Raw genomic sequence first — 54163 nt, 5'->3', positions numbered from 1 at the left:
GCGGGAAGGGGTGCGCGGGAAGGGGTGCGCGGGAAGGGGTGCGCGGGAAGGGGTGCGCGGGAAGGGGTGCGCGGGAAGGGGTGCGCGGGAAGGGGTGCGCGGGAAGGGGTGGGGGCGGTTCCTGGGGGAACCGCCCCCCTTACGTCAGGCCTTGGTTACGGAGACGCGGACTTCTACGCCTTCGCCGACGGTGCCCGTGGAGCCGGTGGGGGCGGGGGCGAGGGTTACGGATTCTGCGAGGGTTTCTCCGGCGATGAAGGACTTGTGGGTTTCGATGGCCTCCGCGTGTTCTGCGGGGGCGTCGATGGTGAGGGTGATTCGGTCGGAGATGGAGAGGTTGGCGTCGCGGCGGGCTTGTTGGATTACGCGGATCAGGTCTCGGGCGATGCCTTCGGATTGGAGGGCTGGGGTGACGGTGGTGTCCAGGACGACCAGGCCGCCGGGGAGTTCGGCGGTGGCGGCTGGGTCTACGGCTACCAGGCGGCGTTCGTATTCGCCTTCCTGCAAGGGGATTCCGGCTGCGACGACCGTGCCCGAATCGTCGACGGACCACTCGCCTGCCTTGACGGCCTTGATGACCTTTTGGACGTCCTTGCCGAGGCGGGGGCCGCAGGCTCGGGCGTTGACGACCAGTTCGAAGCGGCCGTGGGCGGCTACGTCGGTGGTCAGTTCCACCGCCTTGACGTTGACCTCGTCGCGGATCAGCTCGGTGAAGGGTTCCAGGACGGCGACGTCCTCGGCGGCTACCAGCAAAGTCGCCAGCGGCAGGCGGACGCGCAGCTTGTTGGCCTTGCGCAGCGCCAGGGCCGACGAGCACACCTGACGGACACGGTCCATCGCCGCCACCAGCGCGTCATCGCCGGGGAGGTCGTCAACCGCGGGCCAGTCGGTCAGGTGGACCGAGCGTTCGCCGGTCAGGCCGCGCCAGACCGCTTCCGTGGTCAGGGGCAGCAGCGGGGCCGCGACCCGGCACACCGTCTCCAGGACCGTGTGCAGGGTGTCGATGGCGTCGGTGTCGCCGGACCAGAAGCGGTCGCGGGAGCGGCGGACGTACCAGTTGGTCAGGACCTCCAGGAACTCGCGGACGGACTGGCACGCGCCCGAGATGTCGTAGGTGTCCATCGCGTCGGTGACCGCGGCCACGAGCTGGCGGGTCTTGGCCAGGGCGTAGCGGTCGAGGACGTGCTGGGAGTCCGTGCGCCACGTGCCTTCCTTGCCCTCGGCGTTGGCGTAGAGGGCAAGGAAGTAGTACGAGTTCCACAGCGGCAGCACGGCCTGCCGGACCGCGTCGCGGATGCCGCGTTCGGTGACGACCAGGTCGCCGCCGCGCAGGATCGGGGAGGCCATGAGGAACCAGCGCATGGCGTCGGAGCCGTCGCGGTCGAAGACCTCGTTGACGTCCGGGTAGTTCTTCAGCGACTTGGACATCTTCTGCCCGTCGTCGCCCAGGACGATGCCGTGCGCCATGCAGTTGGTGAACGCGGGGCGGTCGAACAGGGCCGTCGCCAGCACGTGCATGGTGTAGAACCAGCCGCGGGTCTGGCCGTTGTACTCGACGATGAAGTCGCCCGGGTAGTGGTCCTCGAACCACTCGCGGTTCTCGAACGGGTAGTGCACCTGGGCGAAGGACATCGAGCCCGACTCGAACCAGCAGTCGAGCACCTCCGGCACCCGCCGCATCATCGACTTGCCGGTCGGGTCGTCGGGGTTGGGCCGGACCAGCTCATCGATCGCGGGCCGGTGCAGGTCGGTCGGGCGCACGCCGAAGTCGCGCTCCAGCTCGTCCAGCGAGCCGTACACGTCCACCCGCGGGTGCTCGGGGTCATCCGACACCCAGACCGGGATCGGCGAGCCCCAGAAGCGGTTGCGGCTGATGTTCCAGTCGCGCGCGTTCTCCAGCCACTTGCCGAACTGGCCGTCGCGCACGTGCCCGGGCACCCAGTTGATCTGCTGGTTCAGCTCGACCATCCGGTCCTTGAACCGGCTGACCGCGACGAACCACGACGACACCGCGCGCTGGATGAGCGCGTTGCCGCAGCGCCAGCAGTGCGGGTACGGGTGGTCGTAGGTCTCGTGGCGCAGCAGCAGGCCCGCGTCCTTGAGGTCGCGGATGATCGGCTTGTTCGCCTCGAAGACCTGGAGGCCCTGGTAGGGGGCGACCTCGGCGGTGAAGCGGCCGTGGGCGTCGACGGGGTTGGCCACCTCGATGCCCGCGGCGTCGGTGACGACCTTGTCCTCCTCACCGAAGGCGGGGGCGATGTGGACCATGCCGGTGCCGTCGTCGGTGGTGACGTAGTCGGCGGCGAGGACCTGGTGGGCGTTCTCGCGGCCGAGGAAGAAGTCGAACGGCGGCCGGTAGCGGGTGCCGAGCAGGTCGGCGCCCTTGTAGCGGGCCACGACCTGGGGCTCGTCGCCCAGCTCGCGGGCGTAGGCGGACACCCGGGCCTCGGCGAGCAGGTAGCGGCGGTCGGGGTGGTCGAACGCCTCGACCACGACGTAGTCGACCTCGGGGTGCACGGCGGCGGCGAGGTTGGACGGCAGCGTCCACGGGGTCGTCGTCCAGACCAGGGCGTGCACGCCGTCGAGGTCGGTGCCGGGGGCGTCGAGGCGCAGCGACACCGTGACCGCCGGGTCCTGGCGGCTGCGGTAGGTGTCGTCCATCTTCGTCTCGGTGTTGGACAGCGGCGTCTCGCAGCGCCAGCAGTACCAGAGCACCCGGAAGCCCTCGTAGACCAAGCCCTTGTCCCAGAGGGACTTGAAGGCCCACATGACGCTTTCCATGTAGTCCAGGTCGAGGGTCTTGTAGTCGTTGTCGAAGTCGACCCAGCGGGCCTGGCGGGTCACGTAGTCGCGCCACTGGTCGGTGTACTGGAGCACCGAGCTGCGGCAGACCTCGTTGAACTTCTCGACGCCGAAGTCCTCGATCTCGCTCTTGGCGCTGAACCCGAGCTGCTTCTCGGCCTCGACCTCGGCGGGCAGGCCGTGGGTGTCCCAGCCGAAGCGGCGCTCGACGTGGCGCCCGCGCATGGTCTGGTAGCGCGGGACGACGTCCTTGACGTAGCCGGTGAGCAGGTGGCCGTAGTGGGGCAGGCCGTTGGCGAAGGGCGGGCCGTCGTAGAAGACGAACTCGTTGGCGCCGTTCTCCCCGGCCGGGCGCGCGTCCACAGTGGCCGCGAAGGTGCGGTCGGCGGCCCAGTAGTCGAGGACGGCGGCTTCCAGGGCGGGGAAGGACGGCTGGGCGGGGACGGCGGCGCTGTCGCCGACGTGTGCGCGCGGGTACATCGCGGTAGCTCCCTCGTACGGATCGGTCGGACCCACACGGGGACGACGCTCGCGCGCCGCGGTACCACCCCGCTTGCCGCGGGCGAACCCGCGACCCCTCGCTGGTCGGCTGTGACGGGCCGTCCCGTCCGGTTCTACTGGGGCTCGCGCCCGTTCTTCCGGAGGCTCCCCGGTGATGGCCGGATCAACGCCGTATGCCTCCAGAGTAGCCAATGCGCGCAAGCTGGTTGGCGACCCGGTCGGCGGCGACGCGGATGACCAGGTAGAGGACGGCGGCGTTGAGCACGTGCCAGAGGAAGTGGGTGCCCAGCGGCAGCCAGCCGCAGACCGACTCGTCGACCGTGCGCAGGGTCAGCGAGACGGCGAACAGCCCGGCGATGCCCAGGTAGGCGCGGGCCGGGCCGTACATCCGCAGGAAGGCGGTGATGCCGGACATGATCAGCAGGCCGAGCAGGGCCGGGGCGTAGCCGCCGAAGTCGACCAGCGCGTTCACCCCGATGGAGAAGACCACGAAGACGGGCGCGGCGACCCACGCCCACCGCCAGGGCGCGCCCATGAAGTGCCTGGTGAAGGCGACGACGTAGGCGAGCATGAACAGCAGGATGGGGGTGGTGTCGAGGGTGGCGGCCCAGGTGGTGGCGACGGTGTGGAAGGTGAAGCTGCCCAGGCCGATGGCGGTGAGGATGGCCACCAGCACCACCAGGCTCGGCGGCCGGGTCGGCTGCCGGAGCAGGTACCGGTAGGCGAGGTAGGCGGCGACGAGGAACGCCGCGTTGGTCAGCGCGTTGACCGGCTCGGACCAGAAGTCCGGGCCGGTGCGTTCGCAGTAGGCGTCAACCGGCATGGGCACATGCCTATCAGATGGCGAACGCGGCCCGGCTGAACCTCGGCCACACGACGGCGGTGAGCACGGCCATCGCCGCGCCCGCCACCCAGAACGGGCCGGTGACGCCCAGCCAGGCGGCCAGCACGCCGCTGAGCGGGGCGCCGAGCGCGGCCCCGCCGATCACCAGCAGCCGGTACACGCTGTCGACCCGCCCGCGCAGCTCGTCGGGCACGACGCGCTGGCGCACGGAGATGGCGACCACACCCCAGATGGCGCCGTGGACGCCGAAGACGACGGTGATCGCGGCGGCGACCCAGGCGTCGGTGGCCAGCGCGAGGCCGACGTGGGTCAGGGTCTCCACGACCAGGCCCGCGCGCAGGAGGGTGTGCTCGCCGAAGCGGGCGCGCAGCGGCTCGACCAGGGCGGTGCCCGCCAGGCCGCCGACCGCGCCCGCGGTGATGAGCACGCCGAAGCCGATGTCGCCCAGGCCCAGGCGCTCCTTGGCGTAGAGGACGTAGATCGCGAAGGAGGCCATGAGCAGGACGTTCATCACACCGAGGCAGAAGGCGAGGGTGCGCAGCAGGCGGTGCCGCCACAGCCAGCGCACGCCCTCGGCGATCTCGGCGGTGAGCCGGGTGGCCTGGCGCGGGCGCGGCTCGGGGCGGTGGCGGATGGTGAGCATGACGACGGCGGCCAGCAGGAAGGCGACCGCGTTGACCCCGAAGGGCAGCGCCGCGCCGACGACGAACAGCGCGGCGCCGAGGGGCGGGGCGGCGAACTGGTTGCCGACGTAGAGCACGGCGGTGAGGCGGGCGTTGGCCTTGGGGAGGGCTTCGGGCTCGACGAGCGCGGGGAGGAGCGCGTTGGCCGCGGTATCAGCGAACGTCTCGGCGACGCCGATCAGGAAGAAGGCCAGGTAGACGATCCAGACGGTGACGACTTCGGTCCAGATGGCGACCGCCAGCCCGGCCGCGACGGCGGCGCGGAGGACATCGACTACGGCGATGACCTTGCGGCGGTCTAGGCGGTCTACCCAGGCGCCGCTGAAGAGGGCGAAGAGCAGCCAGGGCAGCTGCTGGGCGAAGACGGCACCGGCGACCAGGCGGGGGTCGCCGGTGAGGGAGGCGATGAGGAGGGGGCCTGCGGCCAGGGCGATGCCGTCACCGATGTTGGTCGCGGCGGTCGCCGTCCACAGCTTCCCGAAGTCCCGTCCGAGCTTGGTGGCCACCGGCATGCCGCACAACTTATTGGAACGGCTGGAATCGGCCACTGATTTTTGATCGGGGTGGTTGGGTGCGGGCGGGGCGTGGTGGGGATGTCGCGTGGGGCGGCTGGGGGTCGGGCTGGTGGCGGATGCGGGGCGGTCGTCTGGGGGTGGTTGGCGCGGGAGGGTGCGGCCCGGGGCCGCTGTGGGTGGGGGCTGACGAGACCGCGGTGCGGGAGGGCTCGGCGGGTGCCGGGGTGGGGTTGGTGGGCTGTGGTGTGGGAGGGGTGGAGGTGGGTGCCGTATTCGATCACTCTGGAGGGCGTGACCATCTACGACGCCATCGGGCGGAGCTACACCAGTACTCGGCGGCCGGATCCGCGGATTGGGGCGTTGATTGCCGAGGCCGTGGGGGGTGCTCGGAGGGTGATCAATGTGGGGGCGGGGGCTGGGGCGTATGAGCCTGTGGGGACGGTGTTGGCGGTTGAGCCGAGTTTGACGATGGTTCGGCAGCGGCCGGTGGGGGCTGCGCCGGTTGTGCGGGGGGTGGCGGAGGGGTTGCCGGTGCGGGATCAGGCGGCGGATGTGGTGTTGGCGGTGTTGACGGTGCATCACTGGGGGGATCTTGAGGCTGGGGTGGCGGAGTTGCGGAGGGTTGCGCGGCGGGTGGTGGTGTTGACGTGGGATCAGGAGGTCACGCGGGAGTTCTGGTTGCTGCGGGACTACCTGCCGGAGGTCGCGGCGTTCGATGATCGGCGGGCGGTGCCCCTCCCCCGCTTGGTCGACGCGCTCGGGGCTCGGGTCGTCCCGGTGCCGGTGCCGCATGACTGCACGGACGGGTTCCTCGCCGCGTACTGGCGACGGCCTGCGGCGTACCTCGATCCGGCGGTTCGGGCGGGGGCGTCGGGGTTGGCGCAGACGGGGGAAGAGCGGTTGCGTCCGGGGTTAGCCCGGTTGGCGGCGGATATGGGCAGCGGGGCGTGGTTGGAGCGGTACGGGGAGTTGATGGACATGGCCGAGCTGGACGCGGGCTACCGGCTGCTGGTCGCAGACACCTGAACACGGGCGAAATCGGCTGCCGGCTGCTGGACGCGGACAGGTGGGGGGTTGAAGTGGGTGGTGAAGTCGGGGACGGTCGGGGTCGGCGGCGTCAGCGCTGGCAGGGCGGTTATCGCCGGGGGTGGTGACGTCCCAGATTCCCGGTTCGGGTGGGTCGTTGGGTGGGGAGGAGGGCCGTCTCAGGGGGGTGGTGGGGAGAAGGCGACTCGTACGCCGTGTTCGCACAATGCGGTGATGCCTTGGTGGGCTGCTTCGGTTGCGGCGGTGAGGCGGTTGGCTAGTAGGGGTTTGGTCTTGGTACGTGCTTGCTCGAGGGTGTGGAAGCTGGCGGAGAGGATTTCGTTGTTGGGGAGGGGCAGGGTGGTCAGGTCGGCCTCGTCTAGGTGGCCGCCGTCGAAGATGAAGGTCACTCCTTCGGGTTTGCCGTCGTGGGGAAGTACGTAGTCGACTACCAGCAGCCGGCCCAATGGGCGAGTCAGGCCCAACTCCTCGATCAGCTCGCGGGACGCCGCCGCCCATGGGGATTCGTCGGCCTCTACGGCGCCGCCGGGGAGTTCCCAGTTCGGCTTGTAGGACGGCTCCACCAGCAGTACCCGGTCGTCGCGGTCGCGGAGGAGGACGCCTGCGGCCATTCGTTTGCGGGCCAGGCTGGCGACGTGCTCCGGGGTCGGTAGGGCCTCCGCGGGGCGTGGTGGCGTGTTCACCTGGGGCACCGCCGACAGCGCCTCAGCACCCGGTGCTCGGCTCGGACAGGTCGATGTGGTCGAAGTGGGTGGTGAAGCCGGGGCCGGTGGGGGCTGCGGTCATTACGCCGGCCAAGACGGGGACTGCGGGTGGGAAGTAGGCCAGGCGCAGCATGGTGGGGGTGGGGCCGTGGGCGTAGGTGATGGTTACCGTGTCGCCCTTGCGGTGGGCGGTGATGGTGATTCGGTCTGCGCGGCCTGTGGGGACGACGGACCAGTCGGAGAAGTCGCGGGTTACGACGGCGCTTACCTGGTGTTGGCCGTCGACTAGCTCTACGCCGGCCTTGATCCAGTTCCGCGAGTCGATGCGGAGGGCGATGCCTGACTGGTCGTATTGGGCGGCGTAGGCGGCGGTGAAGGAGGCGGTCAGGGTGAAATCACCCGTGCGGGTGTCGCCCAGGATGTGGGCGGTGTCGCGGTTGAAGCCGTAGTGGGTTGTGCGCCAGAGGTCGGTTCCGGGGTCGGCGACGATAGTGAGGCCGTTGTCGGTCGACCAGGTTCGGGGCTCGTTGAACCAGTGCCAGTCACCAACGGCCATAGTGGACCGTCTCCGCCGCGGGTCGGCGCGGGATGTGGCGGGGGGATGCCTCGGGGGGCAGTTCCGGCTCGTCGGGGTGGCCCAGGGCGATGACGCCGATGGGCTCGTGGGTGGTGGGGACGCCGAAGTCGGTGTGGAGGCGTTCGGCGCCTTCGGGGCCGATGCCGAAGAACACCGCGCCCAAGCCCTCGTCAACGGCCGTCTGCAGGATGAGCAGGGCGGCCATGCCGGTGTCGATGTGCCAGTACGGCACCGGCCAGTGGGACTCGGAGCGGTCGGTCCAGCCCTTGTCGGCGCGCGCGTAGCGGTCGAGGTACTGGTCCTTCACCGAGAACGGGACGACCACCACCGGGGCCGTGCGCACCGTCTCCACCGTCCACGCCCCGCCGAACTCCCAGAACTCGGCCAGGTCGTCGCCCTGGAGGACGAGGAAGCCCTGGCCCTGGGAGAAGCCAGCGGACGGGCCGCGGCGGGCGTTGCGCATGATCCGGTCCAGGCTCGCGGCCGAGACCGGCTCGTCGGTGAACTTGCGCACCATCCGGCGTCGGCGCACGACGTCCTGGAACTCCACGCGAACCCCCGCTCAGGTCGTCTGGCGGTGCTGGGCGGCCAACACCGAATCAGGTGAGCACACCGCGCACGGGGTGAAGCCGAGCTGGCGCGCCTCCGACACGGGCAGGCCCAGCGTCGGACGCCCGACCAGCCACGTGCAGCGGGACAGGTGGTAGCGCGGGCGCTCGTCGACCACCCGCACCTCGGCCGACAGCTCCGACACGACCAGCAGGTCGGCGGCGTCGGTCGGCTCCTCGGCGGGCTCGTCGTCGGACGGCTCCGCGGGCTCGGCCTCGACCACGGGATCAGCGCGGGCCACCGCCGCGTCGGCGGATTCGGCCCGACGCCTGCGGTTGCCCAGCCAGTCCACGACGAGGATCGCCGCGCCCGCGAGGCTGATCCCGATGGACAGCCACGCCCACAGGGTGCTGGCCGTGGTCAGCGCCGCGACCAGCAGGCCGAGCGCGGCCAGGACCAGCACCAGAACGATGTACAGCACTGCTGCCGCCTAGCCGACCGGGTCGGCTGGGACCCGGTCGGCTGAACCGATCAGCCCGCTTCGGCGCGCGGGCCGAAGGAGTAGCCGCTCTTCTGCCCGGCCGCGCGGCCGCCGTCGGCGGGGGCCGCGGGCCCCCGGTCGCTCAGCTCGCGCAGGCTGGACTCCAGCAGCGACTTCAACCGGGTGCGGTACTCGCGCTCGAAGGTGCGCAGCTCGTCGATCTTCTTCTCCAGCGTGGTGCGCTCGGCCTGCACCGCGCCGATGATCTCCGCGTGCTGGCGCTGGGCGTCGCGCTCCAGCGTGGTGGCCTTCTCGCGGGCCTGCCGCTCCAGCGTCTCGGCCCGGGTCCGGGCGTCGTTGAGCATGGTCTCGGCGCGCGTGCGGGCCTCGTTGACCATGGTGTCGGCCTTGGTCCGCGCCTCGGAGAGCAGCTGCTCGGACTTGGTGCGGGCTTCGGCCAGCATGCCGTCGGCCTCGGCCTTGGCCTCGCCGGTGAGCCGGTCGGCCATCTCCTGGGCCAGGCCCAGCACCTTGGCGGCCTGCACGTGGTGGTCGCCGCCGCCCGGGCTGGTCTGCTCCATCGGGCTCGGCGGGGGCACCGGCTGCAGCCGTCGGGCCTCGGCCACCCCGGCGGCGCCGGAGCGGGCCTCGTCGAGGTCGGCGCGGGCGGATTCGAGCTGGGCGTCGAGCTGCTCGACCTGCGCGCGCAGGTCGTTGTTCTCCTCGATCAGGCGGGACAGCTCGACCTCGACCAAGTCGAGGAAGGCGTCCACCTCGTCCTCGTTGTAGCCCCGCTTGCCAATCGGAGGCTTGCTGAACGCCACATTGTGCACGTCAGCGGGGGTCAACGACATCTGATCACCTCACGCACTCCAGGGCTGCGATGACCCAGGTTCCCCGTCACCCGGGATACGCCAGCCGCATCAGGATGAACACGACCAGCAGCAGCACCATAATCGATAGGTCCAGGCCCACGCCTCCGATGCGGACCGTCGGGATGATCCGACGAACCAGCCGCACCGGAGGATCTGTCACTGTGTAGATGGTCTCCAGCGTCACCGCAACCCCACCCGCTGGCCGCCACTCGCGCGCGAACGTGCGGACGAGTTCGACGACCACACGGGCGGTCAGCAGCAGCCAGAAGGCGAAGAGCACCCAGTAGGCGATGAGCAGTACCGGTTCCACCCCACAACTGTGCCATCACTCAGCCGCGCCGGTCGAACCCGCCCTCGACGAGGCGGCGCTTGTCCTCGGCGGTCGGGTCGATGTTCGGCGGTGAGATCAAGAACACCTTGGCGGTCACCTTGTCGATCGACCCGCGCAGCGCGAAGGCCAGACCGGCGGCGAAGTCCACCAGGCGCTTGGCGTCCGCGTCGTCCATCTCGGTCAGGTTCATGATGACCGGGCGGCCGTCGCGGTAGTGCTCGCCGATGGTGCGCGCCTCGTTGTAGCTGGTCGGGTGAAGGGTGATCACCCGACCGAGCGGGTAGCCGCCGGGCGCGGGGGCCTCCACCGGGCGCAGCCGGGGCGCGGGGTCGCGGCGCGGCTCGACGGCGAGCGCGCCGTGCGTGGCCGGCTCGGCGGCCGCCCAGGACGGGCGGGGCCGCTCGGGCTCGAACTCGTCGCCGTACTCGCGCTGGGCGCCGACCCAGCGGCGGCGCCCGGGCGGGTAGTCGTCGAACTCGTCGTCGAGGTATTCCGGTCGCCGGTAGCCACGCCGGTCGTAGTCCTCCGACTCGTAGTCGTCGAACTCGTCGGCGGGGACCATGCCGAAGTAGGCCTTCAGCTTCTGCAGTGTGCTCATGGCGTTCCTCCGCGACTCCCCGAGCGTGGTCCGACAACTCCCGACCTGCGTCGACCTACCACGTCCCAGTCCGACTCAACCACTCCCCGGGGTTATGGCAACCGGAACTCTTCTACGGGGAGGCTAGCCCTCGGCCTCCCAGCAGGGCGGTTCCGACACGCACGCATGTCGACCCGTAGTCGATCGCTTCTTCCAGATCGTTACTCATGCCGCAGGACAGCTCGCTCGCCGTGGGAAATTCGGCGCGCAGCCCCCCTGCCACACTTGCAAGACGGTCGAAGGCGGCCCGGGGTTCCATCCCGAGCGGCGCCACGGCCATGATCCCCCGGAGGTGTAGATCACTCGAACGAATTACCTCCTCGGCCAACTGCGGGAGGTCGTCGAGCGGACACCCTCCGCGCGCGGGATCGCCGTCGATGCTGGCCTGGATCAGGACGTCGAGCGGCCCCTCCCGCTCCCCCGCGTCGCGGGCGGCGGCGACGGCCTTGGCCAGCGCGCCGACGAGCCGGGCCGAGTCGACGGACTGCACCTCGTCGGCCCAGCGCACGACCGAGCGGGCCTTGTTGCGCTGGAGCCTGCCGACCATGTGCCAGCGCACGTCGGCCTCGACCTCGGCGGCCTTCGCGGCGGCCTCCTGGTCGCGGTTCTCGGCCAGGTCGCGCACGCCCAGCCCGGCGAGGATGGCGGCGTCGGAGGCGGGGAAGGTCTTGGTGACGGCCAGCAGCCGCACCTCGTCTGGGCTGCGTCCCGCCGCCTTGCAGGCCGCCGCGATGCGGGCCCGCACATCGGCGAGGTTCGCCGCGATCTCCGCGGCCCGCGCGCTCACGGCTCCACCCACGTGACGGCGGCCAATCGCCCAGTGGTCCCATCCCTGCGGTGGCTGAACAGGGTCCGCTCCTCCCGGGTGCACCGCGGGTCGACGCCGATGCGCGCGACGCCCGCGTCGGCGAGCTGGCGCCAGAGGCCGGCGCGCAGGTCGACGCCGGGGGTGCCGGAGCGGGTCTTGCAGGCGCTGCCGGGCAGGCGCGCCTCCATGTCGTCACGCATGGCGGCGGGGACCTCGTAGCAGTCACCGCAGATCGCGGGGCCAAGCAGCGCTTCGACGCGCTGGATGTCGGCGCCTGCTTCGGTCATGGCCTTGAGGGCGGCGGGGACGACGCCGACCCGCGCGCCGACCCGTCCGGCGTGGACGGCGGCGACTACGCCTGCCTCGGGGTCGGCGAGGAGGACGGGGACGCAGTCGGCGGCGAGGGCGACCAGGGCGAGGTTGGGCTCGGCGGTGACGAGGGCGTCGGTGGCCTCGGCTGGCTCGGTCTGGGGGCCGGTGACGATGGTGGCGGTGCGTCCGTGGACCTGCTCCATCCAGGCGAGGCGATCTTCGGGGAGGCCGATCTCCCGGGCTAGGCGGGCGCGGTTGGCTTGGACGTGCTCGGGGAGATCGCCTACGTGGTCGCCGAGGTTGAACGAGTCGTATGGGGGGTTGGAGGCGCCGCCCTCTCGGGTGGTGACCACACGCCGGATTCGCACGGTGGTGGAGCTTAGTCGGTGCGGGAGTGGGGGGAGGTTCTTCGAGGTTGCGGCGGGAAGGGTGACGATGGGGCGACATCATCTGCGCCGCTGCGCTGGTGGGCCACGATGGGCTGGTGTCCATTGAAGCGGTCGCCGCCGCGATCCGTGGCGCCCTCGACAAGGTGAGCACGGGTTCGGCGTCGCTGACCGCTGCGACGAGGCACTTCGAGGAGGCGCGCGCCCTCATCGCGCGGGCGACCAGCGGCACGGGCCGGCCGGAGGCCGCCGCGGCCCTCGACGCGCTGACGAGGGCGCTGCGCCAGCTCGGCGAAGTCCACGGCAACGCGACCGCATGCGCGAACGGCTTCATCGAGTATCTGAGCAACGTCGCCGGTGCTGCGGGTCGGCGGGCGCCTTCCGCCGCGTCAATGAGGTCGGCGCACGGCAGCAAGGTTGAGCAGGCGCGACGCGAGTTGCCGCCGCCGATCGAAGGCACTATGACCGGGCGCAAGACCCACGGTCGATGGTTCGTCGGGAACGGCCCCGTGCAGACGCTCATCAGCGGCCGCGACCACACGGCGATCCTGGCCGAAACCTACCTCGACCAACTCGGCGCGGAACGGGCAGCGATCAACACCCATGTTGAGATCAAACTCTCGGCGATGATCCGCCAACGATGGGAGGACACCGGAGCCACCGCCAACGTCACCCTGGTGATCAACAACAACGTGTGCGACGGCGACCTGTCGTGCGCGAGTTTCCTGCCCCGGCTGCTGCCGCCGGGCTGCTCGATTACGGTGATCACACCAACCGGCCGACAGGTGTTCACCGGAGCGCGCGCGTGATGATGTTGGAGTTTTGGCATGTGAATGGTCAGGGCAGGGGGCGGGTGGCGGCTACTGCTGCTGAGGTTGATGCGGAGTTGGATCGGGTTGTGGGGCTGGGGGACGGGGTGCTCAGCACGGTCACCCTCGTTGGTGGGGCTGGGGTCATGTACGTGGGGTTCCGCGGGGAGATGGGGGTCGCCTACTACGGGCGGGTTGGGGCGGGGTTCTACAGCCAGGGGGAGCCTCGGGGTGGTGGTCCGCTCGGCTACGACCTGCAGCAGCACGTGACCGAGTTTCCGCCGGATGCGGAGGTGGCGGCGGCGGATGTCCGGGCGGCGGTGCACGAGTTCGCGGAGACCGGTGAGCGGCCTGCTGCGATTCGGTGGCAGGAGTGGGAGGCGCCGGTTGAGGACGGGCAGGCGATTCCTGCGCACGATGACCCGGCGTGGGGTTAGGGGGTCTTGGTGATGATCTGCTCGGGGGCGGTGAAGTCGTCGCCGCCGGGGGGTGAGGTTCGGGTGATGTTGAGGCGGATCACGCGGCCGTTGGTGCAGGTGATCTCGATGTCCTCTAGGCCGTTGTTGATCCGGTAGGTGCCGACCTCTGCGATGGCGGGGTGGCCGCTGGCGGCCAGCTGGTCGCGGAGGTGGGTGACGAGGCGGTCGCGGCGCACTCAGATCACCGACTCGGGGATCGAGTACGGCGCGTGCGCGGGCACGCCTGGGCCGGAGACCTCGCGGACGGTGATCGTGGCGATGGCGCCGCTGGCGAACTCGACCCGGACCCGGCTGTGCCCCTTGTCGAGGATCTTGGTCTGCACGATCTCGGGGTGGTCGGGGCTGAGGAGGTCGACCAGCAGCGTGTCCAGCTCGCGGATTCGCACGGTCCCATGGTCCCGCCGGGCTGCTGGGCCGGGGCGGGGCTTTCGGGATGTGGAAGGGCGCCCGCGGGCGCCCGGCTACCGGCGCATGAAGGGGGGGACGTCGACCTCGTCGTCTGGGTCTTCGGTTACCGGGGTGGCTTGGGGGGTGCCGGGGCGGGTGGGGTGGTAGGTGGGGCGTGGGGGGTAGGTGGTGCTTTGGTAGGTGCCGGGGTAGGGCTGGGTTGGTGGGGTGGGGTCGGTGGGTGAGGTGGGGGTGGAGTGGGGGGACTGCGCGGTGGAGTGCGCAGTGGGGTGGGAGGTGGGGTAGGCGGAGTCGGAGGTGCCGTGGGTGGCGGTGCCGTGGGTGCCGTGGGTGGCGGTGCCCTGGGTGGCGGTGCCGTGGGTGGCGGTGCCCTGGGTGCCCTGGGTGCCGTGGGTGGAGGTGCCGTGGGTGGCGTGGGGGGAGGTGGAGTGGGTGGGGTCGGGGTGGAGGGTGCCTGAGGTTGCCGAGGCGGTGGCGGTGGTGGGCTTGGAGGAGAGGGCGGTGGGGTCGAGCTTCTTGTGGGTGGGGGTGCCGCCGTCGAAGCCTGCGGCGATGACGGTTACGCGGACTTCGTCGCCCAAGGAGTCGTCGATCACCGTGCCGAAGATGATGTTGGCTTCGGGGTGGGCGGCTTCCTGGACCAGCGATGCAGACTCGTTGATTTCGAAGAGGCCCAGGTCGGAGCCGCCTGCGATGGCTAGGAGGACGCCGTGGGCGCCGTCCATGCTGGCTTCCAGGAGGGGGGAGTTGATGGCCTTCTGGGCGGCCTGCACCGCTCGGCCCTCGCCGCGGGCGGAGCCGATGCCCATCAACGCCGAGCCCGCGCCGGACATGACCGACTTGACGTCGGCGAAGTCGAGGTTGATCAAGCCGGGGGTGGTGATCAGGTCGGTGATGCCCTGGACGCCGGAGAGGAGGACCTCGTCGGCCGAGCGGAAGGCGTCCATCAGGGAGACGCCGACGTCGCCGAGCTGGAGGAGGCGGTCGTTCGGGATGACGATGAGGGTGTCGCACTCGTTGCGGAGGGCGTTGATGCCGTCCTCGGCCTGCTTGGCCCGCCGCTTGCCCTCGAAGGAGAACGGGCGGGTGACCACGCCGATGGTCAGCGCGCCGAGCTTGCGGGCGATGGAGGCGACCACGGGCGCGCCGCCGGTGCCCGTGCCGCCGCCCTCGCCCGCGGTCACGAAGACCATGTCGGCCCCCTTGAGGACCTCCTCGATCTCCTCGCGGTGGTCCTCGGCGGCCTTGTGGCCGACCTCGGGGTTGGCGCCCGCGCCGAGACCGCGGGTCAGCTCGCGGCCGATGTCGAGCTTGACGTCCGCGTCGGACATCAGCAGGGCCTGGGCGTCGGTGTTCACCGCGATGAACTCGACGCCCTTCAGCCCGACCTCGATCATGCGGTTGACGGCGTTCACGCCGCCGCCACCGATGCCGACGACCTTTATCACGGCGAGGTAGTTGTGCGGGGGCGTCATCGAGCCGCCTTCCTGTTCGCTGGACCTGCACTGCCGCCCGGCGAAACCCTCGACCTCAACCAGAGAGTCAGAGCTGTGTCAACCCCGGACCTACGCCAAGAAAGGTAGGCACACGATGACGCCCGATCCAGCCGCCACGCCGAGCGGGCCGCTGGATGTTCGTCACCCGGTGTGAGCACACCCGGTGGTCATTCACCGGTGACGCCGTCGAGCAACTCCCGGATGATATCCAGGTGCCCCGCGTGCCGCCCGGTTTCCTCGATCATGTGCAGCACGACCCACCGGACGTTGATCTCCCCGGAGCCGCGGAAGGGCACGGTGTCGGTCAACGCCATGCGCGCGGTGACCGCGCGGCTGTTGGCGCACTCGGCCTCGTACTCGGCGATGAGCTGGGCGGTCGGGACGGTCGCGGCGTCCTCGAACTCCCCGTCGGGGCGCTCCTTGCTGTAGGGGGCGCGGTTGGGCTCGCCGGACAGGACGGTCCGGAACCAGTACGCCTCGACCCAGCGCAGGTGCGCCAGCAGACCAGCGACGGTCATCAGCTTGGAGGGCAGGACGGCCCGGTGGGCGTCGTCCTCGGAGAGCCCCCGGGACTTCATCACGATGGTCTCGCGCAGGTAGTCGAGGAAGCCCTCGGCCTGGACGAGCTCCCCGCCCACGTGGACGGGGTCGATGCGGGTATCAGCAGTCACGGGTGGGCAGTCTGGCCCACAGGCCAGACTGCCCGCATCGGGATTACCGTCAGCGCACCCGGTCGATGAGCGCGCGCAGAGCGGAAGTGGGGACGGTCAGCTCAACCTCGGGCCGCTTGCTGTCCCGCACAGCCCCCTGGTCAAGGCGCAACTCAACACAGTTGATGTTGCCCGAGCGGGAGGACTTGCGCCACGTCATCACTTCACCCTCCCAACGAGTCGGGCAACAGCCGCCTGCGGAACTTCCAAGACTGCATCGGGGCGTTTGCTGTCCCGCACCGCTCCCAGGTCCCGACGCAGTTCCACGCAGTTGCCTGCGCTGCCGGACCGGGAAGACCTACGCCACTCCATGTCACAACCTTTCCAAGACCCGCGCGATGACCTGCCTACTCTCCGCAGCCGAGAGGGCCGCCTTCGCAATCTTCGCACGGATAGCCTCGTATGGGTGCACCTCCTCTTCGTAGAGGAAGAGGCTGCTACGCATCAGCTCGACGTAGAGGATGGGCGAAGCCCTGGGGAACTCCAGCAGCATCCAGGAGTGCATCAGCGCGGCATCGATGTTGCGCAGCAGGCGGATGCCCACGCCGCGGCCGTAGGCGTCGCAAAGGTGCTGCAACTGGATCTTAAATGCATCGTGCCCGCCGAACGGAGCTCGAAGGACATGCTCGTGGATGAACGCCGTGTAGTCGATCTTGGGCAGGACCTCCTGCCTCCGCCGCCTAGCCTCCCACCTGGCTTCGATGTCCTTCGACGGAATCCCATCGGAGATCATGAAGCCAACCGCGTAGTCGCGGGTCTGAAGCAGCCCAGGAATTAGGTTGATCGACCAGTCCGTCACCGTTCGGGCGTCAACCTCGTAACTTGCGAGGGTTCCAACGTCCGGCAGCACGCCCGGGATCCCTCTTGACCACCATCCTGTCTGACAGCCAATGCGGGCGTTCTCCACCATCGAGTTGCGCAGGTTGGGAGGCACCTTGTAAGCCGCGAGCAGCGCAGCCACATCTTCGCTGGTTATCCGGCGTTTGCCGTTCTCCATCCGGCTGAGCGTGGAGAGGGAGTAGCCGGACTCCTCGGCGGCTCGCTCCAAGGACAAGTTGGTCCGCTCCAGGCGGATGGCGCGCAGTTGGGCTCCTAGGGCGCGATCCCTGCCCTGAGATTGCTTCCGTTGACCTCCCATTTCGGGGAGGATGCCGTAGCCGGCCGACAGCGGAGCGTGCCTTTCAGCAGTCGCAACGTCAGCGTCATCCGATCGTGGGAAACTCCGGGGCGGCCACGTCGTACGTCTTCCCCTCCTGGGTCAGCAGGACACCGATCACGGCGGCCTTCAACGTCGACTCCTCCACCCCACCCCACTTGATCAGCCGACCGTCTTTCAACGTCAGCCGCACGTCGTGCGGGGTCCGCGCATCCACTACGCGCACCGCGGGCCGCAGCTTCGCGGGAACCGCCTGCAACACCTGCACCCCGACGCGCGCCGCCGACGGCTCGGCGGCCTTGAGCGTCGGCAGGCCCGCGGGGGCCTTCGCCTTGACCGCGTAGTCCACGCCCTCGCCATCCACCAGGTGGAAGCCGTCCTGGGCCACCACGACGGCCACCGGGGTCCGCTCGACCACGGTGATCTCCAGCGTCCCGGGCAGCGAGCGCCGCACGTCCACGCCCGCCACCCTGGGCAGCTCCAGCACCCGCGCCGCGACCGCCTCGGTGTCCACCCGGGCCAGCGGGGTGCCGGGCTCGACCGCGGCGACCCCCTGCACCTCCTCGGCCTTCAGCTCGTGCAGGCCCGCCACCGCGATCTCGCGCACGCCCAGCAGCGAGGTGAACCACACGACGTACACCACCGCCGTGATCACCAGCATCACGCCGATCACGGTCAGCCTGCGGATCATGAACCGACGCCGGGTGGGCCGCGCCTGCCTGCGGCGCGACCTCGCCCGGGTCGGCCTACTCACTCTCGCGGTCGTCTTCGCGGTCACCCTGGTGGTCACCTTCGCGCCTGTCCAGCTCGGCCAGCAGCTCGGGGCCGAGCGAGGTCACATCGCCCGCGCCCATCGTCAGCACCAGGTCGCCCTCGCGCACCAGGTCGGCCACCTCGGTGACCACCCGGTCGAACGCGGGCTCGTAGCGCACCCGGCCCGCGGGCAGCGGCACCGCGTCGGCGACCAGCGCGCCGGACACCCCGGGCACCGGCTCCTCCCGCGCGCCGAACACGTCCAGCACCACCACCTCGTCGGCCAGGCCCAAGGCGCGGCCGAACTCGGCGGCGAACGCCTCGGTCCGGGAGTACATGTGCGGCTGGAACACCACCACGACCCGGCCCTCCCCCGCCGCGGGGCGCACCGCCCGCAACTGGGCGTCGACCTCGGTGGGGTGGTGGGCGTAGTCGTCGTAGACGCGCACGCCCGCGGCGCGGCCCTTGAACTCGAAGCGCCTGCGCACGCCGCCGAAGGACGCGATGCCCTCCAGCAGGCCCGAGCGGGGCGCGCCCAGCTCCTCCCCCGCCAGCAGCGCGGCCAGGGCGTTGGCGGCCATGTGCTCGCCGGGCACGGCCACATCGAGGTCGAACTCGTCGGTCCCGATCCGCACCCGGGCGACCCCGCCCGCGTCGACGGCCCGGTAGTCCAGCAGCACGGCGTCGTCGTCGCCGAAGGCCCGGCGGCCGTAGCGGCGCACCCGCAGCCCGCGCGCGGCGGCCCGCTCGGCCAGCGCGGCCGAGCCCGGGTCGTCGGCGCAGGCGATGAGCACCCCGCCCGGCTCGACGCGGCCGATGAACTCGTCGAAGACCGCGACGTACGCCTCGACCGTGCCGTGGTGGTCGAGGTGGTCGGCCTCCACATTGGTCACCACGGCCACCGCGGGCGAGTAGACCAGGAACGAGCCGTCGGACTCGTCGGCCTCGGCGACGAAGATGCCCCCGGTGCCGTGGTGGGCGTTGGCCCCCGACTCGTTGAGGTCGCCGCCGATGGCGAAGGACGGGTCCAGCCTGCAGTGCTGCAAGGCCACCGTCAGCATCGAGGTGGTCGAGGTCTTGCCGTGGGTGCCCGCGATGCACGCCGCCCGCTGGCCCGCCATCAGCTCGGCCAGCGCCTCGGCGCGGTGCAGCACCGGCAGCCCGCGCCTGCGCGCCTCGACCAGCTCCGGGTTGGTCTCCTTGATCGCGGTGGACACCACCACGGCCGTCGGGCCGCCCGGCAGCAGGTCCAGGTTCTCCGCGGCCTGCCCGACGGCGATCCGCGCGCCCTGCGCCCGCAGCGACAGGAACGCGCGGGCCTCCTTGGCGTCCGACCCCGACACCGCCGCACCCCGCGCCAGCAGGATGCGGGCGATCCCGCTCATGCCCGCGCCGCCGATGCCCACCAGGTGGGCGCGCTCCAGGCTCACCTGCGGTCCTTGAGGGTGTCGAGCACCATCCTGGCCAGCACGTCGGCGGCCTCGCGGTGACCGGCGCCCTGCGCGGCGGCCGACATCGACCGCAGCCGGGTCGGGTCGGTCATCATCGGCACCACCAGGGAGGCGACCTTCTCCGGGGTCAGGTCGGCGTCCTCGACCAGCAGGGCGGCGCCCGACTGCACCGAGGGGCCCGCGTTGAGCGCCTGCTCGCCGTTGCCGTGGGGCAGCGGGACGTACACCGCGGGCAGGCCGACCGCCGAGACCTCGGCGACCGTCATCGCCCCGCAGCGGCACAGCACCGCGTCCGCCGCCGCGTAGGCCAGGTCCATGCGCTCCAGGTACGGCACCGACGCATACCGGGGCGCGCCCGGGACCTCCTGCACCACCAGGGTGTTCTTGGGGCCGTGGGCGTGCAGCACGCCGATCCCGGCGTCGGCGAACGCCTTGGCCGCGCCGGAGACGGCGTTGTTGATCGACCGCGCGCCCTGCGAGCCGCCGAAGACCAGCAGCGTCGGCGCGGTCGGGTGCAGGCCGAAGAACTGCCGGGCCTGGGCCCGCAGCGCCCGCCGGTCGAGGTTGACGATCGACTCGCGCAGCGGGATGCCCACCACCTCGGCGCCCGCCAGGCCGGTGCCCGGCATGGCCACCGCCACCCGGTCGGCGAACTTCGCGCCGACCTTGTTGGCCAGGCCGATGCGGGCGTTGGTGTCGTGGACGACGATCGGCATGCGGCCCCGGGCGGCCAGGTAGGCGGGCAGGGCGACGTAGCCGCCGAAGCCGACGAGCACGTCGGCGCCCACCCGCTCCAGCACGTCCCGGGTGGCCTTGACCGCCGCGCGCACGCGCAGCGGCAGCTTGAGCAGGTCGACGTTGGGTTTGCGCGGCATGGGGACCGGCGGGATCATCTCCAGCGGGTACCCGCGCGCGGGCACGATCGTCTTCTCCAGGCCCCGCTCGGTGCCCAGCGCGACGATCCTGGCGTCCGGCCGCAGCCTGCGGACCGCGTCGGCCAGCGCCAGCGCGGGCTCGATGTGCCCGGCCGTTCCGCCGCCCGCGACGACAACGCAGGGACCGGTACCTGAACTCAACGACGTCCTCCTTTGCTGGCGCGCGGGGTCGCGCGGCTTGCCTTCTGCCGGGCCTGCGGCACCCGCTTGGCGGTCACCCCGGTCGGCCTGCCCGAACCCGGCGGGCGCGCCGTGGGCCGCACGGGCCTGCGCTTCTTCGGCGGCTGGTACGGCTGCGGCGCGGGCAGGCGCATGATGCGGCCGAAGCGGCCCGGCCCCTGTGAGCGTAGCGCCGAGACCGCCTCGGGCTCATTGCGCGCGCAGTTGGCCAGGATGCCGAACACCAGCATGGTCACCGCCACCGAGGTGCCGCCGGAGGAGATCATCGGCAGGGTGATGCCGGTGACCGGCAGCAGGCCCACGACGTAGCCGATGTTGATGGCCGCCTGCGCGACCAGCCACACCGTCAGCGTCCCGGAGACCATCCTGATCCACGGGTCGATGTTGCGGGTGGCGATGCGCAGGCCCACCACGGCCAGCATGGCGAACAGGCCCAGCACCAGCGTGCAGCCCAGCAGGCCCAGCTCGTCGCCGATCAGGGCGAAGATGAAGTCGTTGTGCACGTTGGGCAGGAAGCTCCACTTGGAGGAGCCCTGCCCCAGGCCGCTGCCGAACAACCCGCCGTCGGCCAGCGCCAGCTTGGCCTGCACGGCCTGGTAGTTCAGCCCGTCGGCCTCGTCGCCGGAGTTGAGGAAGCCCACGACCCGGTCCAGCCGGTACTTGGTGCCCACGGCCAGCAGCGCCACGCCCGCGATGCCGCCCACGGCCAGCGCGCCGAACAGGCGCAGCGGGGCGCCCGCGAACCACAGCAGCGACACCAGCACCACGCCGAGGGTGATCGTGCCGCCGAGGTCGGGCTGGAGCATGATCAGCGCGCACATCAGCAGCGCGACCGGCAGCACCGGGACCAGCAGGTGGCGGTAGCGGTGCAGCACCGCCTTCTTCACCACCAGCACGTGCGCGCCCCACAGGGCGAGTGCCACCTTGCCCAGCTCGACCGGCTGGAACGAGATCGGGCCGACCTTGAACCAACTGCTGGTGCCGTTGATGGTCGCGCCCAGCGGGGTGATCACCAGGACCAGCAGCAGGATACTGCCCGCCATCGCGGGCGCGCTCCACGCCCGGATGCGCTCCAGCGGCAGCCGCACGCCCAGCCAGAACAGCCCCGAGCCGACGATGACGAAGATGAGCTGCTTGAGGAAGACGGTGTAGAGGCCGTCGCCGTCGTCGTAGGAGACCACCGACGACGCCGAGAGCACCATGACCAGGCCCAGCACGGTCAGCAGGCCGAACACGGCCAGGACCAGGTGGAAGGAGGCCAGCGGCCTGCCCAGCCACGCGGTCAGGGCGGTGCTCGCCGCCCCCAGCTTCCCGCCCACGCGCACCCCGCGCCGCTTCGCGCGCGGGGGCGCGGCGGCCTCGACGGCCATCACCGGGCCCCGGTGCCGCCGTCGTCCTCCCCGGTGAGCCGCCGGACGGCTTCGACGAACGCCTCGCCGCGGTGGGCGTAGTCGCGGAACATGTCGAGGGAGGCCGCGGCGGGGGCGAGCAGGACGACATCCCCCGGCCGGGCCAGGGCGCGCGCCGCGCGGACCGCTGCGATCATGGGCTCATCGTCTCCCGGCGGCACCCGCTCGACGGGGACATCCGGCGCGTGTCGCGCCACCGAACCCGCGATGACCTCGCCATCCGTCCCCATCACGACCACGCCCCGCAACCGGCCGGACACCTCCCGCGCAAGATCGTCCACGGAGGCGCCCTTGAGCAGCCCGCCCGCGATCCACACCACCGAGCCGAAGGCGCGCAGCGAGCCGCCCGCGGCGTGCGGGTTGGTGGCCTTGGAGTCGTTGACGTAGGTCAGCCCGCCCGCCTCGGCGACGACCTCGGCGCGGTGCCTGCCGGGGGTGAACGCGACCAGGCCCGCGCGGACGTCCTCCGGGGCGACGCCGTAGGAGCGGGCCAAGGCGGCGGCGGCCAGGGCGTTGGCGACGTTGTGCGGTCCGGCCGGGCGGACCTCGGCGAGGGTGGCCAGCTCGGCGGCCTCGTTGAGCGGGTCGTCGGTGAAGGCGCGGTCGACCAGCAGGTCCTCCACGACACCGACCTCGCCCGGGCGCGGGGTGGCGAGGGTCTGGCCGACGCGGTGGGTCTCCACCTCGTTCGCCAGCTCGGTGACCAGGGGGTCGGCGGCGTTGTAGACCGCGTGCCGGACGCCGGTGTAGATGCGGGCCTTGGCGCGGGCGTAGGCGTCCAGGGAGCCGTGCCAGTCGAGGTGGTCCTCGGCGAGGTTGAGGATGGCGGCGGCGTGGGCGCGCATCGAGGACTGCCAATGCAGCTGGAAGCTCGACAGCTCCACGGCCAGCACCCGGTGCCCGGCCAGCACGGCGTCGACCACGGGCAGGCCGACGTTGCCGCAGGCCACGGCGTCGTGGCCGGCGGCGCGCAGGATCGACTCCAGCATGCCGACGGTGGTCGTCTTGCCGTTGGTGCCGGTGATCGCCAGCCAGGCCGGGGGCTCGTCGAGGGTCTGGGCGATGCGCCAGGCCAGCTCGACATCGCCGATGACCTCGACCGGGGAGTTCGCCAGCAGCGGGCTGTCCGGACGCCAGCCGGGGCTGGTGACGACCAGCTCGGTGCCCGCGGGCGGGGTCGTGATGGCGTGCGCGGTGCGGACGTCGATGTCCAGGGCGGCCAGGCGCTCGGCGTTGCCGTCGGCGACGGTGACCTCCGCGCCCAGCGACACCAGCGCGCGGGCCACGCCCTGGCCCGCGACGCCCGCGCCCGCGACCAGGACCTTGACGCCTGCGTACAGGGTCATCTACCGCCGCCCAGGGCCAGCCAGTCGGCGTAGAACAGGCCGAGGCCGAACATCGCGCAGACCCCGGCCAGCAGCCAGAATCTGATGATCACCGTGGTTTCCGCCCACCCGGCCAGCTCGAAGTGGTGGTGGAAGGGCGCCATGCGGAACAGGCGTCGGCGGGTCGTGCGGAAGACGGCGATCTGCAGGACCACCGACATCATCTCCACCACGAACAGACCACCGATGACGATCATCAGCAGCTCGGTGCGGGTGGCGATCGACAGGCCCGCGACCAGGCCGCCGAGGGCCAGCGAGCCGGTGTCGCCCATGAAGATCTTGGCGGGGGCGGCGTTCCACCACAGGAAGCCGATGCACGCGCCCATGCCCGCCGCGGCGACCACGGCCAGGTCCAGCGGGTCGCGGGTGTCGAAGCAGGCCGCCTCCTGCACCCGGGCGCAGTCGTGGCTGAACTGCCAGAACGCGATGACCACGTAGGTGCCCAGCACCATCGCCGACGAGCCGCCCGCCAGGCCGTCGAGGCCGTCGGTGAAGTTCACCGCGTTCGACCAGGCCGAGACCGCCAGGTAGCAGAAGACGATGAAGCCGATCGTGCCGAAGGAGACGATGGCGATGTCGCGGACGAACGACAGGTGGTCCGAGGCCGGGGTCAGGCCGTTCTCGTCCGGGAAGCGCAGCGCCAGGATGGCGAAGATGATCGCCACGGCGAGCTGGCCGACCAGCTTGGCGGTCTTGTTCAGGCCCAGGTTGCGCTGCTTGCGGATCTTGATGAAGTCGTCGAGGAAGCCGACCATGCCCAGGCCGGTGGTCAGGAACAGCACCAGCAGGCCGGAGGCGGTCGGGCGGTCGCGGCTGTCGCTGAAGACGTTGAAGCCGTGCGCGACGCCGTAGCCGACCCACATCGCCACGATGATGGCGACGCCGCCCATCGTCGGGGTGCCGCGCTTGGACTTGTGCCCCTGCGGCCCCTCCTCGCGGATCTCCTGGCCGAAGCCCTGCCGGGAGAAGACCCGGATCAGGTAGGGCGTGAGCAGGATCGACGCGACGAGCGCGAGCGCCGCCGCGATCAGGATCGACTTCACCGCTGCTCCTCCAGGAGCGCGTCCGCGACCCGCCACAGGGCGGCCGACTTGGAGGCTTTCACCAGCACGACGTCACCGGGGGCCAGCTCGGCGCGCAGCAGCGCGACGGCGGCGTCGACATCCGGCACCAGCACCGACTCCTCTCCCCACGAGCCCTCCAGGCTCGCCCCCCGGTGCATGGGCGCGGCCTGCTCGCCGACCACCACCAGGCGGTTGATGTCCAATCTGACGGCCAGCCTGCCGATCTCGTCGTGGGCGGCGACCGACTCGTCGCCCAGCTCGGCCATCACTCCCAGGACGGCCCAGGACCGGCGGCGGTTGCCCGTGCGCGCCATCGCGGCCAACGTCTTCAGCGCCGCCCGCACGGACTCGGGGTTGGCGTTGTAGGAGTCGTTGACGACCGTGACCCCGTCGGGCCTGGTGATGACCTCCATGCGGCGGGCGGAGACGCGGCGGGCGGCCGAGAGCGCCGCGGCGGCCTGCTCGGGGGTCGCGCCCGCCTCGATGGCGACCGCGGCGGCCGACAGGGCGTTGCCCACGTGGTGGGCGCCGTGCAGGGCCAGGGCGACATCGGCCGAGCCGTTGGGGGTGACCAGGGTGAAGCTGGCCCGCGCCTGCTCGTCGAGGCGGATGTCCACGGCGCGGATGTGGGCGCTGAGGGCCTCGCCGACGAAGACGACCCGGGCGCTTGTCCGCTCGGCCATCGCGGCGACCAGCGGGTCGTCGGCGTTGAGGATGGCCACGCCGTCAGCGGGCAGCTTCTCCACCAGCTCGCCCTTGGTCTGGGCGATGCCCTCGCGGGAGCCGAACTCGCCGACGTGCGCGCTGCCGACGTTGAGGACGACGCCGATGCGCGGCGGGGCCACCTCGCACAGCGCGGCGATGTGGCCGGGGCCGCGGGCGGACAGCTCCAGCACCAGGAACCGGGTGTCGGCGTCGGCGCGCAGCGCGGTCCAGGGGTGGCCCAGCTCGTTGTTGAAGGAGCCGGGCGGGGCGACCGTCGGGCCCAGGGGGGTCAGGACCTGGGCGATGAGGTCCTTGGTGGAGGTCTTGCCGGAGGAACCGGTGATCCCCACGACGGTGAGCTGGTCGAGGCGGTCCACGACGTGGCGGGCCAGCTTGGCGAGGGCGGCCAGGACCGCCGCGCCGGAGCCGTCGCGGTCGCCGGTGAGGGCCACCGAGCGGCGGTGGGCGTCGGTGACCGGGGGGACGATGACGGCCGGGGCGTCGACCTCCCGGGCCGCCAGCACGCCCACCGCGCCCTGCCGGATGGCGGCGGCGGCGAAGTCGTGGCCGTCCACCTGCTCCCCGGGCACGGCGACGAACAGGCCACCCGCGGTGACCTCGCGCGAGTCGAACTCGACGCTGCCGGTGACGACCTCGCCGCCCTCGGCGTTGTGCAACCGGCCCCCGGTCGCCGCGGCGACCTCGGCCAGGGTCAACGGGATCATGCGCGCTCTCCCAGTCGGACGCGGATCGCCGCCTCCAGCTCGTCGCGGTCGGAGAAGGGGTGGACCACGCCCGCGACCTCCTGGCCGGTCTCGTGGCCCTTGCCCGCCACCACGACCACATCGCCGGGGCGGGCGGCGGCGACCGCGGTGCGGATGGCCTCGCGGCGGTCGCCCACCTCGACCACCTCGCCGCGGTCGGGGGTCTGCTCCGCGCCCGCGCGCATCGCGGCGCGGATGGCGGCCGGGTCCTCGCCGCGCGGGTTGTCGTCGGTGATGACCAGCAGGTCGGCGCGGCGGGCCGCGGCCTGGCCCATCAGCGGGCGCTTGGCGGTGTCGCGGTCGCCGCCGCAGCCCAGCACGACGATGACGCGGCCGTCGGTGCGGGCGCGCACGGCGTCGAGGGCCAGGGCGACGGCCTCGGGCTTGTGCGAGTAGTCCACCACCGCGGTGAACTCCTGGCCGATGGCCACCCGCTCCATCCGGCCGGGCACCTGCACCCGGGACAGGCCCGCGGCGATGTGCTCGGGGGCCACCCCCGCCAGGTCCAGGCAGGCGGCGGCGACCAGGGCGTTGGCGACGTTGAACAGGCCCGGCATGGGCAGCACCACGTCGATGAGCCGCTGGTCGGGGCCGTGGATCCGGAACGACTGCTCACCCGACCGGGAGGTGGCGATCTCGCCCGCGGTCCAGTCGGCCGGGCCGGTCATGGCCACGGTCACCGCATCGGGGGTCACCAGCCTGCGGCCCCACTCGCCGTCCACGCAGATCACCGACCGGGCGGAGCGGCCGTCGAACAGCCGCGCCTTGGCCCGGAAGTAGTCCTCCATGTCGGCGTGGAAGTCCAGGTGGTCCTGGGAGAGGTTGGTGAACGCGCCCACGGCGAACGCCGTGCCGCCGACCCGCTCCAGCTCCAGCGCGTGGCTGGAGACCTCCATCGGCACGTGCGTCACCCCGCGCTCGCGCATGACGGCCAGCAGGGCTTGCAGGTCGGGGGCCTCCGGGGTGGTGAACGCGCTGGCCAGCCGCTGGCCCGCGATGCGGGTCTCCACCGTGCCGATCAGGCCGGTGGTGTGCCCGGCTGCGGCCAAGCCCGCGTCGACCATGTACGTCGTGGTCGTCTTGCCCGAGGTGCCGGTGACGCCGATGACCTGGAGGTCCAGCGACGGCTCGCCGTAGATCCAGGCCGCCATCGGGCCGAGCGCGGCCCGCGGGTCCTCGGCCACGATGACCGGCACCCCCGCGGCGCGCACCGCGGGCCGGGCGGCCCCGGCGGCGTCGGTGAGCACGGCGACAGCGCCCGCGCGCACCGCGTCCGCGGCGAAGTCGGCGCCGTGCACGCGCGCGCCGGGCAGCGCGGCGAACACGTCGCCGGGGCGCACGTGCTGGGCGCGCAGCGTGGCGCCGGTGACGGCCACATCGGACACCCCCGGCAAATCGGGGTCCGCGGTGGCGTGGGCGCGGGCGGCGAGATCGGCCAGCGCGACGGGCGGGATGCGAGTGGGGCGAGGCGGCGCTGTGACAGCCTTGCCGACGAGCTTGGCGGGCACGTCGGGGAGGCTACCCGCGCACGGAGGGCGACCATGCCACCCCTGGCTCCGCGCGCCGATCACCGGATGAGGTACAACTCCGGCCGGTTCACGGCACCACCAGCGGCACGACCGGGCTCTCCTCGGGCGACAGCGGGATGTTGTAGCGCTGGGCGAGGAACACCGCCACGTCGTGGAAGAACAGCGCGGCCGAGTGTCCCTCCGGAGTGGAGTACACCGGCTCGTCGTAGACCATGCCGACGACGAAGCGCGGGTCGTCGGCGGGCAGGATGCCCGCGAACGTGATCCAGTGCTTGGTGTCGCTGTAGCGGCCGAGCGCGGGGTCGAACTGCTGGGCGGTGCCGGTCTTGCCGGAGATCTGGTAGCCGGTGACCGCCGCCCGCGGGGCCGTGCCGTCGTCGTACCCGGTGCCGTCCTGGGCGACCGCGCGGAACATGTCGACCGTGGTGCGGGCCGTCTCCGGGGAGACCACGCGCACCCCCTGCGGCCGGGGCTCCTCGACCCGGGTGCCGTCGGGGCGGATGACCGCCTTGACGATGCGCGGCGGCACCCGCACCCCGCCGTTGGCGATGGTCTGGTACAGCCCGGCCATCTGCACCACGGTCATCGACAGGCCCTGGCCGATGGGCAGGTTGCCGAACGTGCTGCCCGACCACTGGCTCTGCGGCAGCAGCGAGCCCGGGCTCTCCCCCGGCAGGCCGATCCCGGTGCGCTGGCCGACGCCGAGCTTGACGAGCATGTCGGCGAAGCGGTCCGGGCCCACCTTCTCGGCGAGGATCAGCGTGCCCACATTGGACGACTTGCCGAAGATGCCGGTGGTGGTCATGTTGATGCGCCCGTGCTTCCAGGCGTCGCGGACCGTCCGGTCGGCCACCCGCCACTGGCTGGGCACCGAGTGCACGTCGGTGGGGGTGGTGACGCCGTACTCGATGGCGGCCATCGCGGTGACCACCTTGTTCACCGAGCCGGGCTCGTAGGGGGTGGTGACCGCGTAGTTGGTCATCAGCTCCGGGTCCCAGCTGGATTGGCTGGCGTCGAAGGTCTTGTCGTTGGCCAGGCCGTACACCTCGCCGGTCTTGGCGTCGAGCACCACCACGCTGGCCGACTTCGCCCCGCTGCGCTTGGCGAACTCGGCGGCCTTCTGCTGGAGGAAGAACTGGAGGTCGGCGTCGATGGTCAGCTCGATGTCGGAGCCGTCGACCGCGGGCTGCCGGTTGCGCTCGCTGCCCGGGATGACGACCGTGCCGCCCTCCTTGGTCTCCACGGTGACCGAACCGGGCGTGCCGGAGAGGTCGTTGTCGCGCAGCAGCTCCAGGCCCGCGAGGCCGTGCAGGTTGTGGTTGGCCTGCACGGGGTCCTCCCGCCGCCAGTTCGCCACCCCGACGACGTTGGAGGCCAGCGTGCCGCCCGGGTACTCGCGCACGGCCCGGTACTCCTCGTTGACCTGCGGGAACCGGTCGGTGATCTGGCGGGCCTTGCCGGGCTCGACGTTCTCGGCGATGTACACGTAGGACTTGTCCGAGCGCAGCTTGGCCAGCAGATCGGCCTCGTCGACCCGGCTGCCCAGCACCTCGACGACGAGCTTGGCCAGCTCGGCGGTCTGCTGGTTGTAGTCCAGCTTCTTCTGCACGTCGGGCTTCTGGTTGTGCTTCTCGACGGCCGCCCGCTGCGCCCGCGGCCGCCACGCCAGCGCCCGCGCCTCCATGCTGAACGCCAGCTCGACGCCGTTGCGGTCGAGGATCGACCCGCGCGCGGCCGGGATCGGGATGGTCTCCATCCGCTGCCGCTCGGCCTGGGCGGCGAGCACCTCGGCCTCGAAGATCTGCACCTGGATCAGCTTGAGCCCCGCGGCGACCAGCGCGGCGATCAGCAGCACGCGGGTGACGACGACCCGGGCGCGGTGATCGGTCCCCTGCTTGGTTCGCACCCGCTTGCGTGGGGCGCTCTTGGGGCCGTGGGAGGTGTAGCGGGGCCGCCCCGCCTGCCGGTACCCGTGCTTGCCCACCGGCTCACGCCTGTCCCTGCTCACAACCCGCTCCTACCGCTGTTCCATCACGGCGCCACCCCGCTGGTCGGCGGCGGCGCGGTCACCGGCGTCGGCTCCCCCACGACGGTCACCTTGCCGTCGGGCGAGACCACCAGCCAGGCGGCATCGCCTGCGGGAACCATGCCCAGTTCACGGGCGCGCCGGGCGAGCTCGGGGGCGGACTCCATGCGCGCCACCTCCCGCTGGAGAACGGCAACCTGCTCGGCGAGGTGATCAGCCTCGGTCTTGGCACGTTCGAGCCGGTAGGAATCCGCGATCGCCTGCGTGGACAACCACAGCGTCGCGGCGACGCCGACGACGAGCAGGGCGATGATGGCGACTACGAAGGAGGCCCGACCTGCGCCTACGTCGTCGGGGTCGGGCTGGGCGCGGCGGGCTTGGACCCGCTGGGCGGCGAAGGCGCGGGCCCGGCCGAGCCTGCCTGGGCGACCGCCGCGCTCGGCGGGGCGGCCGCCGCGCTCGGTGGGGGCGTCGGTGGAGGGGCGGCGCTTGGCTCCGCGGGCCCGGGTGCGGCGGGGGCGGGTGGAGGGCTCGGTGTCATCGGCGCGACGGGCGCGACGGGTGTCGGCGTCGTCGGTGCGACGGGCGCGGCGGGTCTCGGTGTCGTCGGTGGTCCTGCGCCGGGTGGAGGGCTCGTCTCCGGTGGTGAGCCGGGTGGAGGGCTCGTCTCTGGTGCTGCGGCGGGGGCGGCCGGTCGACGGGTGGCGGGTCGAACCCTCGCCGCGGGTGCGGCGGGTGCGGGGCAACGGCCCGTCGGCGGGTGGGCGCTCGGCGCCGGACTCGTCGGCGGTCCGCTGGGAACGGCGGACCGGGACGGCGAGGTCGGGGGCCTCGGCCGAGAGCGCGTCGCGGCGGCGCTGGGAGCGGCCGGCCGAGGGCGCGTCGGGGTGGCGCCGGGAGCGGGCCGGGTCGGTGGCCTCGGCGGTGGGGTCGGTCGCCTCGGGGGGTGGGGTGGGCTCCTCGCGGGGGCGGCGGCGGGAGCGGGTGGCGGCGCGTTCCTCCGGGGTGCGCCTGCCGCGGCGGGCGCGGGCTCCGTCGGGGTCGCGCGGGCGGCGGGCGGGGGCGCTCATCGGTTCTCCCGGGGACATTCCGCGACGCGGCGGCGCTGCGGGCGGGCCGAGGCGGATGGGTCGGCGGAGGGGGCGGCGGGGCGGTGCTGGGTGCGGCGGGGCCGGGAGGCGATCTCGACGGCACCGAGCGAGAAGGCGGCGCGGCGGCGCAGGCAGCGGCGGGGCCGGGAGGCGGCCTCGACAGCACCGGCCGAGGAGGCGGCACCGCGACGCAGAGAGCGGCGGGGCCGGGAGGTGACCTCGACAGCACCGGGCGAGAAGGCGGCACCGCGACGCAGAGAGCGGCGGGGCCGGGAGGTGACCTCGACAGCACCGGGCGAGAAGGCAGCACCGCGACGCAGAGAGCGGCAGGTCGAGGAGGCGGCCTCGACGGCAGCGGCCGCGGAGGCGGCGGGGCGGCGCTGGGTGCGGCGGGTCGGGGAGGTGGGATCAGCGGCACCGGGCGAGGAGGCGGCGGGGCGGCGCAGGGAACGGCGGGGCCGGGAGGCGACCTCGACGGCACCGGCCGCGGGGGCGGCGGGGCGGCGCAGGGTGCGGCAGGGCCGGGAGGCGGCCCCGACGGCACCGGCCGCGGGGGCGGCGGGGCGGCGCAGGGAACGGTAGGTCGGGACGGCGGGGGCCGGCGTGTCTGCCGAGAGCGCGGCGGGGCGGCGCTGGGAGCGGCGGGCTGGAGCGGTGGGGGTGGCCGTCATCTGTCCTCCCGGATGCGTTCTGCGGCGCGGAGGCGGACGGATTGGGCACGGGGGTTGGTGGTGATCTCGGCTTCGTCGGCCTGTTCTGCGCCGCGGGTGAGCAGGCGGATGCGGGGGGCGTGTTCGGGGAGTTCGACCGGTAGGTCGGGTGGGGCGGTTGAGCGGGCTTGTTCGGCTAGGGCCTGCTTGACGATGCGGTCCTCCAACGACTGGTAGGACTCCACCACGATCCGTCCGCCGACCCGCAGCGCTGCCAGGGCAGCCGGGATTGCGCGGCGTAGGACGTCCAGTTCGCTGTTGACCTCGACCCGTAGGGCCTGGAATGTGCGTTTGGCCGGGTGGCCGCCGGTTCGGCGGGCGGGGGCGGGGACGACGGCGTAGATCAGCTCGACCAGCCTGCCGCTGGTGGTGAACGGCTCCTTGGCCCGCTCGGCCACCACCGCCGCGGCGATGCGCGAGGCGAACTTCTCCTCGCCGTACACCCGCAGGATGCGGGTCAGCTCGCCGTGGCTGTAGGTGTTGAGCACGTCGGCCGCGGTCATGCCGGTCGTCTGGTCCATGCGCATGTCCAGCGGCGCGTCCTGGGAATACGCGAAGCCGCGCTCGGCCACGTCCAGCTGCATGGACGACACGCCCAGGTCGAACAGGACACCGTCCACGCGCGACAGTCCCAGACCGGACAGGGCCTCGGGCAGTCCGTCGTAGACGGTGTGCACCAGGTGCACGCGCGAACCGTGCTTGGCCAGCCGCTCGCCCGCCAGCGCCAGCGCGTCGGGGTCGCGGTCGAGGCCCACCAGCGTCAAGTCCGGGAAGGCGGTCAGCAGGGCGTCGGAATGCCCGCCGAGGCCGAGCGTCGCGTCGACCAGCACGGCCGACGGCGCGGCGAACGCCGGTGTGAACAGCTCGATGATGCGGTCGAGCAGCACGGGCACATGCCGCGGCTGCGTCATCGCCACCCCCTTCTCCTCACGAGGTCCGCACCGGGTGCCGCCAGGTCCCCGCCCGCTCGACGGACCTGGCGCCGGGGAAGGTGCGCCAGGGCCGAAAGCGAGCGGACCGAGGCCAAGCGGCACCCGTTCCGCCGTGTTCGGCACGCTCAGAACACGCCGGGCAGGACCTCCTCCCGAGCCTGGGCGTAGCTCTCCTCGTGGTCGTCCAGGTAGGTCTGCCAGGACTGGGCGTCCCAGATCTCCAACCTGGTTATCGCGCCGATGACCACGCACTGCTTCGACAGACCGGCGTAGCGGCGCAGCTCAGGGGCGATGGTGATGCGGCCCTGGCCGTCGGGCCGCTGCTCGTCGGTGCCCGCGAAGAGGTAGCGCTGGTAGGCGCGGACGGCCTCGTTGGTCAGCGGGGCCGCGGCGACCTTGCGCGCCATCTCCTCGAACTCCGCGCGCGGGAACACGTAAAGGCAGTGATCCTGACCCTTAGTGACCATGAGCCCACCCGCAAGCGCGTCCCGATACTTGGCGGGCAGTGTCAGCCGCCCCTTGTCGTCCAGCTTCGGGGTGTGCGTGCCCAGGAACATCAGCACCCACCTCCCTGCCGAACCTGACGGATCGGCCGCGGGGCCCCCTGCTGCCCCACTGCGGGCCACACTACCCCACTTTTCACCACAGTCAACGCGAATCGCGCGGGTCCAGATCGACGAATGGGCGCGTTTCCGCAGCTAGACGCCCGGGGAGCGAAGTGGGGAGCCGGTGGGGCGCAACCGGGCCGGGTTACCGGCGAATCCCCCGCCGGGGGTGGAATCCGGGCATCGCAGGCCGAATCCGGGGCTCCGGTGGGGCTTGGTGGGGGACGTCGGGGGAACCCCGGGAACCGGACGGGGGCGACCCCAGGCAGCAGATAGCGCACAGTAACCACTTGACGACGGAGGAAACGCCGCCACCACCTGCCGGGAAATCTGCACCGACCGCGCCGAATCCGTTGGGTACTTCGCCCCGGTTTGACACACTCCATGGCAGGCTGTCGCGGCCACGGGCGCATCCGTTCGGCCGGCCAGCCCGGGTTGTGCCGCGGCAACGGCGGAGCCGGAACGAACCGCCGGTCTGCATCAGGAGGTCGAGTGACGTCTAGTACCCCGCCCACCGCTCTGCCGGGCCACCCCTACGCAGGGCCGGGTCGCGAGGGGACGACCTCCCCGTACGCCAACTCCGACGGGCACCGCGCGGGGCTGCACGACCTGCACGCCACCGTCCAGCGCATCGCGGCCAACGTCGAACGGGTCCTGGTGGGCAAGCCCGAGGTCGTCCGCATCGCCCTGGTGACCCTGCTGGCCGAGGGCCACCTGCTGGTCGAGGACGTGCCCGGGGTCGGCAAGACCTCGCTGGCCAAGGCGCTGGCCCGCTCGATCGACTGCTCGGTCAGCCGCATCCAGTTCACCCCGGACCTGCTGCCCAGCGACGTCACCGGGGTGTCCATCTTCAACCGCCAGACCAACGAGTTCGAGTTCCGGCCCGGGCCGGTGTTCGCCAACATCGTCGTCGGCGACGAGATCAACCGGGCCTCGCCCAAGACGCAGTCGGCCCTGCTGGAGTGCATGGAGGAGCACCAGGTCACCGCCGACGGGCAGACCTACCCGCTCCAGGCGCCGTTCATGGTGATCGCCACCCAGAACCCGATCGAGATGGAGGGCACCTACGCCCTCCCCGAGGCCCAGCGCGACCGCTTCACCGCCCGGGTGTCCATCGGCTACCCCGACCCGCAGGCCGAGCTGGCGATGGTCGACGAGCACGCCGGGCAGGACGTCCTGCGCACGCTCCAGCCGGTCTCCGACGCCGACCAGGTGCGGGCGCTGGTGGAGACCGTGCGGGCGGTGGCGATGTCGCCGGAGGTCAGGCGGTACTCGGTCGAGCTGGTCAGCGCGACGCGCAGGCTCCCGGAGATCCGGCTGGGCGCCTCCCCGCGCTCGACCCTGCACCTCGTGCGCGCCGCGCGCGCCCAGGCCGCGCTGTCCGGCCGCGACTACGTGGTGCCCGACGACATCCACGCCGTCGCCCTCCCCGTCCTGGCCCACCGCCTGGTCCTCACCCCGGAGGCGCAGGCGGCCCGCCGCTCCCCCGCCGAACTGGTCCGCGGCCTCCTCCAGCGGGTCCCGGTCCCCCAGCCCAACCCGGACCGCAGCGGCGCGACGTGGTCCGCCGCCCACCGCTGACGGCCCACCGCCCGCTACTGGAGAAGGAACGCCCATGAGGGGTGCGCTGTCGGGGTTGACCACGCGGGGGCGCTGCCTGCTGGCGGCGGGGGTGGCGGCCGGGCTGTGCTCGCTGGTGCTCAACGAGCGGGACCTGCTGCGGGTGGCGGCGTTCATCATCGCCCTTCCGGTCCTCGTCGCGATGGTGACCGCGGTGGCGCGGGTCGGGTTGCAGGCGCAGCGGCAGATCACGCCGTCGCGGGTGCAGGTCGGCGGGCGGGCCGAGGTGACGCTGCACCTGCACAGCAGCGGGCGGCTGCCCACCGGCGGCCTGCTGGTCACCGACGGCGTCCCCTACGCCCTGGGCGGCAAGCCGCGCTTCGTGGTCGACCACCTGCCGCGGCAGGGCGGGGCGCAGCTGAAGTACGGGCTCCAGCCGATGCTGCGCGGCATCCAGCAGATCGGCCCGCTCAAGGCGGTGGTGACCGACCCGTTCGGCCTGGCGGAGTTCGAGCGCGAGCTGGCGGGGTCGTCCCGGCTGGTGGTGGTGCCGCGGGTGGTTCCGCTGCGGGGCGTGCCGGGCGGGTCGGGGCTCGGGTCCGGCGATGACGGCTCGGTGCGGCTCAACGCGGGCAAGGGCGAGGACGATGTCGTCGTCCGGCCCTATCGGCAGGGCGATGACCTGCGCAAGGTCCACTGGCGCTCGACGGCCAAGCGCGACGAGATGATGGTGCGGGTCGAGGAAAGCCCCTGGCGGGGCGGGACGACCGTCCTGCTGGACCGGCGCGTGGTCGGGCACCGGGGGGCGGGGGCGGCGTCGAGCCTGGAATGGGCGGTGTCGATGGCGGCCAGCGTGTGCGTCCAACTCCACCGCCACGGCCACCAGATCCGCCTGGTCACCGAGACCGGGGGCGTCCTGATCACTGATCACGGCGATGGCAGCCACAACGATGCTCTGCTGTTGGACGAGTTGGCGGCGTTGCAGCCGGTGCACCAGCGGGAGATCAACTGTCCGGCTGATCCGGGGCACGGGCAGGAGTTGATTGCGATCGTGGGGGCGGCTACGGCGGCGTCTCTGGCGCAGTTGATCCGCCATCGCACTCGGGGTGCTCGCAGTCTGGCGATTCTGCTGGACGTGGATGCTTGGGGGGCTGCGCCCAGCGGGATGACGGTTGCCGAGGCGGATATTGATGGAGCCTCGGCTTTGCTGACTGGGGCTGGGTGGGGTGTGGTGACGGCCCGGCCGGAGGTCCCGATGACCCAGGTGTGGGCTGACCTGTGCATGACGGGCACGAAGCGCGTGTCGGGGGTGGGGTAGGTGAGCGGGGGGCGGCGCGGTCGAGCGCGTCGAGCCATGCCGCACCGGCACCCGGCACGGCTCGAGGGTGGAGACGTGAGCGGGCAGCCGCTGACCGGCGCGGGCCGACTCGGGCAGCAGGCACGGCGCGGGGGTGGGCACGTGAGTGAGCGGTCGCTGGCGGGTGGGTTGGGCCGGAGGGTCTCGGGGGTGGGTTGGTGAGCGAGCCGGAGACGCCGCAGGCGCAGTGGTCGGTGACCGTGACGCCGGTGGTTGCTGCGTTGACCGCCTTGTGCGCGTCGACCGCGTTGGCGGGGGTCATCGAGGGGATGCGGTGGCTCGGGTATGCGGGCATCGCGCTCATGGTGGTGACCGCGACCGGGTTGGGGTTGCGGGCGTTGCGGACGCCGACGCTGTTGGTGGCGGTTGCGCAACTCTTCGCGTTGCTGTGCCTGCTGGTCGCGTTGTTCACCAGCAGCGGCATCCTCGGGCTGCTCCCCGGTCCCGCCGCGATCGGCGATCTCGGGGTCGTGCTGGAGTCGTCGGTGGAGGCGGTGCGGGTCGGGGTGCCGCCGGTGCCTGCGACGACGCCCGTGCTGTGCCTGGTGGTCATCGCGATCGGGCTGGTCGGGGTGCTGGTCGACACGCTCGCGGTGGCGGCGGGGACGCCCGCGGCGTGCGGGTTGGTGCTGCTGTGCGTGTACGCGGTTCCGGCGTCGCTGGCCGACGACATGCTGCCCTGGTGGTCGTTCGTCCTCGGCGCTACGGCGTTCGCCGTGCTGCTGGCCGTGGATGGGGCGCACCGCAACCAGGTGTGGCGCAACCGGCCGGTCATGCCGGGGACCGGTCGCGGCATCGGCTCGCCGTCCGCGCTGGTGTCGGTGGCGCTCGCGCTGGGGCTGCTGGTCGGCGCGACGGCCACCGCGGTCGGCACGATCGGCAGCCTGCCCGGCGGGGGCGCGGGCGGCGGGGCGGAGGGCGGGCTGGCGCTCAAGCCGTTCACCGCGCTGCGCGGCATGCTCAGCCAAGGCGCCAACGTCGAGCTGTTCCGGGTCCGCGGCCTGGGCACGGAAGGCCGCTACCTGCGCGCCCTCACCCTCCCCCGCTACGACGGCGCGGGCGGCTGGCAGCCCGCCGAGGCCCTGCCGGACAACATCCCGGCCAACGGCCTGCTCCCGCTCGGCCCCGGTGACGACGGCGGCGGCCTGGTCAGCGCGGTGGAGATCGAGCCGATCAACTCCGAGGACCTGTGGGCCCCGGTGTACGGCACGCCCCGCCAGCTGCGCGACCTGCCGCCCGGCATGTTCTACGACCCCAGCGGCGGCATGGTGTACTCGCGCAACGCGCGCAAGCTGCCCAAGTACGTCGAGGAAGCCGACCTCAGCCAGCCCACCGCCGACGACCTGCGCCGCACCGGCTCCGACTACGGCGAGCTGGACCCCGCCTACCTGGTCAACGACGGCATCGACCCCGAGGTGGTCGCCCTGGCCGAACGCCTGGTGCGCGGCAAGTCCAACGCCTTCGACAAGACGGTGGCGCTACAGGAGTACTTCGCCCCGTCCAACGGCTTCCGCTACCGCACCGAGACCAGCCAGGCCTCGGGCGTCGAAGCGCTCAAGGACTTCCTCTTCGGCGCGAAGGTCGGCTACTGCGAGCAGTACGCCTCCTCGATGGCCCTGCTGGCGCGGGCCGCGGGTCTGCCCAGCCGGGTCGCCATCGGCTTCACCGCCGGCTACCAGTCCGGCGACTACCGGTCGATCACCACCCAGGACGCGCATGCGTGGGTGGAGGTCTTCTTCCCCGGCGAAGGCTGGGTCACCTTCGACCCGACCCCGCTCTCCGACGGCCGCGGCTACCAGCCGCCGTACGTCGAGGAGAACCCGAGCACCGACCCGTCGACCGGGGTGACCGAGGAGGAGATCCCGACCGGATCGCGGGAGCCGTCGGCAGCGCCGCAGGACGAGGAGATCACCACGGACGCGGGTGCGGCGCCTGATGAGGATGAGTCGGGGCTGTCCATTCCGTGGCCGGTGTGGGTCGGGGTCGGGCTGATCGCGCTGGCGGTGGTGGTCAGGCGGCGGATGCTGTGGGTTTCCGTGCCGTCGGTGATCCTTGCGGGGGTGTTCCTGCTGGGGGCGCTTTCGTGGTGGCTGTCGGCGTTGTGGCTGGTGTTGTGCATTGCCGCTATTCCGGCTTGCGTGCGGGGGTGGCGGCGGCATGAGGTGCAGCAGGCGCTTTCGGGGTCATCGCTCGATCCGGCTGCGGCGGTGTGGCGGGAATTGTTGGCAGAGTCGGAGGATCGGGGCGTATTGGTTCCTTCGTCCGATACGGTTCGGCTGGCTGCGCGGCGGATTGCGAAGGAGCACAGCCTGGATGAGCCGGGGCGGCAGGCGTTGCGGGCTGTGGTGGATTCGGTGGAGAGGTCTTGGTATGGGGGGCGGGAGGTCGATCCTCGGTTGAGGGGGGCGTTTGAGGAGGTGGTGGCGGGGTTGCGGAGGACTTCGCCACTGGCGTTCAAGGCCCGGGTGATGCCGCGGTCGGTGGTTCGGCGGCGTCGGCGGGAGTGAGGGGGCTCGCTCGGTCCGTCGCGGGACTTGCGCGTGGGGGTCACGCGGTTTTGGGTGGTCGCGCGGCTTCGTGCGGTGGGTCCGACGGGGTGAACTCGCATTAATTGGCAGGCACGCTGTAATTTAATGTTAGCACTACCGACTCTGCGCAACGGCCATTAGGCGAGCTTTAATGTCCTCGGAAAGACCCACCTCTCCCGCCCTTCCGATTGGACCCAGAAGCCGCCGCGCATCCTCTAAAGTCTCCCTGATCTTTCGTCGAACGATTCGGGGCTGCAGGTCTGACATCTTTTCCCGCAGTTCGTCGGCTAAGTCAAGTAGATCTTGCGGCACTGCATCAAGGACAGACATGTTCAGCATGAGTGGGATGGAATCTGCGCCACGTTTGCTAATACGCGACCGAACGGGGCCGATAGTAAGATAGTTGAGCATGAAGTCCGGGCTGATCGCAGGCGATGCTGGCGGTCGGCCGCCCACAAAGCTCGCAATCTCATCTCTCAGTCTAAAAGCTGTTCTGTCTAGGGTAAGCCACCAACTCTTGTAACCGAATGCCGAAGTACGTTCACGACGTTGCTCTCTGCGAACGATAATTCCTACATAGTTCTCAACGTCATGGCTCACCAGCCGTTCGCGAGTTGCACTATCAAGGGGCGGAATACCTAGTTGAGCTCGCCGTCGCTCTTTGTACTCCCTGTTCTTATGCCATGCTTCAGCCACTGCAGCCCGCAGGCTCAGGTCGGACATATCCACATAGCTCGACAACGATTCTTCTTCGATCTTGTGGACCTCGGAAAGGTACTCAACAAGATCGATCTCTGGGTTCTCTCCGCAGAAGTTCTCCAACCAAACCTCGAACTCGTTGTCAGGTCGACCAGACAAGCGGTGCGAGTAGAGGAGGAAAGGGGGCGACCCGTGAGCGCCTCCAGCAGTCGTTGCCCTCAAGTACGCCTTGCATCTACGAATATGTGTAGCAAGTTCTTCAACAACACCGGAAGTAACATGCAGTTTTAGTCCGCAGCTGGATGCAGCCGAGAACATTTCTGTATGAGATCTTGCGGAAGTCTCCAGTAGCTCCTCGGCAAGGATCGGCAACACCACCGACGTGTCGAGCCATATGTCACCTTCGGAGAAGATCTTAACAACGGCCGACTGAACATCCGGAGTTTCGCGCATGAACGCGAACAGCGTGTATGTGTCAGCCAAGCTGCGCAGGAATGCCTTGACCTCAGGGGGTGGAGATACCAGTAGAGTTTGGAGCGTGGCAGCTAGAATGTGTATGGGCAGTACTAGCTTCCCCCCAATTTTGGCCTCGACCGCGCTAACTACAGCCTCAATGTCCGCTGGCCGCACGTCCGTGCCTCGGTCACGCGATACCGCGACAGCAAAGGCTTCCCCCCTGTTGAGTAGCACTTCTTCGATCATCGACCGACACGTATCAACTAGGCCGGAGATGTCAGATTCTTGCAGCATTAGGCCCGACTCTGATGCGGAGATTTCAATGGCAGCCCTAATATGTTCTCGTAGGACTGCATCAAGTAGGGAAAGCTCCGATATTCTCTCAGCCAAGCGTACTCTCTCGGCCCAGGTTAGACAGAATTCATCCAGTTTTTGCCAGCTGCGGATGTACTTCTTGTTTAACCTACCGAGGGCGCCGTCTACCTGCTCCTTCAGAAGTCTTCCATGTTGACCCGGCAGTAGTTTTGCGGCGTGAGCATATATCTCCGCTCTTGTCATTCGATCGTCGCTCGTCGTTTCTCGCAGAATCGAACGAACGACAGCCTCGAAACAGAGGCGGGTCAACCCTTTTTCGCGCGTGTCATCTTCCCATTGCAAACGCAGGTAGATGAATGCGGATTTCATCTCAAGATCATCAAGGGCGTACGCCTGATTCTCTATAAGGCGTGTCGGATTGCTAATTAGGGGATCTACTACAAGTTGCGCAAGTTCCTCCGCTTCGGCCATCGTTGCGCTTGATGCGTTTCTTACCGCGATCAACCAATCAAGACCTCGTGGGTCCAAGTGTAGGCCATAACTCTTGCGAATCTCGCGACGGAGGTCGGGAGCCTTCGAGTCAATAGGCTGGTTTGTGACGTAGATCAAGATGCGAACTGCAGGAAACTTCACCTTAATACGCTTGCAGGTTTCATCGATCTTCTTGGCAAAATCGACGCGAACCGAGTACTGGACTACCGTTGTCGGATCGTCCTCCACCTCGAATAGCAGGGCGTCGGCGCCACCGTCACCCGATAGGCCGCTGGTGGGGCGCAGATTCGGAAACTCGTCAGCAAGAAAGACGGAGGCCAAACGCTCGAACGGCCGCCACTGAGTTGGCTCCAAGCGTTGCAGGGCCATGGTGAACCGTTCGGTAGTGATGGCCACAGTGAGCTCCTTGCCGTCGGGTGCCGCTCGGGTAACTCCACAGTTCTATCCCAAGGGGTCGCCGGCAGCCACTGAGCCGTTACCTCCATCGGGGGCAGCTCACGGAGTACGCGCGGACTCGCACGTAGCGTTGCCAGTTGGTAACTATTGGTAGTACCGTCCACGAATGCGCCCCTCACCGGACAGTTGGGCGGGGGCGCGTCACTTTGGGTGAATGGGCAAGTTCCTTATGGGTTAGGCACGACTTATGGGTAAGGGCACGAATGGTCGCTCGTGTGCGTTCCCAGGCACGCATGCGAAAGGCCGGTCGGCCCTTGGGGGCCGACCGGCTTGTTTGTCTGCTGGGTGCTAGCGCTCCTCGTCAAAGCGCTTGCGGAAGCGTTCTTCCATTCGTTGGGAGAAGCCGCTGCGGTTGGGGGGGGCGGTGCCGGTTGGCTCACTCTCCTCGGCGCTGGTCTTGTCGCCCTTGCGGAAGGACGTCCAGGCCAGTAGGGCGCCACCGAACATGATCAAGAAGCCGAGCAGGCTCACCACGGGGACCCCGCCCACCTTGGGCAGCATCACACCGGTCACGAGCAGCGCTGCGCCCAGCAGCAGCAGGGCGATGCCCTGCAGCTTGCGCCGCCTCGACGGCTTGCGTAGGCGTGCTCCTCGGACGGTGGAGGCGAACTTCGGGTCCTCTGCGTAGAGCGCGCGCTCGATCTGGTCGAGCAGTCGCTGCTCGTGCTCGGAGAGTGGCATCGTTCCTCCTCCGGCACTGCGGTCGCGGGCGCCGGGCGATCACGGGTTGCCGCCGGACCCGGCGGGCACCCCCGCCGGGGGGTGTCGTCCACCAGGATACGGCGCATTCAACGCCGCGACTACCCGATCCGGGATCACCGGGCCACAGCTTTGCCGGACTCCTCCCCCGAACGTGATCCGGTCATACCAATACCACCATCCGTGTTCGTTATGTCACCGAACGCGATCGGGGCGGCGAGGAGGGAGTCCGGGATGGCGAAGGCGTTCACCAGGGTGACGGCGTGCGGGCGCAGGGTGCGGCACAGGGCGTTGACGGCGCCGGTGACGGCCTTCGCGCGGGCCGTGGTGAAGCGGCCGTGGCCGAGGAACCAGTCGAGGTCGGCCTCGATGTTCGACAGGACGTAGAGGTCGCAGACGCGGTTGAGCAGCGGCGACGGGTTGCGGTCGATGGCGGCGACGAACGCCTCCAGGACGATCCGGTCGACGTGGACGCGGGCGGCGCGCAGGGCGTGGTCCTGGGCGGAGTTGAACACCTCGAAGGCGTCGGCGGAGGGGTCCGCGGCGCGGCGGAGCCTGCGGGCGAGGGTGTCGAGGACGTGCTTCTCGCGGTCCTCGAAGACCTTGAGGTGCCAGCCGCGGTCGAGCAGGTCGGTCTCCTCGTCGCGGGAGGTGACGGCGTTCACCAGGCGCTCGATGACCGCGCGGGCGGCTGTGCGTTCGATCACGGCCTCGACGAACTGGTCGGCGATCACCCGGCCGAGGCCGCGTTCGCCGATGTGCTGCTGGTAGCCGCTCAGCAGGCCCTTGGAGACCAGTTGCAGCAGCACCGTGTTGTCGCCCTCGAACGTAGTGAACACGTCGGTGTCCGCTTTCAGCCTGGGGAGCTGGTTGGCCATCAGGTAGCCCGCGCCGCCGCACGCCTCGCGGCAGATCTGCACCGTGCGGGTCGTGTGCCAGGTGCTGATCGCCTTGAGCCCGGCGGCGCGGGACTCCAGCTCGCGGCGGTCGGCGTCCTCCGGCAGGTCGTGCAGGCTGCTGACCAACTCCTCCTGGGCGAAGTGCAGGGCGTAGGTCGTGGCCAGGGCGGGCAGCAGCTTGCGCTGCTGGGCGAGGTAGTCGAGCACGGCGACCTCGTCGCCGGTGTCCGGGTGGGTGAACTGGCGGCGCCGGTCGCCGTAGCGCACGGCGATGGCCAGCGCCTTCTTCGCCGCGCTGCCCGCCGCCCCCGCAACGCTGATCCGGCCGCGGATGAGCGTGCCGAGCATGGTGAAGAACCGCTTGGCGTCGCCCTCGATCGGGCTGTGGTAGGCGCCGTCGGCGTCGACGGAGCCGTAGCGGTCGAGGAGGGCGTCGCGGGGGACGCGCACGTCGTCGAACCAGATGCGGCCGTTGTCGACGCCGTTGAGCCCGGCCTTGGGGCCGCAGTCCTCGATGCGCACGCCCGGCAGCACGTTCCCGGCCTCGTCGCGGATCGGCACGACCAGGGCGTGCACGCCGTGGCCGACCCCGCCGACGACCAGCTGGGCGAAGACGACGGCGACCCGGCCGTCGCGGGCGGCGTTGCCGATGTAGTCCTTGCGGGCGGCGTCGTCGGGGGTGCTGATGACGAAGCCGTCGCCGTCGAAGGTCGCGGTGGTCCGCAAGCTCTGGACGTCGGAGCCGTGGCCGGTCTCGGTCATGGCGTAGCAGCCCGCGAGGTCGAGGTCCATCAGGGGGCGCAGGTAGCGGTCGTGGTGGCGCTCGGTGCCCAGGGCCTCGATGGCGCCGCCGAACAGGCCCCACTGCACCCCGGCCTTGACCATCACCGACAGGTCGCCGAAGCCCAGCATCTCGAAGGCGGTCAGCGCGCCGCCGGGGTCGCCGTCGCCGCCGTAGGCGGTGGGGAAGCCGATGCGCGGGTAGCCGGTGCGGGCCAGCTCCCGCAGCTCGGTGTGGACGACGGCCCGGTAGCCCTCGGTGGTGAGGTCGGCGGTGTCGGGCAGGCCGCGCTCGGCCATCCGCGCCCTGGCCTCGGCGCGCACGTGCGCCCACCGGCCGTCGAGCAGGCCGGTCAGCGCCTCCGCTGGGATCGGTGGGGTGTCCGGGATGTCCATGTCCCGACGCTAATGGCGCATCCCGTGCTCCGCTCACTGGCGCAAGATCGCCGCCTGCGGTTGGCTGGCCCGCATGGATCCCGTCTCGGCGCTCCGGCAGATCGCGCTGTTCCTGGAACGCTCCGGCGCGCACACCCAGAAGGTCCGGGCGTTCCGCAGGGCCGCCCAGGTCATCGCCGACCTGCCCCCGGGCGAGGTCGCCACCCGCGCGAAGGCGGGCACGCTGACCGGCCTGCCCGGCATCGGCGCGTCGACGGCGAAGGTGATCGCGGAGGCGGTGGCCGGGGGCGAGCCGGAGTACCTGACCGAGCTGCTGGCGAAGGCGGGGGGCGGGCCGCCCCAAGGCGGTGAGGAGCTGCGCAAGGCCCTGCGTGGCGATTGCCACACGCACTCCGACTGGTCCGACGGGGGCAGCCCGATCCGGGAGATGGCGGAGGCGGCGCAGAAGCTCGGGCACGAGTGGATGGCGCTGACGGACCACTCGCCGCGGCTGCGGGTCGCCCACGGGCTCAGCGCGGATCGCCTGCGCAGGCAGCTTGACGTGGTGGCCGAGCTGAACGCCGAGCTGGCCCCGTTCCGGATTCTGACCGGGATCGAGGTGGACATCCTGGACGACGGGGGGCTTGATCAGCAGGCGGAGTTGTTGGCGTCACTGGATGTGGTGGTGGCGAGCGTGCACTCGCAGCTGCGGATGCCGCGGCGGCAGATGACGCGGCGGATGGTTGCTGCGGTGTCGAACCCGCTGGTGGACGTGCTGGGGCACTGCACGGGGCGGTTGGTCACGGGGAAGGGGCGGCCGGAGTCGGAGTTCGATGCTGAGGAGGTGTTCGGGGCTTGCGTGGAGCACGGGGTCGCTGTGGAGATCAACTCCCGGCCGGAGCGGCTTGACCCGCCTCGGCGGTTGCTGCGGTTGGCGGCGGATCTCGGGTGTGTGTTTGCGATCGATAGCGACGCGCATGCGCCTGGGCAGCTTCATTGGCAGCCGTATGGGTGCGCGCGGGCTGAGGAGTGCGGGATCACGGCGGATCGGGTGATCAACACGCGGTCGGCGGAGGAGATGCTGGCGGCTTTCTAGGGGCGGCTCGGCTGGGGATGGGGTGCCGCTGCGGGTGAGGGCGGGCCGGGGCGGGCGCCGGGGCGGGCGGACCGAAGCCGACGGGCCGACAGCGACCAGCTGAAGCACGCGGAGGCGGGGGTGCCAGCGGGGCCGGGCGGTGCGTGGAGCGGGGAGGCGGGGGTGCGCAGGCTCGGCGCTTTCCTCGGTGGCGGCGCGAGGAGGGCTGGTTGCTCGGGTGGTGGTGGTGAAGTGGTGTGGTGAAGGAGGTGGGTGGGGGCTAGACCGGGACGCCTGCGTTGGAGACGGCGGTGAATTCGCGGAGGCCGGTTAGCAAGGCGGCGCGGCCGTCGGCGGTCATGTTGGAGAGGACGCGGCCTAGGTCGGCTCGGCGGTCGTGGCGGAGGCGGGTTAGGAGGGCGTGGCCTTCGTCGGTTACGAGGAGTTCGACCTCCCTGCGGTCCTGCTCGCCTGGGCGGCGGCGCAGCAGGCCCGCGGACTCCAGGCGGTCGCACAGCCTGCTCGCCGAGGACGGCAGGACGTTGAGCAAGGCCGCCAGCCGGGTCAGGGTCAGGGGTTCGGCGCTCTCGGCGAAGTGCAGCGCGCGGAGCTGGAGCGCGGGGACCTTCGGGTAGATGGCGGTGTTCGCGCGGGTGAGGACGAGTCCCAGGGCCAGCGCGGCCGCCTCGATCTCGGCTACCTCGTCCGGGCCGGGAACCTCGGGTGCCATGCGCACAAGGGTGGCACACCCGGTCTATTCGAGGCGCACCAGAGGGAACTCGGCCCAGACGCAGAGGCCCGAGTCGTTGCCGCGGTGACCCCACCGGGTGCTGACCGCGGCGACGATCGCCAGGCCGCGGCTGCGCGGTGTGCTGGGCGAAAGCGGGACCAGGGCCGGGTTCGCACCCAAGCCCTGGTCGCTGACCTGCACCCGGAGGCATCGGCCGCTCAGATTCACCAATTCGAGAACGACCTCGCCGACCCCGTGCTCCACCGCGTTGGTGACCAGCTCGGAGACGGCCAGCAGGACGTCCTGCACCAGGTCGTCGACCACCCGCCAGGAGTCGAGGACGGCAGCGGTGAAGTAGCGGGCCGACGCGGCCGACTCCGGGCGCCTGCGCAGCCGGATCAGGGCCGTCCGGACCCCCGGTCCGGCCGCGCCCCGATCGCCACCAGTCACCGCCTTCATGTGCGAGGAGTTACCCCATCCGGCGGACGGTGAACCACACCGCGCGTGACCGGGTGATGTTCGTCACTCACTGAGGCCGAACACCGCCGACAAGCCCGTGATCTCGATGATCCGGCGCACCCGCTCGTGCGGGGCGCGCAGCTTGAGCGTGCGCCCGGCGTCCTCGGCCTGCTTGCGGGCGGCCACCAGCACCCGCAGCCCGGCGGAGTCCATGAACTCCACGCGCGACAGGTCGACCTCGATCGTGGTCGCGGCGGTCCCGGCCATCGCCTCCGACAGCGTCCGCTCCAGATCCGCGGCCGTGGCCAGGTCCACCTCGCCCGACACCGAGATGACAATCGGGTCGGAGCCCTCGGTCTTGGTTTCCACAGTCGTCCTTCCTCGGCGCGGGTTGCCCTGCTCGGCACACCCTAATCACCCCGTGACCCGAGCGGGTCACGACAACACCGTTTCACCCCCGACAGCGCCGGGTAAGTCGCAGGCGACCCCGCCGCACCCCAGCGGAGGGCACCCGAGGGAGGGAAACGCCATGGCCGAGATCACCCGCCTGCCCAAGCCGGTCGCCGAGTCCTGGTCCTGGCAGCTGCAAGGCTCCTGCCGGGGTGCCGACGCGATGATGTTCTTCCACCCCGACGCCGAGCGCGGCCCCGCGCGGCACGCCCGCGAGGAGCGCGCCAAGGCGATCTGCCGCGCCTGCCCCGTGCTTGAGCAGTGCCGCGAGCACGCGCTCGCCGTGCAGGAGCCGTACGGCATCTGGGGTGCGATGGGCGAAGGCGAGCGCCGGACGCTGATCGCGCAGCGCCGCCGCGCTCTCAAGGCTTCCTGACCCGCAGTCCGCGCTGGGGTACGCAGCGCAGCGCACCGTCCTTTTAGGGCGGTGCGCTGCGCTATCCGGCCATAGTGGAGTCTTCACCGAGACCCGCCCGCAACTGGCGTAACGTCTTGGCGAGCAGGCGCGAGACCTGCATCTGCGACACCCCGACCCGCCGGGCGATGTCGGACTGGCTCATCCCGCGGAAGAACCGCAGCACCAGGATCCGCCGCTCGCGCTCGGGCAGCGCGGCCAGCAGCGGGGCCAGCGCGCGGCGGTTGTCCACCTCGGCGAACTGCTCGTCCTCGTAGCCGAAGCGGTCGCCCGACGGCTCGGCCAGGCGCGCGTCCAGCGAAGTGCCCTGCTTGCTCGCGCCCGCGACCAGCACCTCGTAGACCTGCTCGCGGTCGAGTCCCAAGTGGTCGGCCAGCTCCGACGGCTTGGGCGCGCGGCCCAGGGTCTGGCTCAGCTCGGCGCTCGCGCTCGCCACCGTGACGTGCAGCTCCTTGAGCTGGCGCGGCACGCGCACCGCCCACGCGGTGTCGCGGAAGTGGCGGCGCAGCTCGCCCATGATCGTCGGCACGGCGAAGGCGTAGAAGCTGCCGCGGCCGACGTCGAAGCGGTCGACGGCCTTGATCAACCCGATCGTGGCGACCTGCACGAGGTCTTCCAGCGACTCACCGCGCCGGTCGAACTTGCGGGCGAGGTTGCGGGCCAGCTCCAGGTGCGCGGCGACGAGCTCCGAGCGCAGCACCGAGCGGCGCGGGTCGTCCTCGGCCAGGCCCGCCAGCTCGGCGAACCTCGGGTCGACGTCCTCGGTCACCGCGCGTCCATGACGGTCGGGCGGGCGACGAGCTCGACGGTGACGCGGTGGGCCTCACCCATCGGCTCGATCCGCTCGCTGAGCGACTCGGCCAGCGCGGTGAGGATCTGCCAGGCCAGCGGGTCCGCCGACGGCGGGCGCTCGCTCACCGCGTCCACCGCCACCCGCACCCGCAGCGCCTGCGGCTCCGGCTCGAACGCGCAGTGCAGGCGGCTGCCCTCGGCGGCCGCGCGCACCAGCAGCGAGCACGCCTCGTCCACGGCCATCCGCAGATCTTCGATCGCGTCGAGGTCGAAGTCCAGCCGCATCGCGATGTCCGCGGCGAAGGACCGGACCAGGGGCACCTGGTCGGCGTCGGCGCCGACGAGGATGTCGACGTTCCTGACGCGCGCGGCTCTGGTCACCGTCTCGGTTTCGACCTCTGACACTACTGCTTCCCTCCGGTCCGGCTCCCCGCCCGCAAAAGTGTGGAGCGGGGTGGGATTCGCTGCCCGTCTTCCGGGCACCATTCTCCACCCCGCCCCACGGCGGCGAAGTCCGCAAGGTCAGTACCCAGCGCGCACGGGGATCAAACCCACGACTTGACCACATTTTCTGTCGAACACCTGTGCTAGCGTTCGGGGCATGCCGGATGTCCTCATGCTGGTCGACGTGCAGCGCAACATGCTCCGACCGCCTTATCCGGTGCCTGGGGCGGATGTGGTGGAGGCCGCGGTTGTCGCCTTGCTCACGCGGGCGCGGATCGCGGGGGCGCAGGTGGTGCACGTGCGCAACAACGGAGGGACGGGCGAACCGGACGAGACGGGGACGCCGGGGTGGGAACTGGTGCATGACGTGCTCGGCGGGGAGCACGTGGTCGACAAGGCTTGGCCGGACGCCTTCGTGGGGACGGGGTTGGCGGACCTGCTGCCTGCTGGTGCGCGGGTGGTGATCGCGGGGATGCAGAGCGAGCAGTGCGTGCGGTCGACTGCGCTGGCGGCGGTGCGGCGGGGGTATGAGGTGGTGCTAGGGGCGCACGCTACTTATGACGGGGATGTGGCGGCGGGGGTTATTGAGCGGCGGGTGGAGGAGGAGTTGGCGGCGGCTGGGGTGTTGGTGGGGGGTGAGGTCGGGTTCTAGGGGTGGGGCGGGGGCTGCGGGTTCGGGGTGCGGGGTTTGGGCACGGTTCGGGGCCACGGGGGTTTGGGGCATGGGGGTTGGGGGGCGCGGAGGTTTGGGGGGCGCGGAGGATTGGGGCGCGGAGGTTTGGGGGGCGCGGAGGATTGGGGCGCGGAGGTGTGCGGGACTTGGTAGCGGCGCGGGTTGGGCGAGCTTCAACAGGGCGGCGGTGAGATCGGCGGCGGCGCTGGTCACGTGAGGTTCGGCAGCGGCGCGGGGGCGCGGTGGCAGCGGGCCGCGGGAGCCTCGGCAACGGCAGCAGGCCGCGAGTGCAGCGACAGTGGGATTCCTGCGGTTCGGCGGCGGGCGCCGCGTGCAGCGGTGGGCCGCGTGAGTTCGGCGACAGACGTGTGCGGTTCACAGGCGATGGGGTGCGTGGTTTGTGGCGGGGTGTTACCTCTCCCCCTCGCCGCCCAGCAGGGATGCGGGGCGGATGGCGGTGTGGCCGTATTTGGAGCGGGCCTGGTCGGCGGCTTGGTCGGCTTCTCGCCAGCCGTTTTCGGGGGTGTCGAGGGTTAGTTGGCCTTGGTCGGCGGGGGCTAGTTGTTCCATGCGGACGCCGATGAGGCGGATGGGGCCGGGTGGGGCGTGGGTGGTTAGGAGGCGGACGGCGGTTCGGTAGATCTCCTGGGTTATGTCGGTGGGGGTGGGGAGGGTGCGGGAGCGGGTGATGGTGGTGAAGTCGGCGTAGCGGACCTTGATCGAGACCGTGCGGCCGCTGAGGCCGCGGGAGCGCAGGGTGGCGGCCGTCTTCTCGCTCAGGCGGAGGAGTTCGCGGGCCAGGAGGATGCGGTCGTGGTGGTCGACGTCGAAGGTCGCCTCGGCGCCGATGGACTTCTCGGGGGATTCGGGGACCACCGGGCGGGAGTCCAAGCCCCTGGCCAGGGCGTGCAGGTGTTCCGCCGTCGCGGCGCCGACCGCGCGGCGCAGGCGGGGCAGCGGGGTCTCCGCCACGTCGGCCACCCGCTCCAAGCCGATCGACGCAAGGCGCTGGGCGGTGGCCTTGCCGACGCCCCACAGGGCGGAGACCGGCAGCGGGTGCAGGAACGCCTCGATCTCGTCCTTCGGTACGACCAGCATGCCGTCCGGCTTGGCCAGGCCCGAGGCCAGCTTCGCCACGAACTTCGTCGGCCCCACCCCGACCGAGCAGCTGATCCCGTGCTCGGCCAGCACCTTCCGCCGGATCTCGGCCCCGATGCCCGCAGGCGTCGACCGCAACCGCCGCAGCGCTCCCCCGACGTCGAGGAACGCCTCGTCCAGGCTCAGCGGCTCGACCAGGGGCGTGATGTCGCGGAAGATCGCCAGCACCCCGGCCGACACCGCGCGGTAGAGCTCGAACGTCGGCGGCAGGAAGACCGCGTGCGGGCACAGGCGCCGGGCGTGCGCTGTCGGCATGGCGGAGCGCACGCCGAACTCCCGCGCCAGGTAGTTCGCCGACGACACCACCCCGCGCGGCCCCACGCCGCCCACGACCACCGGCCGCCCGGCCAGCTCCGGCCGCTCCCGGATCTCCACCGATGCGTAGAAGGCGTCCATGTCGACGTGCAGGATCGGGCAGCCCGCATCGTCCGGCCACCCGCCGTCCCCCGCCCGGTACCGCTCCACCAGCCCGCGCGGCAGATCCCCGCTCCGCCCCATGCGGCACAGGAAAGCACACCCCACCGACAGCGGGTGGGGTCAGCGGCGGGCCAGGGCGTGCAGGCGGGTGGCGATGTCGCGCAGGGGGGCCATCGTCGACGCCGTGGACTCCAGTTCGGCGAGGGTGTCGGCGGCTTGCTGGCTGGATTCGAGGACCGCGCCGGGGACGAGGTCGGTCAGGACGCCGAGGCCCTGGACGAGGTGGACGGTCAGGCCCGCGTCGTCGAGGAGGGCGCGCAGGCCGACGGTGTCGAAGCGGCGGGGTTCGCCGGGGACGGTGGGGCCGTCGAGGAGGCTGCGGGCGTCGGTGAGCTTGCCGGTGATCGCGCGCTGGATGACCGCGGCGAAGCGGTTGGCGACGACGACCGACACCGCTCCCCCGGGCGCCACCGCGGCGGCCAGGGCCGACACCGTGAGCTTGGGGTCGTCCACGACCTCCAGCACCCCGTGCGCGATGACCAGGTCGAAGCCCGGGGTGACCAGCTGGTCCAAGGCGTCGCTGTCGCCCTGGACGGCGGTGATGAGGCGCCCCACACCCGCGTCGGAGGCCCGCCGGTGCAGGGTGGCCAGGGCGTTCGGGCTCGGGTCGACCACGGTGACCTCCGCGCCCGCCGCGGCCAGCGGGACGGCGAGGACGCCGCTGCCGCCACCGACGTCGAGGAGGCGGGGCGGCTGCCCGCCCCGGCGGTCCCGGGCGGCGGTCAGCTCGGCGTCCAGCACGCGGCGAACAGGATCGGGGCGCATAACGCGAAGCGTAGAGACCCTAAAGTGACGTTGTGCAGACGGTGGCGGTGCTGAGCCTCAAGGGTGGCGTGGGGAAGACCACGGTGGTCCTCGGGCTGGCCTCGGCCGCCCTGCGCCGCGGGGCCCGCACGCTGGTGGTCGACCTGGACCCGCAGTGCAACGCCACCGCCACCCTCGACCCCGCCGAGACCGAGGCCACGCTGGCCGACGTGCTGGAAACCCCCCGTCCGAGCGTCATCCGGGAGGCGATCGCGCCCAGCGCGTGGGGTGAGGAGGTCGACGTGCTGGTCGGCTCCGAAGAGGTCGAGACGCTCAACGACCCCGACCCGGGGGCGCGCAGGCTGGAGAAGTTAGGCCGGGCGCTGGCGGAGCTGAAGACGATGCTCACCGAGGACGAGCTGCCCTACCAGCTCGTCCTGCTCGACTGCCCGCCGTCGCTGGGCAGGCTGACCCGCTCGGCGCTGGTCGCCGCGCAGGGCGCGCTGCTGGTCACCGAGCCCACCCTCTACGCCGTCGCCGGGGCCCAACGCGCCTTCGAGGCCGTCGCCGACACCCGCGACCAGCACAACCCGGCGCTCTCGGCGATCGGCGTCGTGGTCAACAAGGTGCGCTCGCACTCCTACGAGCACCAGTTCCGCATCGCCGAGCTGCGGGAGAGCTTCGGCTCGCTGGTGATGCCCGTCGCGCTGCCGGACCGGCTGGCCGTGCAGCAGGCGCAGGGGGCGTGCATGCCCATCCACCAGTGGCACACGCCCGGGGCGCGCGAGGTGTCGCTGGCGTTCAACCTGCTGCTGGCGCGCGTGCTGCGCAGCGGCCGCCGCGGTCGCCACCAGGCCATCGACTGGCCCGATGACGACGACGCCGAGGCCGCCGAGGTCTGACGTGCCCGAGGGCGACACCGTCTTCCGCACCGCCGCGGTCCTGGCCGAGGCGATGACCGGCCAACGGCTCGTGCGGGGTGAGCTGCGGCATCCCCGCTTGTCGACGGTCGACCTGGCGGGGCGCGCGGTGGTCGGGGTCCATCCGGTGGGCAAGCACCTGTTCATCCGGTTCGACAGCTCGGTGAGCCTGCGGTCGCATCTGGGGATGGACGGGGCGTGGCACGTCGGCGCGGCGGGGGCGCGGTGGCGGCGGCCTGCGCACCAGGTGCGGGCACTGCTGGTGGGGTCGGACCGGCAGGCGGTGGGGTACGCGCTGCACGAGATGGCGCTGGTGGCGACGGCGGACGAGGGCAGGCTGGTGGCCCACCTCGGTCCCGACCTGCTCGACCCGGACTGGGGGCCGGAGCTGGCCGCCCGGGCGGCCGCGCGGCTGCGGGCGGAGCCGGAGCGGGAGCTGGGGGTGGCGCTGCTGGACCAGCGGGTGATGGCGGGGCTGGGGAACGTCTACAAGTCGGAGGTGTGCGCGGTGCTGCGGGTGACGCCGTGGACGCCGGTGTCCGATGTGGACGCGGATCGGGTGGTGGCGGTGAGCCGGGATCTGCTGTACCGCAATCGTTTGCGGGTGACTCGCAACACCACTGGGGATCCGCGGAATCCGACGTGGGCCTATGACCGGACGCGGTACCCGTGCCCGCGGTGCGGGGGGCGCATCCGCCGGGCGGACCAGGACAACCGGCCCACGTACTACTGCCCGGTGTGCCAGGCGGGGCCGCGGCCGGACTGAGTCAGGGGCACCAGAGGATGCCGCAGGGGCGGCTCCCGCCGGGCGGACCAGGACAACCGGCCCACGTACTACTGCCCGGTGTGCCAGGTGGGGCCGCGGCCGAGCTGAGTCAGGGGCACCAGAGGATGCCGCAGGGGCGGCGGGTTGTGGTGGTCGTGGTGGGGGGTGGCGGCGGTGGGGGTTCGGCGGTTGTGGTGGTGGTCGTGGGGGGTGGGGCTTGGGTGGTCGTGGTGGTGGTGATCGATGTGGTGGTTGTGGTTGTCGTGGTGGTCGTTGAGGTGCTTGTGCTGGTCGTGGTGGTGCTGATGGGGGGCGGGGTGGCGGAGGTGGCCGAGATCAGGGTGACCGGGATGGCGGGCGGGTGGGTGCTGTCGGGGTCCATGGGGTGGTCGAGCACCTCGGGGGCGGCTTGCAGCTGCGTGCCCGACTCGATGCCCTCGAAGAGCAGCGCCGCCGTCGCCGCGCCCACCAGCGCACCGATGGCTACCCGTCCCGCAGCGGCCACCGGCGCTCCTTCCCCAGATGATCTCTGTGAACAGGTTTCACACACTCTGCGTATCCGGGTAATGACCCTAGCATCACCCGAATGAGGGATGAGCTAAATCCGTTGATCCGCGGCGGGGGCGCGACCTAGGTTGTGCGTACACAAGAAAGGAGGTGGTCCAGAAGTGATTTCCCTTCGGACTCGTGAGGTGGCTGTCCGCTAAGGACCACCGCAGCGAATACCAGGCAGTCACCCGGCCCCCGGGCTCTCGGGGCGGAGTCCACCCCGAGCCCTGCGCCTCGCGCGGGGAAGCAGCCCGGGGGCTGTCCTATGCCCAGCGGCTGACGCTCGGCCGCAGCCGGAACAGCACCACCCACCGGCGGGCCTGAGGTAGCCCGCGTCGAGTGCACCCCGGTCCCGCCCCGGGCGGTTCCACGCCCGCCGGTCGGGCACTGCGTCTAGTCCTCCAACTGCTGCCGACGTCGCCAGGCAGCCGTTGTGGCGCGTTCGGCTTCCTTGGCGGCGCGGCGGGCTAGTTGGAGGTCGCGGCGGGCGTCTAGTTCGGCGGCTTCGGCGGCGTCCAGTTGGGCGTTGAGCTCGCGCACGCGCTCCTCGGCCTTGGTGACGGCCTTCTCGGCGGCCGCCACCGCCTTCTCCGCCTTCGCCCGCTCGGCCTCCGCGGCCTTGACCTCGGCTTTCGCCTCGGCGATCAGGGCCTTGCGGTCGGGGGCGGGTTCCTTCTTCTTCGGGGTCTTCTTCTCCGGCTTGGGCTGCGGGGTCACCTCCAGGCCCGGCCACGCGGGCGCGCCGGAGAGGTCGCGGACGGAGGCGATGCGGCCGGTGCGCAGGCGGTCGGCGGCGGATTCGTCGAGCAGGGCGGTGGTGAACATCTCCTCCAGCTCGCGGGTGATCGGTTCGCTCAGGTCGTCGCCCGCGCGGGAGACGAGATCGCGCAGCACTTCGGTTCGCTTGCGGGTCAGGTCGCGCAGGGCGGCGCCGTCGGCGGACTGGTGGGCCTCGCGCAGGGCGTGGCCGAGGTCGGTGAGCTCGGACACGGCGTCGGGGTCGGAGCGGACGAGCTGGTTGACCAGCCAGGCCGCCGTCGTGGGCTTGGCCAGCTTGTCGATCTGGGCCGCGGCCTGGGGATCGCCGTCGTCGCGCAGCCGTTTGGCCAGCGCCTTGCGGGCGGCGGTGAACTCGTCGCGGGGCAGGGCGTACAGCTCGTCGGCGTCGCGGGTCACGCGACCATCATCGCGTCCGGATGACACGATGGCGCCGTGGTGTACCAGCGGATGGTCCGGCGTGTCCTGT

The 54163-nt window shown here is 71.3% G+C and carries 55 protein-coding genes (1 of these 55 cut by a window edge); 12 read left to right on the top strand and 43 right to left on the bottom strand.

All coding sequences use genetic code 11. The features are described from left to right. Positions 1-144 precede the first annotated feature (144 nt). From ileS to ACWEPX_RS03120, 3 genes are all read right to left on the bottom strand, one after another. Entirely contained in the window at positions 145-3282 is a 3138-nt protein-coding gene (gene ileS, locus ACWEPX_RS03130; RefSeq protein ID WP_451895417.1) for an isoleucine--tRNA ligase, read from the bottom strand. Between the two features lie 184 nt (positions 3283-3466). Continuing rightward, on the bottom strand, positions 3467-4126 hold the full coding sequence (locus ACWEPX_RS03125) for a ceramidase domain-containing protein (RefSeq protein ID WP_451895416.1): 660 nt from the start codon (positions 4124-4126) through the stop codon (positions 3467-3469). Between the two features lie 13 nt (positions 4127-4139). After that, complete coding sequence (locus tag ACWEPX_RS03120; protein WP_451895415.1) at positions 4140-5342, bottom strand: MFS transporter; 1203 nt, start codon at positions 5340-5342, stop codon at positions 4140-4142. A 294-nt stretch (positions 5343-5636) separates the two neighbouring features. Here ACWEPX_RS03120 and ACWEPX_RS03115 point away from each other — a divergent pair, with 294 nt between their 5' ends. Then, positions 5637-6371, top strand: a complete 735-nt coding sequence (locus ACWEPX_RS03115) for a class I SAM-dependent methyltransferase (protein WP_451895414.1) — start codon at positions 5637-5639, stop codon at positions 6369-6371. A 179-nt stretch (positions 6372-6550) separates the two neighbouring features. Here the strand turns inward: ACWEPX_RS03115 and ACWEPX_RS03110 are convergent, their stop codons facing one another. The 9 genes from ACWEPX_RS03110 to pgeF form a co-directional block, all read right to left on the bottom strand. Continuing rightward, positions 6551-7075 (bottom strand): NUDIX domain-containing protein, encoded by a 525-nt coding sequence (locus ACWEPX_RS03110; protein ID WP_451895413.1) that lies wholly within the window; start codon positions 7073-7075, stop codon positions 6551-6553. 22 nt (positions 7076-7097) lie between these two features. Continuing rightward, complete coding sequence (locus tag ACWEPX_RS03105) at positions 7098-7652, bottom strand: DUF1349 domain-containing protein (protein ID WP_451895412.1); 555 nt, start codon at positions 7650-7652, stop codon at positions 7098-7100. Continuing rightward, positions 7639-8223, bottom strand: a complete 585-nt coding sequence (locus ACWEPX_RS03100) for a nitroreductase family protein (RefSeq protein WP_451895411.1) — start codon at positions 8221-8223, stop codon at positions 7639-7641. The genes ACWEPX_RS03105 and ACWEPX_RS03100 overlap by 14 nt, the downstream gene beginning before the upstream one ends. A 12-nt stretch (positions 8224-8235) precedes the next feature. Then, a complete protein-coding gene (locus ACWEPX_RS03095) occupies positions 8236-8703 on the bottom strand; it encodes a hypothetical protein (RefSeq protein ID WP_451895410.1) in 468 nt (155 codons plus the stop codon). Between the two features lie 50 nt (positions 8704-8753). Next, a complete protein-coding gene (wag31, locus tag ACWEPX_RS03090) occupies positions 8754-9557 on the bottom strand; it encodes a DivIVA-like cell division protein Wag31 (RefSeq protein WP_451895409.1) in 804 nt (267 codons plus the stop codon). A gap of 46 nt (positions 9558-9603) precedes the next feature. Next, positions 9604-9888, bottom strand: a complete 285-nt coding sequence (locus ACWEPX_RS03085) for a YggT family protein (RefSeq protein WP_189211572.1) — start codon at positions 9886-9888, stop codon at positions 9604-9606. A gap of 19 nt (positions 9889-9907) precedes the next feature. Then, positions 9908-10507 (bottom strand): cell division protein SepF, encoded by a 600-nt coding sequence (locus tag ACWEPX_RS03080; RefSeq protein WP_451895408.1) that lies wholly within the window; start codon positions 10505-10507, stop codon positions 9908-9910. Positions 10508-10619: 112 nt separating this feature from the next. Then, on the bottom strand, positions 10620-11333 hold the full coding sequence (locus tag ACWEPX_RS03075; RefSeq protein WP_451895407.1) for a YggS family pyridoxal phosphate-dependent enzyme: 714 nt from the start codon (positions 11331-11333) through the stop codon (positions 10620-10622). Beyond that, positions 11330-12034: a peptidoglycan editing factor PgeF gene (gene pgeF / locus ACWEPX_RS03070; RefSeq protein ID WP_451895406.1), complete on the bottom strand. Its 705-nt coding sequence runs from the start codon at positions 12032-12034 to the stop codon at positions 11330-11332. The genes ACWEPX_RS03075 and pgeF overlap by 4 nt, the downstream gene beginning before the upstream one ends. A 116-nt stretch (positions 12035-12150) precedes the next feature. Between pgeF and ACWEPX_RS03065 the strand changes: the two genes are divergently transcribed. Together ACWEPX_RS03065 and ACWEPX_RS03060 are read left to right on the top strand one after the other, a co-directional pair. After that, positions 12151-12861, top strand: a complete 711-nt coding sequence (locus tag ACWEPX_RS03065; protein ID WP_451895405.1) for a DddA-like double-stranded DNA deaminase toxin — start codon at positions 12151-12153, stop codon at positions 12859-12861. Next, a complete protein-coding gene (locus ACWEPX_RS03060) occupies positions 12861-13298 on the top strand; it encodes an Imm1 family immunity protein (protein ID WP_451895729.1) in 438 nt (145 codons plus the stop codon). The genes ACWEPX_RS03065 and ACWEPX_RS03060 overlap by 1 nt, the downstream gene beginning before the upstream one ends. On the opposite strand, the gene ACWEPX_RS03055 is transcribed toward ACWEPX_RS03060, so the two are convergent. From ACWEPX_RS03055 to mraZ, 19 genes are all read right to left on the bottom strand, one after another. Continuing rightward, positions 13295-13516 (bottom strand): hypothetical protein, encoded by a 222-nt coding sequence (locus ACWEPX_RS03055; protein WP_451895404.1) that lies wholly within the window; start codon positions 13514-13516, stop codon positions 13295-13297. The genes ACWEPX_RS03060 and ACWEPX_RS03055 overlap by 4 nt on opposite strands. After that, positions 13517-13726 (bottom strand): hypothetical protein, encoded by a 210-nt coding sequence (locus ACWEPX_RS03050; RefSeq protein WP_451895403.1) that lies wholly within the window; start codon positions 13724-13726, stop codon positions 13517-13519. A gap of 75 nt (positions 13727-13801) precedes the next feature. Next, positions 13802-15223: a cell division protein FtsZ gene (gene ftsZ / locus ACWEPX_RS03045; protein WP_451895402.1), complete on the bottom strand. Its 1422-nt coding sequence runs from the start codon at positions 15221-15223 to the stop codon at positions 13802-13804. A 188-nt stretch (positions 15224-15411) separates the two neighbouring features. Further along, positions 15412-15915: a DinB family protein gene (locus ACWEPX_RS03040; protein WP_451895401.1), complete on the bottom strand. Its 504-nt coding sequence runs from the start codon at positions 15913-15915 to the stop codon at positions 15412-15414. A 49-nt stretch (positions 15916-15964) separates the two neighbouring features. After that, positions 15965-16114 (bottom strand): DUF397 domain-containing protein, encoded by a 150-nt coding sequence (locus ACWEPX_RS03035; RefSeq protein WP_451895400.1) that lies wholly within the window; start codon positions 16112-16114, stop codon positions 15965-15967. Continuing rightward, the gene (locus tag ACWEPX_RS03030) at positions 16114-16266 is read right to left on the bottom strand and encodes a DUF397 domain-containing protein (protein ID WP_451895399.1); all 153 of its coding nucleotides are present in this window, start codon (positions 16264-16266) and stop codon (positions 16114-16116) included. The genes ACWEPX_RS03035 and ACWEPX_RS03030 overlap by 1 nt, the downstream gene beginning before the upstream one ends. 1 nt (position 16267) lies before the next feature. After that, positions 16268-17092 (bottom strand): helix-turn-helix domain-containing protein, encoded by an 825-nt coding sequence (locus ACWEPX_RS03025; protein WP_451895398.1) that lies wholly within the window; start codon positions 17090-17092, stop codon positions 16268-16270. A 64-nt stretch (positions 17093-17156) separates the two neighbouring features. Further along, positions 17157-17801, bottom strand: coding sequence for a cell division protein FtsQ/DivIB (locus ACWEPX_RS03020; RefSeq protein WP_451895397.1), 645 nt, complete (start codon positions 17799-17801; stop codon positions 17157-17159). Between the two features lie 55 nt (positions 17802-17856). Then, positions 17857-19293: a UDP-N-acetylmuramate--L-alanine ligase gene (murC, locus tag ACWEPX_RS03015; protein ID WP_451895396.1), complete on the bottom strand. Its 1437-nt coding sequence runs from the start codon at positions 19291-19293 to the stop codon at positions 17857-17859. Continuing rightward, positions 19290-20390 (bottom strand): undecaprenyldiphospho-muramoylpentapeptide beta-N-acetylglucosaminyltransferase, encoded by a 1101-nt coding sequence (gene murG, locus ACWEPX_RS03010; protein WP_451895395.1) that lies wholly within the window; start codon positions 20388-20390, stop codon positions 19290-19292. The genes murC and murG overlap by 4 nt, the downstream gene beginning before the upstream one ends. Next, on the bottom strand, positions 20387-21799 hold the full coding sequence (ftsW, locus tag ACWEPX_RS03005) for a putative lipid II flippase FtsW (RefSeq protein ID WP_451895394.1): 1413 nt from the start codon (positions 21797-21799) through the stop codon (positions 20387-20389). The genes murG and ftsW overlap by 4 nt, the downstream gene beginning before the upstream one ends. Then, entirely contained in the window at positions 21799-23184 is a 1386-nt protein-coding gene (murD, locus tag ACWEPX_RS03000; RefSeq protein ID WP_451895393.1) for a UDP-N-acetylmuramoyl-L-alanine--D-glutamate ligase, read from the bottom strand. The genes ftsW and murD overlap by 1 nt, the downstream gene beginning before the upstream one ends. Beyond that, a complete protein-coding gene (gene mraY, locus ACWEPX_RS02995; RefSeq protein ID WP_451895392.1) occupies positions 23181-24266 on the bottom strand; it encodes a phospho-N-acetylmuramoyl-pentapeptide-transferase in 1086 nt (361 codons plus the stop codon). The genes murD and mraY overlap by 4 nt, the downstream gene beginning before the upstream one ends. Beyond that, the gene (locus ACWEPX_RS02990) at positions 24263-25717 is read right to left on the bottom strand and encodes a UDP-N-acetylmuramoyl-tripeptide--D-alanyl-D-alanine ligase (protein ID WP_451895391.1); all 1455 of its coding nucleotides are present in this window, start codon (positions 25715-25717) and stop codon (positions 24263-24265) included. Before ACWEPX_RS02990 ends, mraY begins: the two co-directional genes overlap by 4 nt. Continuing rightward, on the bottom strand, positions 25714-27264 hold the full coding sequence (locus ACWEPX_RS02985; protein ID WP_451895390.1) for a UDP-N-acetylmuramoyl-L-alanyl-D-glutamate--2,6-diaminopimelate ligase: 1551 nt from the start codon (positions 27262-27264) through the stop codon (positions 25714-25716). The genes ACWEPX_RS02990 and ACWEPX_RS02985 overlap by 4 nt, the downstream gene beginning before the upstream one ends. Positions 27265-27352: 88 nt before the next feature. Further along, positions 27353-29293 carry a peptidoglycan D,D-transpeptidase FtsI family protein gene (locus ACWEPX_RS02980; RefSeq protein ID WP_451895389.1) on the bottom strand — a complete coding sequence of 647 codons (1941 nt, stop codon included), beginning with the start codon at positions 29291-29293 and terminating at the stop codon, positions 27353-27355. A gap of 23 nt (positions 29294-29316) precedes the next feature. Continuing rightward, the gene (locus tag ACWEPX_RS02975; RefSeq protein ID WP_451895388.1) at positions 29317-30381 is read right to left on the bottom strand and encodes a hypothetical protein; all 1065 of its coding nucleotides are present in this window, start codon (positions 30379-30381) and stop codon (positions 29317-29319) included. A gap of 688 nt (positions 30382-31069) precedes the next feature. Beyond that, positions 31070-32023 (bottom strand): 16S rRNA (cytosine(1402)-N(4))-methyltransferase RsmH, encoded by a 954-nt coding sequence (gene rsmH, locus ACWEPX_RS02970; protein WP_451895728.1) that lies wholly within the window; start codon positions 32021-32023, stop codon positions 31070-31072. Positions 32024-32169: 146 nt separating this feature from the next. Next, positions 32170-32601, bottom strand: a complete 432-nt coding sequence (mraZ, locus tag ACWEPX_RS02965) for a division/cell wall cluster transcriptional repressor MraZ (protein ID WP_451895727.1) — start codon at positions 32599-32601, stop codon at positions 32170-32172. 540 nt (positions 32602-33141) lie between these two features. On the opposite strand from mraZ, the gene ACWEPX_RS02960 reads away from it, so the two are divergent. The 3 genes from ACWEPX_RS02960 (at position 33142) to ACWEPX_RS02950 (ending at position 38073) form a co-directional block, all read left to right on the top strand. Beyond that, a complete protein-coding gene (locus tag ACWEPX_RS02960) occupies positions 33142-34230 on the top strand; it encodes an AAA family ATPase (protein WP_451895387.1) in 1089 nt (362 codons plus the stop codon). Positions 34231-34264: 34 nt separating this feature from the next. After that, complete coding sequence (locus ACWEPX_RS02955) at positions 34265-35527, top strand: DUF58 domain-containing protein (RefSeq protein ID WP_451895386.1); 1263 nt, start codon at positions 34265-34267, stop codon at positions 35525-35527. Between the two features lie 197 nt (positions 35528-35724). Further along, the gene (locus ACWEPX_RS02950) at positions 35725-38073 is read left to right on the top strand and encodes a transglutaminase TgpA family protein (RefSeq protein WP_451895385.1); all 2349 of its coding nucleotides are present in this window, start codon (positions 35725-35727) and stop codon (positions 38071-38073) included. A gap of 135 nt (positions 38074-38208) precedes the next feature. Here ACWEPX_RS02950 and ACWEPX_RS02945 read toward each other — a convergent pair whose 3' ends face one another. The 3 genes from ACWEPX_RS02945 to ACWEPX_RS02935 form a co-directional block, all read right to left on the bottom strand. Further along, positions 38209-40452, bottom strand: coding sequence for a hypothetical protein (locus tag ACWEPX_RS02945; protein WP_451895384.1), 2244 nt, complete (start codon positions 40450-40452; stop codon positions 38209-38211). 348 nt (positions 40453-40800) lie between these two features. Further along, positions 40801-41193, bottom strand: a complete 393-nt coding sequence (locus tag ACWEPX_RS02940) for a DUF3040 domain-containing protein (protein WP_451895383.1) — start codon at positions 41191-41193, stop codon at positions 40801-40803. A gap of 134 nt (positions 41194-41327) precedes the next feature. Then, positions 41328-43286: an acyl-CoA dehydrogenase family protein gene (locus ACWEPX_RS02935; protein ID WP_451895382.1), complete on the bottom strand. Its 1959-nt coding sequence runs from the start codon at positions 43284-43286 to the stop codon at positions 41328-41330. Between the two features lie 73 nt (positions 43287-43359). Here ACWEPX_RS02935 and ACWEPX_RS02930 point away from each other — a divergent pair, with 73 nt between their 5' ends. Continuing rightward, positions 43360-44361, top strand: a complete 1002-nt coding sequence (locus ACWEPX_RS02930) for a PHP domain-containing protein (protein ID WP_451895381.1) — start codon at positions 43360-43362, stop codon at positions 44359-44361. A gap of 259 nt (positions 44362-44620) precedes the next feature. Here ACWEPX_RS02930 and ACWEPX_RS02925 read toward each other — a convergent pair whose 3' ends face one another. The 3 genes from ACWEPX_RS02925 to ACWEPX_RS02915 form a co-directional block, all read right to left on the bottom strand. Next, the gene (locus ACWEPX_RS02925; protein WP_451895380.1) at positions 44621-45070 is read right to left on the bottom strand and encodes a MarR family transcriptional regulator; all 450 of its coding nucleotides are present in this window, start codon (positions 45068-45070) and stop codon (positions 44621-44623) included. A 24-nt stretch (positions 45071-45094) separates the two neighbouring features. Then, complete coding sequence (locus ACWEPX_RS02920) at positions 45095-45529, bottom strand: ATP-binding protein (RefSeq protein WP_451895379.1); 435 nt, start codon at positions 45527-45529, stop codon at positions 45095-45097. A 63-nt stretch (positions 45530-45592) separates the two neighbouring features. After that, positions 45593-45898: an STAS domain-containing protein gene (locus tag ACWEPX_RS02915; RefSeq protein WP_451895378.1), complete on the bottom strand. Its 306-nt coding sequence runs from the start codon at positions 45896-45898 to the stop codon at positions 45593-45595. Between the two features lie 160 nt (positions 45899-46058). On the opposite strand from ACWEPX_RS02915, the gene ACWEPX_RS02910 reads away from it, so the two are divergent. Continuing rightward, positions 46059-46355 carry a WhiB family transcriptional regulator gene (locus tag ACWEPX_RS02910; RefSeq protein ID WP_451895377.1) on the top strand — a complete coding sequence of 99 codons (297 nt, stop codon included), beginning with the start codon at positions 46059-46061 and terminating at the stop codon, positions 46353-46355. 61 nt (positions 46356-46416) lie between these two features. Here the strand turns inward: ACWEPX_RS02910 and ACWEPX_RS02905 are convergent, their stop codons facing one another. Together ACWEPX_RS02905 and ACWEPX_RS02900 are read right to left on the bottom strand one after the other, a co-directional pair. Next, positions 46417-47163 (bottom strand): SigB/SigF/SigG family RNA polymerase sigma factor, encoded by a 747-nt coding sequence (locus tag ACWEPX_RS02905; RefSeq protein WP_451895376.1) that lies wholly within the window; start codon positions 47161-47163, stop codon positions 46417-46419. After that, entirely contained in the window at positions 47160-47591 is a 432-nt protein-coding gene (locus tag ACWEPX_RS02900) for an ATP-binding protein (RefSeq protein WP_451895375.1), read from the bottom strand. Before ACWEPX_RS02900 ends, ACWEPX_RS02905 begins: the two co-directional genes overlap by 4 nt. Before the next feature lie 196 nt (positions 47592-47787). Between ACWEPX_RS02900 and ACWEPX_RS02895 the strand changes: the two genes are divergently transcribed. Further along, positions 47788-48282, top strand: a complete 495-nt coding sequence (locus tag ACWEPX_RS02895) for an isochorismatase family protein (protein ID WP_451895374.1) — start codon at positions 47788-47790, stop codon at positions 48280-48282. A gap of 432 nt (positions 48283-48714) precedes the next feature. Here ACWEPX_RS02895 and ACWEPX_RS02890 read toward each other — a convergent pair whose 3' ends face one another. Next, positions 48715-49959, bottom strand: a complete 1245-nt coding sequence (locus tag ACWEPX_RS02890) for a DNA polymerase IV (protein WP_451895373.1) — start codon at positions 49957-49959, stop codon at positions 48715-48717. Between the two features lie 39 nt (positions 49960-49998). After that, entirely contained in the window at positions 49999-50703 is a 705-nt protein-coding gene (locus tag ACWEPX_RS02885) for a class I SAM-dependent methyltransferase (protein WP_451895372.1), read from the bottom strand. A gap of 32 nt (positions 50704-50735) precedes the next feature. Between ACWEPX_RS02885 and ACWEPX_RS02880 the strand changes: the two genes are divergently transcribed. Both ACWEPX_RS02880 and ACWEPX_RS02875 read left to right on the top strand, forming a co-directional pair. Then, on the top strand, positions 50736-51584 hold the full coding sequence (locus ACWEPX_RS02880; protein ID WP_451895371.1) for a ParA family protein: 849 nt from the start codon (positions 50736-50738) through the stop codon (positions 51582-51584). 1 nt (position 51585) lies between these two features. Further along, positions 51586-52368: a DNA-formamidopyrimidine glycosylase family protein gene (locus ACWEPX_RS02875; protein ID WP_451895726.1), complete on the top strand. Its 783-nt coding sequence runs from the start codon at positions 51586-51588 to the stop codon at positions 52366-52368. Between the two features lie 109 nt (positions 52369-52477). On the opposite strand, the gene ACWEPX_RS02870 is transcribed toward ACWEPX_RS02875, so the two are convergent. Together ACWEPX_RS02870 and ACWEPX_RS02865 are read right to left on the bottom strand one after the other, a co-directional pair. After that, positions 52478-52873: a hypothetical protein gene (locus ACWEPX_RS02870; protein ID WP_451895370.1), complete on the bottom strand. Its 396-nt coding sequence runs from the start codon at positions 52871-52873 to the stop codon at positions 52478-52480. Between the two features lie 437 nt (positions 52874-53310). Beyond that, the gene (locus tag ACWEPX_RS02865) at positions 53311-54093 is read right to left on the bottom strand and encodes a hypothetical protein (RefSeq protein WP_451895369.1); all 783 of its coding nucleotides are present in this window, start codon (positions 54091-54093) and stop codon (positions 53311-53313) included. A gap of 36 nt (positions 54094-54129) precedes the next feature. Here ACWEPX_RS02865 and ACWEPX_RS02860 point away from each other — a divergent pair, with 36 nt between their 5' ends. Next, a protein-coding gene (locus tag ACWEPX_RS02860; RefSeq protein WP_451895368.1) for a quinone-dependent dihydroorotate dehydrogenase crosses the window boundary here: on the top strand, positions 54130-54163 show its start. The gene runs 965 nt beyond the window's last position; the window shows 34 of its 999 coding nt (coding positions 1-34); its start codon is at positions 54130-54132; its stop codon lies beyond the right edge, outside the window.

It is taken from the genome of Actinokineospora sp. NPDC004072, assembly GCF_053604195.1.
This window is presented reverse-complemented; position numbering and strand designations above follow the sequence as displayed.

Excerpts from the sequence above, each read along its gene's own strand:
- ileS (WP_451895417.1), bottom strand. The coding sequence starts at position 3,282 with ATGTACCCGCGCGCACACGTCGGCGACAGCGCCGCCGTCCCCGCCCAG.
- ACWEPX_RS03125 (WP_451895416.1), bottom strand. The coding sequence starts at position 4,126 with ATGCCGGTTGACGCCTACTGCGAACGCACCGGCCCGGACTTCTGGTCC.
- ACWEPX_RS03120 (WP_451895415.1), bottom strand. The coding sequence starts at position 5,342 with ATGCCGGTGGCCACCAAGCTCGGACGGGACTTCGGGAAGCTGTGGACG.
- ACWEPX_RS03105 (WP_451895412.1), bottom strand. The coding sequence starts at position 7,652 with ATGGCCGTTGGTGACTGGCACTGGTTCAACGAGCCCCGAACCTGGTCG.
- wag31 (WP_451895409.1), bottom strand. The coding sequence starts at position 9,557 with ATGTCGTTGACCCCCGCTGACGTGCACAATGTGGCGTTCAGCAAGCCT.
- ACWEPX_RS03080 (WP_451895408.1), bottom strand. The coding sequence starts at position 10,507 with ATGAGCACACTGCAGAAGCTGAAGGCCTACTTCGGCATGGTCCCCGCC.
- ACWEPX_RS03060 (WP_451895729.1), top strand. The coding sequence starts at position 12,861 with ATGATGTTGGAGTTTTGGCATGTGAATGGTCAGGGCAGGGGGCGGGTG.
- ftsZ (WP_451895402.1), bottom strand. The coding sequence starts at position 15,223 with ATGACGCCCCCGCACAACTACCTCGCCGTGATAAAGGTCGTCGGCATC.
- ACWEPX_RS03035 (WP_451895400.1), bottom strand. The coding sequence starts at position 16,114 with ATGACGTGGCGCAAGTCCTCCCGCTCGGGCAACATCAACTGTGTTGAG.
- ACWEPX_RS03030 (WP_451895399.1), bottom strand. The coding sequence starts at position 16,266 with ATGGAGTGGCGTAGGTCTTCCCGGTCCGGCAGCGCAGGCAACTGCGTG.
- ACWEPX_RS03025 (WP_451895398.1), bottom strand. The coding sequence starts at position 17,092 with ATGGGAGGTCAACGGAAGCAATCTCAGGGCAGGGATCGCGCCCTAGGA.
- ACWEPX_RS03020 (WP_451895397.1), bottom strand. The coding sequence starts at position 17,801 with ATGATCCGCAGGCTGACCGTGATCGGCGTGATGCTGGTGATCACGGCG.
- ftsW (WP_451895394.1), bottom strand. The coding sequence starts at position 21,799 with ATGGCCGTCGAGGCCGCCGCGCCCCCGCGCGCGAAGCGGCGCGGGGTG.
- murD (WP_451895393.1), bottom strand. The coding sequence starts at position 23,184 with ATGACCCTGTACGCAGGCGTCAAGGTCCTGGTCGCGGGCGCGGGCGTC.
- ACWEPX_RS02990 (WP_451895391.1), bottom strand. The coding sequence starts at position 25,717 with ATGATCCCGTTGACCCTGGCCGAGGTCGCCGCGGCGACCGGGGGCCGG.
- ACWEPX_RS02975 (WP_451895388.1), bottom strand. The coding sequence starts at position 30,381 with ATGAGCGCCCCCGCCCGCCGCCCGCGCGACCCCGACGGAGCCCGCGCC.
- rsmH (WP_451895728.1), bottom strand. The coding sequence starts at position 32,023 with ATGACGCAGCCGCGGCATGTGCCCGTGCTGCTCGACCGCATCATCGAG.
- mraZ (WP_451895727.1), bottom strand. The coding sequence starts at position 32,601 with ATGTTCCTGGGCACGCACACCCCGAAGCTGGACGACAAGGGGCGGCTG.
- ACWEPX_RS02955 (WP_451895386.1), top strand. The coding sequence starts at position 34,265 with ATGAGGGGTGCGCTGTCGGGGTTGACCACGCGGGGGCGCTGCCTGCTG.
- ACWEPX_RS02940 (WP_451895383.1), bottom strand. The coding sequence starts at position 41,193 with ATGCCACTCTCCGAGCACGAGCAGCGACTGCTCGACCAGATCGAGCGC.
- ACWEPX_RS02935 (WP_451895382.1), bottom strand. The coding sequence starts at position 43,286 with ATGGACATCCCGGACACCCCACCGATCCCAGCGGAGGCGCTGACCGGC.
- ACWEPX_RS02930 (WP_451895381.1), top strand. The coding sequence starts at position 43,360 with ATGGATCCCGTCTCGGCGCTCCGGCAGATCGCGCTGTTCCTGGAACGC.
- ACWEPX_RS02925 (WP_451895380.1), bottom strand. The coding sequence starts at position 45,070 with ATGGCACCCGAGGTTCCCGGCCCGGACGAGGTAGCCGAGATCGAGGCG.
- ACWEPX_RS02920 (WP_451895379.1), bottom strand. The coding sequence starts at position 45,529 with ATGAAGGCGGTGACTGGTGGCGATCGGGGCGCGGCCGGACCGGGGGTC.
- ACWEPX_RS02910 (WP_451895377.1), top strand. The coding sequence starts at position 46,059 with ATGGCCGAGATCACCCGCCTGCCCAAGCCGGTCGCCGAGTCCTGGTCC.
- ACWEPX_RS02895 (WP_451895374.1), top strand. The coding sequence starts at position 47,788 with ATGCCGGATGTCCTCATGCTGGTCGACGTGCAGCGCAACATGCTCCGA.
- ACWEPX_RS02890 (WP_451895373.1), bottom strand. The coding sequence starts at position 49,959 with ATGGGGCGGAGCGGGGATCTGCCGCGCGGGCTGGTGGAGCGGTACCGG.
- ACWEPX_RS02885 (WP_451895372.1), bottom strand. The coding sequence starts at position 50,703 with ATGCGCCCCGATCCTGTTCGCCGCGTGCTGGACGCCGAGCTGACCGCC.